This is a genomic window from Streptomyces sp. NPDC056600, from assembly GCF_042792855.1.
Taxonomy (GTDB): Bacteria; Actinomycetota; Actinomycetes; order Streptomycetales; family Streptomycetaceae; genus Streptomyces.
Genome location: NZ_JBHTVQ010000008.1, coordinates 109,913 through 150,918 on the forward strand (window position 1 = coordinate 109,913; position 41,006 = coordinate 150,918).

Here is a 41,006-nt window from a genome sequence, read left to right on the forward strand (position 1 = left end):
CCGTGCAGACCTCGCGCGACCGGGTGGCCACCTCGCGGTTCACCTTCGAGATGGGCGACCCCAAGCACCTGGGCCACGTCCTGAAGGCCGTACGGGGCGTGGAGGGCGTCTACGACGTCTACCGCGTCACCTCGGCCCGGCAGACCCGCTGACCCCACCGCGGGCCCTTCCCACGGGGGCCGCACGGCGAAGCCCCCGGCCGCACGGCGGCCGGGGGCTTCGGAGCAGTCGGGCGACGGTCAGCCGCCGAACTCCTGGAGACCCTTCAGGGCCTGGTCCAGCAGAGCCCGACGGCCCTCCAACTCACGCTCGAGCTTCTCCGCCCGGGCGGTGTTGCCCTGCGCGCGCGCCTGCTCGATCTGGCCCTCGAGCTTGTCCACGGCGGCCTGCAGCTGACCGGTCAGACCCGCGGCACGCGCCCGCGCCTCCGGGTTGGTGCGGCGCCACTCGGCCTCCTCGGCCTCCTGGATCGCCCGCTCCACCGCGTGCATCCGGCCCTCGACCTTCGGCCGCGCGTCCCGCGGGACGTGACCGATGGCCTCCCACCGCTCGTTGACCGAACGGAAGGCGGCACGCGCCGACTTGAGGTCGGTGACCGGGAGGATCCGCTCGGCCTCCTCGGCCAGCTCCTCCTTCAGCTTCAGGTTCTCCGCCTGCTCGGCGTCCCGCTCGGCGAAGACCGAGCCGCGGGCGGCGAAGAAGACGTCCTGGGCGCCGCGGAAGCGGTTCCACAGCTCGTCCTCGTGCTCGCGCTGGGCGCGGCCCGCGGCCTTCCACTCGGTCATCAGCTCGCGGTAACGAGCCGCCGTCGGACCCCAGTCGGTCGACCCGGACAGCGACTCGGCCTCGGCGACCAGGCGCTCCTTGACCTTACGGGCGTCCTCGCGCTGCGCGTCCAGCTGCGCGAAGTGGGCCTTGCGGCGCTTGGAGAACGCGCTGCGGGCGTGCGAGAAGCGGTGCCACAGCTCGTCGTCGGACTTGCGGTCCAGCCGCGGCAGCCCCTTCCAGGTGTCCACCAGCGCGCGCAGCCGCTCGCCGGCCGACCGCCACTGCTCGGACTGCGCCAGCTCCTCGGCCTCGGCGACCAGCGCCTCCTTGGCCTGACGCGCCTCCTCGGACTGCTTGGCCCGCTGAGCCTTGCGCTCCTCCCGACGCGAGTCGACCGTCGCCACGAGCTTGTCCAGACGCGCCCGCAGCGCGTCCAGGTCGCCCACCGCGTGATGGGCGTCGACCTGCTCGCGCAGGTGCTCCACGGCGGCCAGGGCGTCCTTCGCGGCGAGGTCGGTGGTCCTCACCCTCCGCTCGAGGAGGCCGATCTCGACAACCAGGCCCTCGTACTTGCGCTCGAAGTAGGCCAACGCCTCGTCGGGGGAGCCGGCCTGCCAGGAGCCGACCACCCTCTCGCCGTCGGCCGTACGCACGTACACGGTCCCCGTCTCGTCGACGCGGCCCCACGGGTCGCTGCTCACAGCGCCTCCTCCACATGATGCCGCGGGGTGTTTCGTGGCCCCGGGCATCCTCCACAGTTTCGTCACCGGTCAACATAGGCGACCGGCGGGTGGCCTGTCCGCATTCCGCGCGACCGAATATCGGCCCACGCGGTGGTCACGGCAGACAGGCCGCTGACATCAGGACGCGGTGACGGTCGCCTTCTCGATGACCACCGTCGCGTTGGGGGCGCCGTCCCCCGCACCGGTGCTCTCACCAGCCTTGGCGATCTTGTCCAGGACGGCCAGGCCCTTCGCGTCGAGCTTGCCGAAGGGTGTGTAGTTCGGCGGCAGCGGGCTGTCCTTGTAGACCAGGAAGAACTGGCTGCCGTTGGTGTTGGGACCGGCGTTGGCCATGGCGACCGTGCCCGTCGGGTACGTGTTCTTCTTCAGGACGTCCGACTTCAGGTTCTCGTCCTTGAGTTCGTAGCCCGGGCCGCCGGAGCCGGAGGCCGTCGGGTCGCCGCACTGCAGCACGTAGATGCCCTGGGTCGTCAGGCGGTGGCACTTCGTGTGGTCGAAGTAGCCCTTGCCGGCCAGGAACTTGAAGGAGTTCACGGTGTGCGGCGCGCCCGCGGCGTCCAGCGCGACCGGGATGTCGCCGCACGTGGTGTCCAGCGTCATCGTGTACTTCGCCGACTTGTCCAGGTCGAGCTTCGGCTCCTCCTTGAAGGTCATCTCCTCGACCTTGCCCGCCGCGGGCTTCTCGCAGGGGTCGGGCGCCTTGCTCGGCTCCGCGCTCGGCGAGGCGTCCGCGCTCGCCGCCGTGTTCTCGCCGTCCTCGCGCAGGGTGCCCGTGGTGTACAGCGCGACGCTGCCGACCAGGACCACGCCGAGGACCGACGCGACCACCGCGTTCCGAATGCGCGCCTTGCGGCGGGTCTCGGTGCGCCGCTGCTGCTGGCGCAAGAACTTCTCCCGGGCGAGCTGACGCCGCCGCTGTTCCTGGCTGACCACCGGGTCTCACTCCTCGTGCGAATCGTGCGTCGACCGGGCCGCGTGAGCCTCCTGAGCCGACCGCGTACGTGTGCCCCGTACCGTATATGGGTTCGCCGATGATTCGGCAGCGCCGGTAGGCTGCCGGTGCCAGGGTTGGCCGGATAGCCGCCGCCCGTATCGACACAACGAGGGACGATCGTGCTCATTGCCGGGTTCCCGGCCGGTGCCTGGGGGACGAACTGTTATCTCGTCGCCCCCGGTGCCGGCGAGGAATGCGTGATCATCGACCCCGGCCACCAGGCCGCCCAGGGAGTCGAGGAGACGCTCAGGAAGCATCGGCTCAAGCCCGTCGCGGTCGTCCTCACCCATGGACACATCGACCACGTCGCCTCGGTGGTCCCGGTGTGCGGCGCGCACGACGTGCCCGCCTGGATCCACCCGGCGGACCGGTACATGATGAGCGACCCCGAGAAGGCGCTCGGCCGGTCCATCGGCATGCCGCTCATGGGTGAGCTGACCGTCGGGGAGCCCGACGACGTCAAGGAGCTGACCGACGGCTCCGCGCTGGAACTCGCCGGCCTCGAGTTCTCCGTCGCGCACGCACCCGGCCATACCAAGGGGTCGGTGACCTTCAGGATGCCCGAGAGCGCGGACGTGCCGTCCGTGTTCTTCTCCGGGGATCTGCTGTTCGCCGGCTCCGTCGGACGGACCGACCTGCCGGGCGGCGACATGGACGACATGCTCGCGTCGCTGTCCCGCGTGTGCCTGCCGCTGGACGACACCACCGTCGTCCTGTCCGGCCACGGCCCCCAGACGACCATCGGCCAGGAGCGCGCCACCAACCCCTACCTGCGGCAGGTGGCCGCCGGCCAGGAGGGCCTGAGGGCCCCCCGACGAGGAATGTGACGAGAGAACACCCGTGAGCACTTTCAAGGCCCCCAAGGGCACCTACGACCTGATCCCGCCGAACTCCGCCCGCTTCCTGGCGGTCCGCGACGCGATCTCGGCCCCGCTGCGCAACTCCGGCTACGGCTACATCGAGACGCCCGGCTTCGAGGACGTCGAGCTGTTCGCCCGCGGCGTCGGCGAGTCCACCGACATCGTCACCAAGGAGATGTACACCCTCACCACCAAGGGCGGCAGCGAGCTCGCGCTGCGCCCCGAGGGCACCGCCTCGGTGCTGCGCGCCGCGCTGGAGGCCAACCTCCACAAGGCCGGCAACCTCCCGGTGAAGCTCTGGTACTCGGGCTCCTACTACCGCTACGAGCGCCCCCAGAAGGGCCGCTACCGCCACTTCTCGCAGGTCGGCGCCGAGGCGATCGGCGCGGAGGACCCGGCGCTGGACGCCGAGCTGATCATCCTCGCCGACCAGGCGTACCGCTCGCTGGGCCTGCGGAACTTCCGCATCCTGCTCAACAGCCTCGGCGACAAGGAGTGCCGCCCCGCCTACCGGGCCGCCCTGCAGGACTTCCTGCGCGGCCTGGACCTCGACGAGGAGACGCTGCGCCGCGCCGAGAGCAACCCGCTGCGCGTCCTGGACGACAAGCGGGCCGACGTGCAGAAGCAGCTCGTCGACGCGCCGCTGCTCAAGGACCACCTGTGCGAGGCCTGCAAGGCCTACCACGAGGAGGTCCGCGAGCTGATCACGGCCGCGGGCGTCGTCTTCGAGGACGACCCCAAGCTGGTGCGCGGCCTGGACTACTACACCCGCACCACCTTCGAGTTCGTCCACGACGGCCTCGGCTCGCAGTCCGCGGTGGGCGGCGGCGGCCGTTACGACGGCCTCTCCGAGATGATCGGCGGCCCGGCGCTGCCGTCCGTGGGCTGGGCGCTCGGCGTCGACCGCACGGTGCTCGCCCTGGAGGCCGAGGGCGTGGAGCTGGACCTGCCCGCCACCACCAGCGTCTTCGCCGTGCCGATGGGCGAGGAGGCGCGGCGCCTGCTGTTCGCGAAGGTCACCGAGCTGCGCAAGGTGGGCGTCGCGGCGGACTTCTGCTTCGGCGGCAAGGGGCTCAAGAGCGCCATGAAGAGCGCGCACCGCTCCGGGGCGCGCTTCACGATCGTCGCGGGCGAGCGGGACCTCGCCGAGGGCGTCGTCCAGCTGAAGGACATGGAGTCCGGGGAGCAGACGGCGGTCGGCGTCGGCGAGATCATCGCCGAGCTCCAGTCGCGGCTCGGCTGAACCCGCCACGGACCGCGTCGACGGAACCGGGGGCCCGCACGGATGTGCGCGGGCCCCCCGGTCCGTGTCCGCCCCCGGCGGGTACCGGGCGGGCGCGGCGTCAGTCCGGGAGCAGACCCCACCGCCGGGCGGTGGTGACCGCCGCCGTGCGGTCGTCCACCTCGAGCTTGGCGAAGGCCCGCAGCAGATGGGTCTTCACCGTGGACTCGCCGATGTGCAGGCGCCGCCCGATCTCCGCGTTGGTGCACCCCTCGGCCACCAGCGCGAGGACCGCCGTCTCGCGGGCGGACAGCCGGGGCCGCGCCGGCTGACCGCGCAGCCGGTCCACCAGCCGCGCCGCCACCGAGGGCGCGAGCACCGTCTCCCCGCGCGCAGCCCGGCGGATCGCCTCGGCCAGCTCCCCGCGGGGGAGGTCCTTGAGCAGGTAACCCGCCGCGCCCGCCTCCACCGCCCGCAGGATGTCCCGGTCGGTCTCGTAGGTGGTGAGCACCACCACCCGGCAGGACAGCCCCGCTGCCGCCATCCGCTCGATGGACTCCACGCCGTCCCCGCCGGGCATCCGCAGGTCCATCAGCACGATGTCCGGCGCCAGCTCCGCGGCCAGCGCCTCGGCCCGGGGACCGCTGGAGGCGTCGCCCACCACCTCCAGGCCCGGCTCCGCGTTCAGCATGGCGCGCAGCCCCTCGCGGACCACCGGGTGGTCGTCGGCGAGCAGTATCCGGATCACCGGCAGTCCTCCCCTTCCTCGTCGGGCGCGGGCAGCAGGACGGCGACGTCCGTGCCCCGCCCGGTGCCGCTGACGACCCGCACGGTCCCGCCCACCTCCGCGGCCCGCGCCCGCATGCCGGCCAGACCGTACCCGGTGGTGGGCTCCCGCGGGTCGAAGCCCCGGCCGTCGTCGGTGACCCGCAGGACGACCTCCTTGTCCCGGTAGTCGACGGTCACCGAGCACCGCGTACCCTCCCCGCCGTGCTTGGCCGCGTTGGCCAGCGCCTCCTGGCAGGCCCGCAGCGCCACCACCTCGACGCCGGCGGGCAGCGCGCGCACCGCGCCGGAGAGTTCGAGCACCGCGCCGTGCCGCTCCGCGAGCCTGCGCAGGGCGTCCGCCAGGGAGGCCCCGTCCAGTCCGGCCGGCGTGCCCCCGGCGACCAGCGCCCGGGCCTCGGCCAGGTTCTCCCGCGCGGTGCGGGCCATCAGCTCCAGGTGGCGGCGGGCCTGGGCCGGGTCGTCGTCCAGTTCCGCCTCCACCGCCTGGGTGAGCATCAGCAGGCTGGTGAACCCCTGGGCGAGGGTGTCGTGGATCTCCCGGGCGAAACGTTCCCGCTCCGCGAGGGCCCCGTGTGCGGCGGACAGCCGGGCCGCCTCGCTCCGGCTCGCCTCCAGCTCCGCGATCAGCTCGGCCCGCTCCCTGCTCTGCGTGACGATCCGCACGATCCACGCCCCGAACGTGATCGAGAAGACCAGGGTCGCCAGGGCGGCCCCGCCGCTGTGGTAGAGCGTGGAAGGGGTGGGCCGGGAGGTCAGCGCCCAGCCCGTCACCGGCACCAGGCTGATCAGGGCCGCCGCCACCGCCGCCCGGGGCAGCGGCAGGGCGGTGAAGCACTGCGGGATCAGCGCGAAGGCCAGGGTGCGCGCCTCGCCGTTGAGGGTGGCGGCCGGCAGGAACAGCGCCAGCAGGCCGACGAAGTAGACCAGGGACCGCCGTCCGTCGGCGCCCTCGTCCTCCAGCACCCGGTGGCCCAGCAGCAGGTACCAGGGCAGGGCGAGGGCCAGCAGCCCGGCCGCGAGCGGCCGGGCCACCCCGGTCAGCGGACCGCCGACCAGCACCAGGGCGAGCGTGACCGCCCACACCACCGCGTGGTAGACCCGCCAGAAGCGGGAGCTGCCCACCCAGGGCACGCCGCCCCGTACCGCCGGCAGCGCGCCGCTCACCCGTCGGTCCTGGACTTCCACCGGAAGGTGGTCAGGCAGAGCAGCAGTCCGCCCACGCACCAGGCGGCCAGGACCAGGACCACCCGCCCGAACTCCCAGTCGCCCGCGGGTTCCAGGACCTTGGCGGCGTCGGGCAGGAACACCCCGCGCAGCCCCTGGCACATCCATTTCAGCGGGAAGAGGGAGCCCACCTGGATCATCCAGTCGGGCAGCGAGCTGATCGGGATGTAGACGCCGGAGACGAACTGCAGGATCGTGAACGGCAGGATGACGACGGCGCTCGCGCCCGCCCCGGTCCGCGGCACGGAACTGATGGCCACACCCAGCAGCGCGCCCGCGCTCATCCCGAGCAGCATGATCCACAGCAGGTGGAACAGCCGCACCGGATCGGTGGGGATCTCCAGTCCGTAGCCCACGACGCCCACCACGAGCAGCAGCGCGGTCTCCACCACGCCGGTGAGCAGCACCAGCCACACCTTGCCGAGGAAGTACGCGGCCGGCGGCATCGGCGTGCCGCGCAGCCGCCGCAGCGACCGATTCTCCCGCTCGTGCGCGATGGACGTCCCCAGCGACTGGAAGCTGGAGGCCAGCAGGCCCGAGCCCATCATCGACGGCACGAACAGCTGGGCGACGCTGATGTTCGCCTCCTCGATCTCCTCCCCGAAGATCGACGACAGCAGGATCAGGAAGACGACCGGGAAGGCGAGGGTGAAGGCCACCTGCGTCCGGTCGCGGAAGAACTGCTTGATCTCCAGGCCGCCCCGGGACAGGCCGACGCGCCAGGCTCCCGGCAGCGGCGTGGCCGCCTTCACGGCGTCCCGCGCGGCGCGGGCGGTCGTGGTCGTGGTCATCGCGCGTGCTCCTGTCCGGTCAGCCGCAGGTAGACGTCCTCGAGGGTGGGGCGGGTGATCGTCAGCCCGGGTATCTCGTCGTCGAAGCGCGGCAGCAGGGCGGCGACGGTGCGGGTCGGCGTGTCGGTGCGTTCGGAGCGCGGCGTGCCGTCGGGGTCGGTCCAGGAGACGAGGGCCTGGGAGCCGTACTCGGCGCGCAGCCCCTCGGGGGTGCCCGCGGCGACGACCTGGCCGGAGTGCACCACCGCGACGCGGTCGGCCAGCGCCTCGGCCTCCTCCATGTAGTGCGTGGTCAGCAGGATGGTCGTGCCGGTGGCGGCCAGGGCGCGGATCATGTCCCAGAACTGCCGCCGGGCGGCCGGGTCGAAACCGGTGGTGGGCTCGTCCAGCAGGAGCAGCTCAGGCCCGCCGACGATGCCCAGGGCGACGTCCAGCCGGCGCCGCTGACCGCCGGAGAGCGACTTGACCCGCGCGCCGGTCTTCCCGGCGAGGCCCACCAGCTCGATCACCTCGTCCGGGTCGGCGGGGCGCGGGTAGTAGCGGGCGAAGTGGCGCACGGTCTCGCGCACCGTCAACTCCGCGGGAGCCGATTCGTCCTGCCAGACGATCCCCACCCTCGCCCGCCAGGACCGCGGGGCCCGGGCGGGATCCTCGCCGAGGACCCGCACCTCGCCCGCGTCGCGGTCGCGGTAGCCCTGCAGGATCTCCACCGTGGTGGTCTTGCCGGCCCCGTTGGGCCCCAGCAGTCCGCAGACCTCCCCGCGCCGGACCATCAGGTCCAGACCGTCGACCGCCGTGTTCTCCCCGTAACGCTTGAGCAACCCGCGCACCTCGACCGCGGGTTCGTCCATATGTGCGTTCATGGGTCGAGCGTCCCGTCTGCCGGGGGCCGTCGGTACCACCGGGCGGCCCTTTTTATGTCCGTCGAACGGTGGAGGCGGCAGACTGCGGCACAATTGGCCGTGCCCCAGCCTCTTCTTCAACCCCTGCCACAACAAGGGATCGGTGTGATGAGCAGCATGACGAGAGTGGACGTACCGGCGCCCAGGACCGGCGACGACGGCCCGCGCCGCGAGGGCGGCAGCCGGGGCCTCGGGCTGCTGCTGGTGATCACCGGTCTGCTCGGCGTCTTCGCCTCCGGCATCATCACGATGGACAAGTTCCACATCCTCGAGGACCCGGACTTCCTGCCGGCCTGCAGCCTGAACCCGATCTTCTCCTGCAAGAGCATCATGGAGAGCGACCAGGCGGCGGCGTTCGGCTTCCCCAACCCGCTGCTGGGGCTGGTCACCTACGGCATCGTCGTCTGTGTGGGCATGAGCGTGCTCGCCGGCGCCCGCTTCCCCCGCTGGTACTGGCTCACCTTCAACGCCGGCACGCTCTTCGGAGTGGGCTTCTGCACCTGGCTGATGATCCAGTCGCTGTACGAGATCAACCGTCTCTGCCTGTGGTGCATGCTCGCCTGGACCGTGACGATCCTCATGTTCTGGTACGTGACCTCGTTCAACGTCCGGCACGGCTTCCTGCCCGCCCCCAAGCCCCTGCGCACCTTCTTCGCCGAGTTCACCTGGGCGCTTCCGGTGCTGCACATCGGCATCATCGCGATCCTCATCGTGACCCGCTGGGGCGCCAACCTCTGGGCCTGACCCCCGGGGCCCGGACTCCGGGCCCAGCGCTGTCGGCGCGGTGGCTTAGGGTTTTTGTGTGGAGCCCGACCTGTTCACCGCCGCAGCCGAAGAACGCCAGGAGAAGGACCCGGCCGCCAGCCCGCTGGCGGTCCGGATGCGTCCGCGTACGGTCGACGAGGTGTTCGGCCAGCGGCATCTGCTGAAGCCCGGCTCCCCGCTGCGCCGCCTCGTCGGCGAGGGGGCCTCCGGTCCGGCCGGGCCCTCCTCGGTGATCCTCTGGGGACCGCCCGGCACCGGCAAGACCACCCTGGCCTACGTCATCTCCAAGGCCACCGACAAGCGGTTCGTGGAGCTCTCCGCCATCACCGCCGGCGTCAAGGAGGTCCGGGCGGTCATCGACGGCGCCCGCCGCGCCACCGGAGGCTTCGGCAAGGAGACCGTCCTCTTCCTCGACGAGATCCACCGCTTCAGCAAGGCCCAGCAGGACTCCCTGCTCCCCGCGGTGGAGAACCGCTGGGTCACCCTGATCGCCGCGACCACCGAGAATCCCTACTTCTCGGTGATCTCGCCACTGCTCTCGCGCTCCCTGCTGCTCACCCTGGAGCCGCTCACCGACGACGACCTGCGCGGGCTGCTGCGCCGCGCGGTGAGCGACGAACGCGGGCTCGGCGGCTCGGTGGAACTGCCGGAGGACTCCGAGGAGCACCTGCTGCGGATCGCCGGCGGCGACGCCCGCCGCGCGCTGACCGCCCTGGAGGCGGGCGCCGGCTCCGCGCTGGCCAAGGGTGAGGACGCCATCACGCTGGAGACCCTCGAGGACTCCGTCGCCCGCGCCGCCGTCCGCTACGACAAGGACGGCGACCAGCACTACGACGTGGCCAGCGCGCTGATCAAGTCCATCCGCGGCTCCGACGTCGACGCCGCGCTGCACTACCTGGCCCGCATGATCGACGCGGGGGAGGACCCGCGGTTCATCGCCCGCCGGCTGATGATCTCCGCCAGCGAGGACATCGGCCTCGCCGACCCCAACGCCCTGTCCGTCGCGGTCGCCGCCGCTCAGGCGGTCGCCATGATCGGCTTCCCCGAGGCGGCCCTCACCCTGAGCCACGCCACCATCGCGCTGGCCCTCGCACCCAAGTCCAACGCCGCCACGACCGCGATCGGGGCCGCGCTGGAGGACGTCCGCAAGGGCTTGGCCGGCCCGGTGCCCACGCACCTGCGGGACGGGCACTACCAGGGCGCCGCCAAGCTGGGGCACGCCAAGGGCTACGTCTACCCGCACGACCTGCCCGAGGGCATCGCCGCCCAGCAGTACGCGCCGGACGCCATCAAGGACCGCGAGTACTACACGCCCACCCGGCACGGCTCCGAGGCGCGGTACGCCGACGCCGTGGAGTGGACCCGCAAGAACCTCGGCCGCCGGCGCTCCTGAGAGCCGGCGAGGGCCTCGGGACCCGGGCTGCTCCGGGCCCCGGACGACCCGTGTCCGGAGCACCGCCGCGACCCCTGTAGCATTGCCGGAAGTGCTGCGTCCCGTAGTCCGCCCCGGCGGACCGCACCAGGCGGGACATCCAGCCGGAACCCCGAGCCGCGAGGCCCGGGGATCCAGGAGTGTCGCGCACCGTCGAAGGTGTCGCGAGCAGCCCACCACCGCCCCCGGTCCACGCGCCCGGGGTCACCGGCCGGTGGGCCACTCGCGTGCTGCACGTATGTGCCCAGACCTGGGAGCGGCTGCCCGCCGGGTTCCTCGGAACCGGACGGGTTTCCCGGGCTGCGGATGCGACCTCCCCTAACCCTGGTGAGCCGTATTCACACAGAAATATGAGGTGTTTGGTTCATGGCGAACCAGTCCCGCCCCAAGGTCAAGAAGTCGCGTGCCCTCGGCATCGCGCTGACCCCGAAGGCCGTCAAGTACTTCGAGGCCCGCCCCTACCCGCCGGGTGAGCACGGTCGCGGCCGCAAGCAGAACTCGGACTACAAGGTCCGTCTGCTCGAGAAGCAGCGTCTGCGCGCGCAGTACGACGTGTCCGAGCGCCAGCTCGTCCGCGCCTACGAGCGTGCCTCCAAGGTGCAGGGCAAGACCGGTGAGGCCCTGATCATCGAGCTCGAGCGCCGTCTCGACGCGCTGGTCCTGCGTTCGGGCATCGCCCGCACGATCTACCAGGCCCGCCAGATGGTCGTCCACGGCCACATCCAGGTCAACGGCCAGAAGGTCGACAAGCCGTCCTTCCGTGTCCGTCCGGACGACGTCGTGCAGGTCCGCGACCGCTCCAAGGACAAGACGCTGTTCCAGGTCGCCCGCGAGGGTGGCTTCGCCCCCGACGGCGAGACCCCGCGTTACCTGCAGGTGAACCTCAAGGCCCTGGCGTTCCGCCTGGACCGCGAGCCGAACCGCAAGGAGATCCCGGTGATCTGCGACGAGCAGCTCGTCGTCGAGTACTACGCCCGCTGATCCTCCGGCAGACGTAGTAGCACCGCGCGCCTCGGCCCGCCGGCCGTGCCGTTCCCCGGCACGACCGGCGGGCCGTCGCCGTTCCCGGAAGCGGCCGCCCGCGCGGGCCCGGCCCCGCCCCGCCGTGACGCGAGGAATCCGGTACAGGGCGCGGCCCGTGGCGCGATAGGCTCGGGGCACGACTTTTCCGATGTCAGGGAGCGGGTGCGCAGTGTCCGGTGGAGAGGTGGCCGGGATCCTGGTGGCCGTCTTCTGGGCCATCCTGGTGTCCTTCCTCGCCGTCGCACTGGCGAGACTGGCCCAGACGCTCAGGGCGACGACCAAGCTGGTGGCGGACGTGACCGAACAGGCCGTCCCGCTGCTCGCCGACGCCTCCGACGCCGTCCGCTCCGCGCAGACCCAGATCGACCGGGTCGACGCCATCGCATCGGACGTCCAGGAGGTCACGTCGAACGCGTCCGCGCTGTCGACGACCGTCGCCTCCACCTTCGGCGGCCCCCTGGTGAAGGTCGCGGCGTTCGGCTACGGCGTGCGTCGCGCGCTCGGCCGGGGCGACGCCGCACCCGGGGCGTCGCGCGAACCCCGGCGCACCGTGATCGTGGGCCGAACCCTCCCGGCCGAGGGCCGGGCCAGCCGGACGAAGCGGAAGAGGGACTGAACCACCGATGTTCCGTCGAGCCTTCTGGTTCTCCGCCGGCGCAGCCGCCGGCGTGTGGGCCACCACCAAGGTCAACCGCAAGCTGAAACAGCTCACCCCGGAGAGCCTCGCCGCGCAGGCGGCGAACAAGGCACTCGAGGCGGGCCACCGGCTGAAGGACTTCGCACTCGACGTGCGCGACAACATGGCCCTGCGCGAGGCCGAACTCGGCGAGGCGCTCGGACTGCGCGCCGCCGACGGCGGGTCCCGCCCGGCCGCCCTGGAGCCGGGGCGCGCCACCGCGCGGCCGATCGCCGCCGCGGACCACCGCCACGGCACCACCCACCGCAGCAACGAGAAGTACGTCGACACGTACTCGTACAACCGGAATGAGGACCACTGATGGAGTCGGCCGAGATCCGCCGCCGCTGGCTGAGCTTCTTCGAGGAGCGCGGGCACACCGTCGTCCCTTCGGCGTCGCTCATCGCGGACGACCCGACTCTGCTGCTCGTCCCGGCCGGCATGGTGCCCTTCAAGCCCTACTTCCTGGGCGAGGTCAAGCCGCCGTACCCGCGCGCCACCAGCGTGCAGAAGTGCGTGCGCACGCCGGACATCGAGGAGGTCGGCAAGACCACCCGGCACGGCACGTTCTTCCAGATGTGCGGCAACTTCTCCTTCGGCGACTACTTCAAGGAAGGCGCCATCAAGCTCGCCTGGGAGCTGCTCACCAGCCCCCAGGACAAGGGCGGTTACGGCCTGAAGCCCGAGAAGCTCTGGATCACCGTCTACCAGGACGACGACGAGGCCGAGCAGATCTGGCGCGACGTCGTCGGCGTGCCCGCCGAGCGGATCCAGCGCCTGGGCAAGAAGGACAACTTCTGGTCCATGGGCGTCCCCGGCCCCTGCGGCCCGTGCTCCGAGATCAACTACGACCGCGGCCCCGAGTTCGGCGTCGAGGGCGGCCCCGCCGTCAACGACGAGCGCTACGTGGAGATCTGGAACCTGGTCTTCATGCAGTTCGAGCGGGGCGAGGGCACCGGCAAGGACGACTTCGAGATCCTCGGGGACCTGCCGAGCAAGAACATCGACACCGGTCTCGGCCTCGAGCGGCTCGCCATGATTCTGCAGGGCGTGCAGAACATGTACGAGATCGACACCTCGATGGCCGTCATCGACAAGGCCACCGAGCTGACCGGCGTCCGCTACGGCGACGCCCCCTCCTCCGACGTCTCGCTGCGCGTGGTCACCGACCACATGCGCACCTCGGTGATGCTCATCGGCGACGGCGTCACCCCCGGCAACGAGGGCCGCGGCTACGTGCTGCGCCGCATCATGCGCCGCGCCATCCGCAACATGCGGCTGATGGGTTCCACCGGCCCGGTGGTCAAGGACCTCATCGACGTCGTCATCGCCATGATGGGGCAGCAGTACCCCGAGCTGGTCACCGACCGCGAGCGCATCGAGAAGGTCGCCGTCGCCGAGGAGAACGCCTTCCTCAAGACGCTGAAGGCCGGCACCAACATCCTCGACACCGCCGTCACCGACACCAAGGCCGCCGGCGGCAAGGTCCTCGCCGGCGACAAGGCGTTCCTGCTCCACGACACCTGGGGCTTCCCGATCGACCTCACCCTCGAGATGGCCGCCGAACAGGGCCTGTCGGTGGACGAGGACGGCTTCCGCCGCCTGATGAAGGAGCAGCGGGAGCGCGCCAAGGCCGACGCCCAGGCCAAGAAGACCGGCCACGCCTCGCTCGGCGCCTACCGCGAGATCGCCGACACCGCCGGCGAGACCGAGTTCATCGGCTACTCCCACACCGAGGGCGAGTCCACCGTCGTCGGCATCCTGGTCGACGGCGTCTCCTCCCCGGCCGCCCGCGAGGGCGACGAGGTCGAGATCGTCCTGGACCGCACCCCGTTCTACGCCGAGGGCGGCGGCCAGATCGGCGACACCGGCCGGATCAAGGCCGACTCCGGCGCCGTGATCGAGATCCGCGACTGCCAGAAGCCGGTGCCCGGCGTCTACGTCCACAAGGGCGTCGTCCAGGTCGGCGAGGTGACCCTCGGCTCCAAGGCCGAGGCCTCCATCGACCACCGCCGCCGCACCGCCATCGCCCGCGCCCACTCGGCCACCCACCTCACCCACCAGGCCCTGCGCGACGCCCTCGGCCCGACGGCCGCCCAGGCCGGCTCGGAGAACCAGCCGGGCCGCTTCCGCTTCGACTTCGGCTCCCCGGCCGCCGTCCCGACGGCCGTGATGACCGACGTGGAGCAGAAGATCAACGAGGTGCTCTCCCGCGACCTCGACGTGCGCGCCGACGTCATGAGCATCGACGAGGCCAAGAAGCAGGGCGCCATCGCCGAGTTCGGCGAGAAGTACGGCGAGCGGGTCCGCGTGGTCACCATCGGCGACTTCTCCAAGGAGCTGTGCGGCGGCACCCACGTCCACAGCACCGCCCAGCTGGGTCTGGTGAAGCTGCTCGGCGAGTCGTCCATCGGCTCCGGCGTGCGCCGCATCGAGGCCCTGGTCGGCGTCGACGCGTACAACTTCCTGGCCCGCGAGCACACGGTGGTCAACCAGCTCACCGAGCTGCTCAAGGGCCGTTCGGAGGAGCTGCCGGAGAAGGTCGCCGCCATGCTCGGCAAGCTGAAGGACGCCGAGAAGGAGATCGAGAAGTTCCGCGCCGAGAAGGTGCTCCAGGCCGCCGCCGGTCTCGCCGAGTCCGCCAAGGACGTCCGCGGCGTGGCCCTGGTCACCGGCCAGGTGCCGGACGGCACCACCGCCGACGACCTGCGCAAGCTGGTCCTCGACGTGCGGGGCCGCATCCAGGGCGGCCGGGCCGCCGTGGTGGCCCTGTTCACCACGGTCAACGGCAAGCCGCTCACGGTGATCGCCACCAACGACGGCGCCCGTGACCGCGGTCTCAAGGCCGGCGACCTGGTCCGGGTCGCCGCCAGGACCCTCGGCGGCGGCGGTGGCGGCAAGCCCGACGTCGCCCAGGGCGGCGGCCAGAACCCGGCCGCCATCGGCGAGGCCGTGGATGCCGTCGAGCGCCTCGTGGCCGACACGGCCAAGTAACTCCGGAGAGGGAATCGATCACATGCGCAGAGGACGCCGGCTGGCCGTCGACGTCGGGGACGCCCGGATCGGGGTCGCCTCGTGCGACCCGGACGGGATTCTCGCCACACCGGTGGAGACCGTTCCCGGACGGGACGTCCCGGCGGCGCAGCGGCGCCTCGCGCAGCTCGTCGAGGAGTACGAGCCGATCGAGGTCGTGGTCGGCCTTCCCCGCTCCCTCAAGGGCGGGGAGGGCCCCGCGGCCGTCAAGGTGCGCGGCTTCACGCAGGAGTTCGCCGCGCGGATCGCCCCCGTCCCGGTGCGGCTGGTCGACGAGCGGATGACCACGGTCACGGCCAGCCAGGGGCTGCGCGCCTCGGGCGTGCGGTCCAAGAAGGGACGCTCCGTGATCGACCAGGCCGCGGCCGTGATCATCCTCCAGCAGGCGCTGGAGTCCGAACGGGTGTCCGGCGCTGCTCCAGGGGAAGCAGTCGAGGTGGCGGGCTGATCGCGGTACGGTAACGTTCCGCGCGATGCGGCGCACGTTCGAATGCCGTCGCACAACGAGAGGCGGCGCGGCTCCGTGCCCGACCGGCGCCTGCAGAGACACCGCTTCGCGGCTCTAGGGGATCGATGACTGAGTATGGCCGGGGCCAAGGCTCCGAACCGTGGCATCCGGGTGACCCGTACTACGGGGACGGCGGATGGGAGGGCCAGTACCCCCAGGGGCAGCAGCACGCCCAGGGCCCGCAGGCCCCCTACGACGGCCAGCCGCAGCACGATCCGTACGGGCAGCAGCAGTACGGCGACGGTTACGGGCAGCAGCACCAGCAGGCCGGTGACGGCTACGGGCAGCACCAGCACCAGCAGCAGTACGGCGGCGACTGGGGCACCGGCCAGCAGCAGCAGTACGGCCAGGGCCACGACCCCTACGCCCAGCAGCAACAGCAGCACCACCAGCCGCAGGCGCACCAGCAGCAGTACGACGACGGGTACGGGCAGAGCGGCTACCCCCAGCAGCCTCACCAGCCCCAGCGGCCCCAGCAGCAGGGCCTCGGGCACGGCCAGGGCCGCGACGAGTGGGACGCCGGGCCGCAGGAGGAGCAGCACCCCTTCTTCACCGGCCGGGACGACGAGGACGACGACTACGAGGCCCCGCGCGACCGCCAGGAGGGTGGCCGCGGGCGTGGCGGCCGGTCCGATCGGCGAGGGCGCGGCGGGGACCGCGACGACCGCGAGGAGGGCCGCAGAGGCCGCGGCGGCTGCCTGATCGCCCTGCTGGTGGTCGGCGCGCTGGTCGCCGGCGGGGGCTACTACCTCTACCAGGAACGTTTCGCCGCCGCCCCGGACTTCTCGGGGGACGGCAACGGGCAGGTCGTGTCCGTCACCATCCCGCCCGGCTCCTCCGGCGCCCAGGTCGGACAGATCCTCAAGAAGAAGGGCGTCGTCAAGAGCGTCGACGGCTTCGTCGCCGCCCTCACCGAGAACGGCGGCGACCTCCAGGCCGGTGCGTACCAGCTGGAGGAGGAGATGTCCGCCGAGTCCGCGGTGGAGTGGCTCCTCGACCCGAAGAAGAGCGGGGCGAAGGGACTCGTCGTCACCGAGGGCATGCGCAACGCCAACATCTACGTCGCGATCGACAAGAAGCTCGGCCTGGACAAGGGCTCCACGGAGAAGATCGCCAAGTCGAAGGCCGACGAGCTCGGGCTGCCCAAGTGGGCCGGAGAGCACGAGGACATAAAGGATCCGCTCGAGGGCTTCCTCTTCCCGGCGACCTACCCGGCGGCCGAGGACACCAAGCCCGAGGACCTCCTCAAGGACATGATCAAGCGTTCTGTGGAGATCTACGAGGACCACGGTGTCCAGACGAAGTACAAGGAGCTCGGGCTCAAGAGCCCGCTGGAGCTCGTGACCGTGGCCAGCCTCGTGCAGGCCGAGGGCGTCAACCACAAGGACTTCACCCAGATCGCCGAGGTCGTCTACAACCGGCTCTCCCCGCAGAACGACCAGACGGCGGGCCGCCTGGAGTTCGACTCCACGTACAACTACTTCAAGAACCAGACCGAGCTGGACATCTCGGCGGACGAGCTCCGCAACACCGCGCACCCGTACAACACCCACTACGTGCGCGGTCTGCCGCCCGGCCCGATCGGCAACCCCGGTGAGGAAGCCATCAACGGCGCGCTGAGCCCCACCGACAAGGGCTGGTACTTCTTCGTCTCGCTGGACGGCAAGACGCACTTCACCAAGACCTACGAAGAGCACCTGGTCTGGGAGCGCAAGTTCCAGGAAAGCCTCAAGGAAGGCCAATGACCGACGAGGCCCGCCGCGCCGCCGTGCTCGGCTCGCCCATCGCCCACTCCCTCTCGCCCGAGCTGCACCGGGCCGCCTACGCGGCCCTCGGCCTGGACGGCTGGACGTACGACCGGTTCGAGATCGACGAGGCCGCCCTGCCCGGCTTCGTCGAGGGCCTCGGCCAGGAGTGGGCCGGGCTCTCGCTGACCATGCCGCTCAAGCGGGTGGTCATCCCGCTGCTCGACTCGGTGACCGAGACCGCCGCCTCCGTCGAGGCGGTCAACACGGTCGTGTTCACCGAGGACGGCCGCCGCGTCGGCGACAACACCGACATCCCCGGGATGGTCGCCGCCCTGCGCGAACGCGGCATCGAGAAGGTGGAGACCGCCGCCGTCCTCGGCGCCGGCGCCACCGCCTCCTCCGCGCTGGCCGCGCTGACCCGGATCTGCGACGGCGAGATCACGGTGTACGTCCGCAGCGAGGCCCGCGCCGCCGAGATGCACGAGTGGGGCGCCCGCCTGAAGGCGGACGTCCGCATCGCCCCCTGGGACGCCGCCGCAGAGGCCCTGCACGCCCCGCTGGTCATTGCCACCACCCCCGCCGGCAGCACCGACGCCCTCGCCGAGGCCGTCCCGGCTCGCCCCGGCACCCTGTTCGACGTCCTCTACGAGCCGTGGCCCACCGCGCTGGCCGCCCGCTGGTCCGCGGCCGGCGGCCCGGTCGTCGGCGGCCTGGACCTCCTGGTCCACCAGGCGGTCCTCCAGGTCGAGCAGATGACGGGCCGCTCCCCGGGCCCGCTGGCCGCCATGCGCGAGGCCGGGGAACGCGCGCTCGCCGCCCGCTGACGCCCGCCCGCGCGGTCTCCTCCTGTGGGACGCCGTGTCCGACCGGTGGACCGGTGGGCAGGGCGCGAGCCCCGGCATGGGAGGATCGGGGCAGGGCGGGCCTGGCCAGGACCTGGGCGCGCCGTCGCCGAATCACTGGCGCGAGCAGGAGGAGCACCGTTGAGCAGGTTGCGCTGGCTGACCGCGGGGGAGTCCCACGGACCCGCACTCGTCGCGACGCTGGAAGGACTTCCGGCCGGTGTGCCGGTCACCACCGAGATGGTGGCCGACCACCTCGCCCGCCGTCGTCTCGGTTACGGCCGGGGCGCGCGGATGAAGTTCGAGCGCGACGAGGTCACCTTCCTCGGCGGTGTGCGTCACGGTCTCAGCCTGGGCTCCCCGATCGCGGTCATGGTGGGTAACACCGAGTGGCCCAAGTGGGAGCAGGTCATGTCCGCGGACCCGGTCGACCCGGAGATCCTGGCCGGGCTGGCCCGCAACGCGCCGCTGACCCGTCCGCGCCCGGGCCACGCCGACCTGGCCGGCATGCAGAAGTACGGCTTCGACGAGGCCCGGCCGATCCTCGAGCGGGCCTCCGCCCGGGAGACCGCCGCCCGCGTGGCGCTCGGCGCCGTCGCCCGCTCCTACCTCAAGGAGACGGCCGGCATCGAGATCGTCTCCCACGTCGTGGAACTGGCCGCGGCCAAGGCGCCGTACGGCGTGTACCCGACCCCGGCGGACACCGGGAGGCTGGACGCCGACCCGGTGCGCTGCCTCGACGCGGACGCCTCCAAGCGGATGGTCGCCGAGATCGACCAGGCCCACAAGGACGGCGACACCCTCGGCGGCGTGGTCGAGGTCCTCGCCTACGACGTGCCGGTCGGCCTCGGCTCGCACGTGCACTGGGACCGCCGCCTGGACGCCCGGCTGGCCGCCGCGCTGATGGGCATCCAGGCCATCAAGGGCGTCGAGGTCGGCGACGGCTTCGACCTGGCCCGCGTGCCCGGCTCCCAGGCGCACGACGAGATCGTGCCCACCGAGGACGGCATCCGCCGCGCCAGCGGGCGGGCCGGCGGCACCGAGGGCGGCCTGAGCACCGGTGAGCTGCTGCGGGTGCGGGCCGCGATGAAGCCCATCGCCACCGTCCCGCGCGCCCTGCGCACCATCGACGTCACCACCGGCGAGGCCGCGCAGGCCCACCACCAGCGCTCCGACGTGTGCGCCGTGCCCGCGGCCGGCATCGTCGCGGAGGCCATGGTGGCGCTGGTGCTGGCCGACGCGGTGGCGGAGAAGTTCGGCGGCGACAGCGTCCCCGAGACCCGCCGCAACGTCCGCTCGTACCTCGACAGCCTGACCGTCCGATGAGCGCGGAACCCCCGGAGGGCCCGGCCGTGGCGGGATCGGAGGGTCCGGCGGGCGCCGGTCCCCGGCTGGTCCTGGTCGGCCCGATGGGCGTCGGAAAGTCCACCGTGGGCGCCCTGCTCGCCCAGCGGCTCGGCGTCGGCTACCGGGACACCGACGAGGACATCGTCGCCGCCGAGGGCCGCGCGATCTCGGAGATCTTCGTCGACGACGGCGAGGAGCACTTCCGGGCCCTGGAGAAGGCGGCCGTCGCCGCCGCGCTCGCCGAGCACGAGGGCGTCCTCGCCCTCGGCGGCGGCGCGATCCTCGACGCCGACTCGCGGGCCCTGCTGGCCGCGCACCCGGTCGTCTACCTCTCGATGGACGTCGACGAGGCCGTCCGGCGCACCGGGCTGAACGTCGCCCGCCCGCTGCTCACCGTCAACCCGCGCAAGCAGTGGCGTGAGCTGATGGAGGCCCGCCGCCACCTGTACACCGAGGTCGCCCGCGTGGTGGTCGCCACCGACGGGCGCACGCCCGAAGAGGTCGCCGAGGCGGTCCTCGACGCAACCGAACTCCGCAAGAGCGAGGACGAAGCATGAGCACCAGCGAGGCCGTGACCCGGATCAAGGTCGCCGGGACGGCGGGCACCGATCCCTACGAGGTCCTGGTCGGCCGGCAGCTCCTCGGCGAGCTCGGCGGCCTGGTCGGCGACAAGGCCAAGCGGGTCGCCGTGATCCACCCCGAGGCCCTCGCCGGCACCGGGGACGCGCTGCGGGCCGACCTGGCCGAGCAGGGATTCGAGGCCGTCGCCATCCAGGTGCCCAACGCCGAGGAGGCCAAGACCGCCGAGGTCGCCGCCTACTGCTGGAAGGCGCTGGGGCAGACCGGTTTCACCCGCTCCGACGTCATCGTCGGCGTCGGCGGCGGCGCCACCACCGACCTCGCCGGTTTCGTCGCCGCCACCTGGCTGCGCGGTGTGCGCTGGATCGCCGTGCCCACCACCGTGCTCGCCATGGTCGACGCGGCCGTCGGAGGCAAGACCGGCATCAACACGGCCGAGGGCAAGAACCTGGTCGGCGCCTTCCACCCGCCGGCCGGCGTCCTGTGCGACCTGGCCGCGCTGGACTCGCTCGGGGTGCACGACTACGTCTCCGGGCTCGCCGAGATCGTCAAGGCCGGCTTCATCGCCGACCCGGTCATCCTCGACCTCATCGAGGGCGACCCGGAGGCCGCGCGCAGCCCCGAGGGCCCGCACACCGCCGAGCTGATCGAGCGCGCCATCCGGGTCAAGGCCGAGGTGGTCTCCTCCGACCTCAAGGAGTCGGGCCTGCGGGAGATCCTGAACTACGGTCACACCCTGGCGCACGCCATCGAGAAGAACGAGCGCTACAAGTGGCGCCACGGCGCGGCCGTCGCCGTCGGCATGCGCTTCGCCGCCGAGCTCGGCCGGGTCGCCGGGCGGCTCGACGACGCCACCGCCGACCGGCACACCGAGATCCTGCGCTCCCTCGGCCTGCCGCTGACCTACCGGTACGACCAGTGGCCCAAGCTGCTGGAGACCATGAAGGTCGACAAGAAGTCCCGCGGCGACCTGCTGCGCTTCATCGTCCTGGACGGTCTGGCCCGGCCCACCGTGCTGGAAGGCCCGGACCCGGCCGTGCTGCTCGCCGCCTACGGCGAGGTCGCCGAGTAGCGACGGCGAGGCCCCGCGTCGCCGCAGGGCACTTTCCCACCGCCCCGCCCGTTCCCCACCAGACGGCGCGGGGCGGTACCGTTCCGACGGCCGGTACGGTCGGCACGACCGACGCGAGACCATCACGAGACGGAGTGGCAGGGGATGCAGCACGCGGTGGGGTCCGAACTGCCGCCGCCCCACGGGCCCGGGCGGACCGCCTGGGCGGGGCAGGCGCCGGAGGCGACCGGGCAGGTCCCGTTGCCCCAGGGAGGCCCGGTGCACGCGCCGGGGTTCCCGCTGGCCCAGGGCGGGGTCCATCACCCTGCGCCGCCGGCCCCGGTGCCGCCCGACCCCAGGACGGCGACCCTCGCGGTGCTGCTGATCGGTCCGGCCGGGGCGGGCAAGACCAGCGTGGCCAAGTACTGGGCCGGCCACCGCAGGGCGCCCACCGCCCACATCAGCCTGGACGACGTCCGCGAATGGGTGCGCGCCGGCTTCGCCGACCCGCAGACCGGGTGGAACGAGCAGTCCGAGACCCAGTACCGCCTGGCCCGCCGCACCTGCGGCTTCGCCGCCCGCAACTTCCTGGCCAACGGCATCTCCTGCGTGATCGACGACGCCGTCTTCCCGGACCGGCCCGTCGTCGGCCTGGGCGGCTGGAAGCGGCACGTGGGCCCCGGCCTGCTGCCGGTGGTGCTGCTGCCCGGCCTGGAGGTCGTGCTGGAGCGCAACGCCCAGCGCTCCGGCAACCGGAGGCTCACCGACGAGGAGGTCGCCCGGATCCACGGCCGGATGGCCGGCTGGTACGGCTCGGGCCTGCCCATCATCGACAACTCCCAGCTGGACGTCCCCGCCACCGCTCAGGTGCTCGACGACGTCCTGGCGCGCGCCATCAGCAGCCCACCCGTCTGGTGACGGCCCTGCCGCGGGCGCGCCCGACGCGGCCCGCGGCACGTCGGACCGCCCGCGGGAGACCCACGAGCCTCGCTGCGACGCTCAGGTGTGCTTCCGCAGCAGCGTGGTGATCTCGGCGCCGATCTCCCTGGTGAGCCTGGCCTCGCAGGCGACGCCGAGGCTCTCCGCCAGGGCCCTGCCGTGCAGATCGACCGCGGCTTCGGCGAGTTCCGCGAACGCCACGCCCGCGACCCTCGCCCGCCGCCGGGCGACCAGGGCCGTGACGACTCCGGCCACCGCCGCCGGCCACCATGCGACGCCCACCAGCAGATAACCGGCGGACCACACCACCAGCCTCGCCGCGGCGGCGAGTCGTGTCCTGGCCGTGCCGATCTCGGCGCGGGCGTCCTCGGGCAGCATCAGCCAGATCCGCGGCCACACCGAGACCAGGTCGAGACGGTAGGCCTCCCACACCCGTGTGTCCACGGCGGTGATGCGGTCACCGAGCCAGAACGGATGGGCCGGCGGCACCAGACCGATCCGGTTGCGGCGTGCGTTGAGCTCCCGCGCCCGCTCGGCAGCCGCCGCCGCGTCAGCGGTCCCCTCGGCCCTGGCCGCCTCCACCAGGGCACGCTCGAAGTCCCGCCGGGCCGCGTCCCAACGCCGTCGTCGCAGTTCGGCGCAGCAGCGCGGACGACGGGCGAGCCACAGTCGTTCCACCAGCGTCCCCAGGGCCACGGCGGACAGCCCCAGCGCTGCCGAGCAGGCCAGGAGCCCTGCCAGGACGAACACCAGCGGGCCGGCGGTGCGCAGCGCGGGCTCGGCAGCGAGGTGGTCGAGCCGGTCGAGCAGCAAGGAGGTGTCGTGCCAGTTCCGCTGTCCGAGCGTCGTCCCGACGGCGGCCACGGTCACCAGCAGGACGCTCGGCCCCAGCAGCAGTCCGAGCCAGCGTTCCGCCAGCTTCCCGCCCAGGACCTCCAGGAACTTGCTCACGACCGCAGCCTGGTGACCGCCATGGCCCGCCGGTGCACCAGGCAGGGCACCTCGTCCGCCGTGGACGGCTCGACGCGGGTGCAGACGCCGGTGGGGCAGGTGAGCACCTCGAGCACCCGGTGCCCGTCGTCCGTGCCGGGCAGGCGTTCGTAGGAGCGCACCGGACTCAGCCCGGCCGCGTGCCCCGCGCGCAGCAGCCGCAGCTCCAACTCGTCGAAGTCGTCCGCGAGCGCTTCGGGTGAGCAGCCCGCGCGTATCCGGGCGGCGAGGGACTCGGCCAGTGCCCGCAGCTCCGGCGAGGTTTGCACGGCATCGCGGGAATCGGCCAAACGCCCGCACAGGAAGGCTAGTTGGTCGGCTGTCATTGCCCAGAGGATAGCCTTGGAGGGTGCCTCCGACACCCTTCGACGACGAGATCGCACGGTATCGGCGGGAGGCCGCCCAGGGCTCGGTGAACGCGATGATCGACCTGGCCATGTGCCTGCGTGACCGGTACCGGCACACCGGCGAGGGCGGCGACCTGCTGGAAGCCGTCGACCTGTTGCGGCAGGTCCTGCGGTACCTGGAGCCCTACCCCGAACGGCACGTGGTGTCCGTCAATCTGAGCGCCGTGCTGCTGTCCCACTTCCATGCGTTCCAGGACCTCACCGCGCTGCTCGAGGCGGTCCGCCGCCTGGACCGGGCGGTGCCGTGGCTGACCGGGGAGGACCGGATCACGGCCGAGCTGCTGAGGGCCGAGACGCTGACCATGCTGGGCGAGGAGACCCGCGACGTCGCGCACGTCCACGCGGCCGCCGAGTCGCTCTCCCCGCTGCCCCGTGACCCGGCCGTGCTGGAGGTGCTGGGCCGGGTCGTCGACGTGCGCTACCAGCTGACCCGTGACCACGCGGCACTGCTGGAAGCGGTCGGTCCCCTGGCCGACGGCGTGCGCACGGTGCCCGCCGACGATCCGCGCCGTCCCGGGCTGCTCGGCGCCCTGGGCTCCGTGCTGCTCCACAGCGCGGACCACACGGGGGACGAATCGGTACGCGCGGACGCCATCGCGCACCTGCGGGAGGCGGTGGCCCGCACGCCGGCCGAGGACGAGGAAGCGGCGTATCTCAGGATCTCCCTCGCCGTCGGGTTACGGGACCGGGGACGCGACACCGGCGACGTCGCCGCGCTGCGGGAGAGCGTGACGCTGCTGCGCGAGGTCCTCGACGCCACCGCGGCCACCGCGCGCCTGTGGGGAAACCGCTGCGAGAACTACCTGGTCGCCGTCCACCAGCTGGTGCAGCAGACCGGGGACCTCGCGATCCTCGACACGGCGGTGGCGCTCGGGAAGGCCGCCCGGGGCCTGGGCACCGCACGGCCCATGGCCCGCCTGCTCCTGGGACTGCTCCTCCACGACAGGTACCGGTGCACCGGGCTGGACTCCGACCTGGCGGACGCCGTCACCGCCTTCACCGAAGTCGTCGAACTCGAGCCGTACGGCTCACCGGACCACGTGGCGGCGCTCGGCAACCTGGGCACGGTGTGGTCGTCCAAGTACCGCTCCGACGACGACCCGGAGGCCCTGCGCCGGGCCGTGACGGCCCTGGGCACCGCCGTCAGGGCGACCGCGCCGGCCTCGGTCCAGCGGGCCGAGGCCCAGACCGCCCACGGGGACGCCCTGTACGCCCAGTACGAGCTCGGCCGCGACCCGGCGGTGCTCGCCGCGGCCGCACACGCCTACCGCGAGACCGTGGCGCACCCGTCGGCGCCGTCCATGCTGCGGATCAAGGCGGCCCGCGCCTGGGCGTCCGCCGAGGCCGAGGCGGGGAACTGGCAGGAGGCCACGGACGCCTACGCCCTCGCCGTCGACCTGCTGCCCCTCGTGGTGCCGCGCCGCCTGGCCCGCGCCGACCAGCAGCGCATGCTGGAGGAACTCGACGGTCTGGCCGCCGACGCGGCGGCCGCCGCGCTGTGGGCCGGCGACCCGCAGGAGGCGGTGCTGCTGCTGGAATTCGGCCGGGGCATGCTCGGCGGGCAGATCCTGGAGAGCCGCAGCGACCTCTCCCGCCTGCGCGCCGTGGCGCCGTCACTCGCCGACCGGCTGCGGGACGCCTTCGACGGGCTCGCCCCCACCGGACATCTGGTGGGCACCGACGTCGACGAACGCCATGCACGCGACCTCCTGTTGAGCGACCTGCTGGAACAGGCGCGGGCCCTGCCGGGGTTCGAGGACTTCCTCGCTCCGCCGGACCACACCGAACTGCTGGCCGTCGCGGCGGACGGGCCGGTGGTGCTGATCAACGTGAGCCGGTACCGCAGTGACGCCCTCATCGTGCGTCCCACCGGAGTCACCGTCGTCGAGCTCCCCGGTCTCGGCCCGGACACCGTGCAGGACCGGGCCGCCGCCTTCGGAGCCGCGCTGGACGCCTCCACGCGGCCGGGCCGGGGCGAGGCCGAGGCCCAAACCGTCGTCACCGAGGTGCTCGCGTGGCTGTGGGACGCCGTGGCCGGACCCGTACTGCGACGACTCGGGCACCTCGCTCCGCCTTCCGGCGCCTGGCCGCGGGTGTGGTGGTCCCCGGTGGGACGGCTGGCGTCGCTCCCGATCCACGCTGCGGGCCGCCGTCCGGGTTCCGCGACGGTTCTCGACCGGGTGATCTCCAGCTACACACCGACCCTGCGTGCGCTGCGGCACGCCCGGGAGAAGCCGCGGGGGGCTGTCGGGGCCGCCGGGGACGAAGGGGACGGCCTGCTGGTCGTCGGGCTCAAGGACGCGCCCGGCGGAAGAGTCCTGCGCGGCGTGGAGCGGGAGGTGGACACGGTCGCCGCGATGAGGCCGGCCACCCGGCTGGAGGGCCCGCGCGCCACGGTCGCCTCCGTCCGCGCCGCCCTGACGTCGCACGCGTCGGTGCACTTCGCCTGTCACGCGGTCAACGATCCGGAAGACCCTTCCGCCGGGTACCTGCTGATGCACGACGGCCCGCTGTCGCTGCTCGACGTTTCCGCGCTCGACCTGTCCGGCGCCCGGCTCGCGGTCCTGTCCGCGTGCGGGACGTCCCTCGGAGCCCACCGGATCCCCGACGAGAGCCTGCACCTGGTGTCGGCCTTCCAGCTCGCCGGCCACCCGCAGGTCGTCGGCACGCTCTGGAAGGTCAACGACCTCGTGGCCCGGCTGGTGGCGCAGGACCTGCACGCGGGGCTCAGGGTGGGGCAGGACGCCGCGACCGCGCTGCACCACGCCGTGCTCCGCTGCCGCGAGCGCTTCGGTACGGCCCCGACCCTGTGGGCGGCCTACCTCTGTTCCGGGCGGTGAGCCGGCCGGACAATGAACGGTGTCCGAGCCATCGGCCGGGAGACGGGGGAAGCATGGCGTTCTGGCGGAAGAAGGAGCAGCGGGAACAGAGGAAGGGGGAGCCGCAGGAAGACCGGCTCGAGGTGACCGAGGTCGACCTCGGTGACATGGGCAGGGCCGAGATCCGGGTGGCCGAGCCGCCCGGCGAGGTCCGGCGCATGGACATCACGCTGAAGGTGAACGAGACCTACGCCCACGGTCTCGACTTCCAGCACAAACGCGAGCGGCTGGGCCTGCACCACCCCGAGACGCTGCGCGCGCTCCACCTCCACGCGGTCGGCCTGGGCGCCCGCGCCGACCGGCGGGACGACGCCGTCGAGCTGCTGGACTGGCTGGTCGCCGCCCGCGCCGCCGACGAGGAGACGAGGCTGACGGCCTTGAACGACCTCGCCGGACTGCTGCGGGAAAGCGGCAGCCTCCCGCTCGCCGAACAGCGGCTGCGCGAGGCGTTGTCCGGCTGGGAGCGGTTACGCGGCCAGGACCACGACGAGACCCTGCGGACCGCGTCGCAGCTGGCGCGGATCCTGCTCGATCTCGGCCGCCGGGAGGAGGCGGAGGGGCTGATGCGGGACACCGTGGCCCGCCGCGTCCGCACGCTGGGCGCCGCCCACCCGTCCACGCTGAGCGCCAGGAACGTCCTGGCGGGCGCGCTGCGCGGATCACCGGCCCGGCTTGCCGACGCGGAGAGCATGTACCGGGCCATCCTCGCCGACATCGACGCGGGCGGCTCCGGAGCCGGTGCGGACGCCGCGGCGGGCACCGCCGCCGGCACCGGTCTGGCCATGGCGGTGCGCAACAACCTCGCCGCCGTGCTGACCTTCCAGGGCAGACACGAGGCGGCCGCGGCGATGTACGAGGAACTGATCGGCCTCAGGTCGCGGGAGCTCGGCGACCGTCACCCCCAGACGCTGACCACACGGCGCAACCTCGCCGCCGTCCTCCACTCCCTCGGCCGGGTGGCCGAGGGGGAGGCGCTGCTCGTCGAGGTGCTCGATGGACTGCGGCAGACCCGCGGACCCCGGCACACCGAGACCCTCGCCACGCAGGTCTCCCTGGCCGCGACGCTCGCCAACCAGAACCGCGCCGCGGAGGCCGTGCCCCTGCTGCGGGACGCGATCGAGGGGTACGCGCACACACACGGCCCCCAGCACCCGCGCGTGCGCGAACTCGCTTCCGTCCTCCAGCGGCTGACGGCCACCCCCTGACCCCCGACCGGCGGCGTTCAGGACGCGGTCGAACGCGGCGGAACATACGCTCGGGCCATGCCAGAGGTGTTCGCCGCCCGTCGGGCGCGGCTGAGGGAACGCTGCCACGCTGCCGGCAGCGCCGCCGCGCTGGTCACCCGCCCCGCCAACGTGCGGTACCTCGCCGGGGCCGCCCCGCCCGGCGCGGCGCTCCTGCTCGCGCCGCGCGACGGCGCCGAGGACGTGCTGCTGTGCCCGCACCCGCTGGAGGAACAGCAGCCGTCCGGGGCGCGCGAGGGCGGCCGGCCCGACGAACTGCTGCGGATCCGCCCGCTGGGCGGCAGCCTCTCCCCGGAGGGCGGCGACGCGGCGGTGGCCGCCGCCGGGCTGGCGGCCGAGGAGGGCGCCGACTCGCTCGCCGTGGAGGAGCACCACCTCACCGTGGCCCGGCACCGGGCCATCGGCTCGGTGGCCTCCCGGCTGCGGCTGACCGACCTCGGCGTCGCCGTGGAACAGATGCGGGTGGTCAAGGACGAGGAGGAGATCTCCTGCCTGCGCGCGGGCGCGGAGATCGCCGACCAGGCGCTGGGGGAGCTGCTGGAGTCGATCCTGGTCGGCCGCACCGAACGCCACCTCGCGCTGGAGCTGGAGCGCCGCCTGGTCGACCACGGGGCCGACGGGCCGGCCTTCCCCACCTCGGTGGCCACCGGCCCGCACGCCGGGCGGCCCGGCCACCGGCCCACCGACCGGCGGGTGGAGGAGGGCGACTTCCTCTCCGTCTGCATGGGGGCCGCCTACCGCGGCTACCGGAGCGAGATCGGGCGGACCTTCGTCATCGGCACCACGCCCGCGGACTGGCAGATCGAGCTGTACGAGGTGGTGTTCGCCGCCCAGCGGGCGGGCCGGGAGGCCCTGGCCCCGGGCGTCGAGCACCGCGAGGTGGACCGGGCCGCACGGCAGGTCCTGGCCTCCGCCGGCTACGGCAGCGCCCTCCCGGCGCGGACCGGACACGGTGTGGGACTGGAAATCGCGGAGGACCCGCAATTGGCCCCCGCGGCCATGGGTAAACTGGACGCTTGCGTGCCGGTCACCGTCGAGCCGGGGGTTCACCTCCCCGGTCGGGGCGGGGTCCGGATCGATGACACGCTCGTCGTGCGCCCCGAGGCGGACGGCGGACCCGAGCTACTCACCATCACGACCAAGGAGCTGCTCGCGCTGTAGCTTCCGAGCCGCCGCGCACGTTCCCCAGGTCGTCCACGTCAGTCCAGGAGATTCCGCAACCGTGGCTTCCACGAACGACCTCAAGAACGGCCTGGTGCTCAAGCTCGAAGGCGGCCAGCTCTGGTCCGTCGTCGAGTTCCAGCACGTCAAGCCCGGCAAGGGCCCGGCCTTCGTGCGCACCAAGCTCAAGAACGTGCTCTCCGGCAAGGTCGTCGACAAGACCTTCAACGCCGGCGTCAAGGTCGAGACGGCCACCGTCGACAAGCGCGACATGCAGTTCTCGTACATGGACGGCGACTACTTCGTCTTCATGGACATGGACACCTACGACCAGCTGATGATCGACCGCAAGGTCGTCGGCGACGCCGCCAACTTCCTGATCGAGGGCTTCACCGCCGTCGTGGCCCAGCACGAGGGCGAGGTGCTCTTCGTGGAGCTGCCGGCCGCCGTCGAGCTGACCATCCAGGAGACCGAGCCGGGCGTCCAGGGCGACCGCTCCACCGGTGGCACCAAGCCGGCCACCCTGGAGACGGGCCACCAGATCCAGGTCCCGCTCTTCATCACCACGGGCGAGAAGATCAAGGTCGACACCCGCACCAGCGACTACCTCGGCCGGGTGAACAGCTAACCGTGGCTGCCCGCAATACGGCCCGCAAGCGCGCGTTCCAGATCCTCTTCGAGGCGGACCAGCGCGGCGTGGACGTCCTGTCCGTCCTCGCCGACTGGGTCCGGCATTCCCGGAACGACACCCGGCAGCCGCCGGTGAGCGAGTACACGATGCAGCTGGTCGAGGGGTACGCGGACCACGTCCGCCGTATCGACGAGCTGATCGCCCAGTACGCCGTGGACTGGACGCTGGACCGGATGCCGGTCGTCGACCGCAACATCCTGCGGCTCGGCGCCTACGAGCTGATCTGGGTGGACGAGACGCCCGACGCCGTCGTGCTGGACGAGGCGGTGCAGCTGGCCAAGGAGTTCTCCACGGACGACTCGCCCGCGTTCGTCAACGGGCTGCTCGGCCGGTTCAAGGACCTCAAGCCGTCGCTGCGGCGCGACGAGGCCTGAGCCGCGCCCACCGCACCGGCCGGAAACACCGAAGGGCCCCAGCGTCTCGCTGGGGCCCTTCGGTCTGCTGTTTCGTTTCTGCACGCCCGTTCGGTCAGCTCTCCTCGTGAGCGACCGCGCGGCGGGCGTCGGCGTCCAGGACGCCCCAGCTGATCAGCTGCTCGGTCAGCACCGAGGGCGACTGGTCGTAGATGACGGCCAGGGTGCGCAGGTCGTCCTGGCGGATCGAGAGCACCTTGCCGTTGTAGTCGCCGCGCTGGGACTGGATCGTCGCCGCGTAGCGCTGCAGCGGGCCGGCCTTCTCCACCGGCACGTGCTGCAGCCGCTCGAGGTCGAGGACCAGCTTCGGCGGCGGCTCGGCGGCGCCGCCCGGCGTGGTGCCGGGGAGCAGCTCCTGGACGGGGACGCCGTAGAAGTCCGCCAGCTCGGCGAGGCGCTGCACGGTCACGGCGCGGTCCCCGCGCTCGTAGGAACCGACCACGACGGCCTTCCAGCGGCCCTGGGACTTCTCCTCCACGCCATGGAGGGACAGACCCTGCTGGGTGCGGATGGCCCGGAGCTTGGCCCCGAGCTGCTTTGCGTATTCGCTGGACATAAAGCTCCCGGACAGTCGGCGGCGCGTGCGGACCGGGCGTCTGTGGCGGAGCGGAGCCATGATCGCGCCGCGCCCGCCCGGCGTGCCGCACGGTTGGTAACTCACTGTAAGGTTACGCAGCGTTACTCTGCCCCGTCAAGCGGAATGGTCCGGACCGACGGTTCGATGATCGGTTCGCGCGCTTGCTCCGAAAGGGTGAAAGCGGGGGCGGGTCACGGCGTGGGAGGGGGGACAGCTGGGGCGTTCGGGGGCCTGTTAGGGTAGAGGCCGTAAACACGACGTCCTTTAAGGTCCGTCCCGTGAGGCGGAGAAGGGGGTCCTTTTCGTATGGACACGAACAGCTCCGCCTCGGCGGCGCAGGGGTCCGACGCACGTGCCGTGCTCGAGGCCCAGGACATCGCGCGGGTTCTGACCCGCATCGCGCACGAGATCGTCGAACGCGCCAAGGGCGCCGAGGACGTCGTGCTGCTCGGCATCCCGACCAGGGGCGTCTACCTCGCCCGGCGGATCGCCGACAAGCTCGAGGAGATCACCGGACGGAAGATCCCCGTCGGCTCCCTCGACATCACCATGTACCGCGACGACCTGCGGCTCCAGCCGCCCAGGGCCCTCGCCCGCACCGACATCCCCGGTGACGGGATCGACGGCCGCCTGGTCGTGCTCGTCGACGACGTGCTCTTCTCCGGTCGCTCCGTGCGCGCCGCGCTCGACGCGCTGAACGACATCGGCCGCCCGCGGGCGGTCCAGCTCGCCGTCCTCGTCGACCGCGGTCACCGCGAACTGCCGATCCGCGCCGACTACGTCGGCAAGAACCTCCCCACGTCGCTGCGGGAGACGGTCAAGGTCCAGCTCGCCGAGGAGGACGGTCGCGACACCGTGCTGCTCGGCGCCAAGCCGGCCTCCCAGGGCGAACGGCACTAGACCCACGGACGCGACCCCGCCACCCGGGGCGCGCCCGCGCGTCCACGCCTGCCCGAAATCTCCCAGATGATCCTTCCCACGGAGCCTGCCCGATGAAGCGTCACCTCATCTCGGCCGCCGACCTGACCCGCGACGACGCCGTCCACATCCTCGACACCGCCGAGGAGATGGCCCGGGTCGGAGACCGCACGGTCAAGAAGCTTCCCGCCCTGCGCGGCCGCACCGTCTGCAACCTGTTCTTCGAGGACTCCACCCGCACCCGGATCTCCTTCGAGGCCGCCGAGAAGCGGCTGTCCGCCGACGTCATCAACTTCGCCGCCAAGGGGTCCAGCGTCTCCAAGGGCGAGTCCCTCAAGGACACCGCCCAGACGCTGGCCGCCATGGGCGTGGACGCGGTCGTCATCCGCCACAGCGCCTCCGGCGCCCCCTACCGCCTGGCCACCTCCGGCTGGATCGACGCCCCGGTGATCAACGCCGGTGACGGCACCCACCAGCACCCCACCCAGGCCCTGCTGGACGCCTTCACCATGCGCCGCCGCCTGATCGGCCCCGACGCCGGCCTCGGCCAGGACCTCGCCGGCAAGCACGTCACCCTCGTCGGCGACGTCCTCCACAGCCGGGTGGCCCGCTCCAACGTCGACCTGCTGCACACCCTCGGCGCGCACGTCACCCTGGTGGCCCCGCCGACCCTGCTGCCGGTCGGCGTCGAGACCTGGCCCTGCGAGGTCTCCTACGACCTCGACTCCGCCCTCCCGAAGGCCGACGCGGTGATGATGCTGCGCGTCCAGCGCGAGCGGATGAACGCCGCCTTCTTCCCCACCGAGCGCGAGTACTCCCGCCGCTACGGCCTGGACGGCGACCGGATGGCGAAGATGCCCGACCACGCCATCGTCATGCACCCCGGCCCGATGGTCCGCGGCATGGAGATCACCGCCGAGGTCGCCGACTCCGACCGCTGCACCGTCACCGAACAGGTCGCCAACGGCGTCTTCACCCGGATGGCGGTCCTCTACCTCCTGCTCGGCGGCAACGCCAACGAGCCCACGCCCGGCCAGTGAACCGCATCCGAGGAAAGGCAGAACCCATGAGCAAGACCCTGATCCGCGGTGCGCGCGTGCTGGGCGGCGAGCCGCAGGACGTGCTGATCGACGGCACCACGATCGCCGCCGTCGGCGCCGGCCTGGACGCCGAGGGCAGCGCCTTTGACGACACGGTCGTCATCGAGGCGGACGGCAAGGTCCTCCTGCCGGGCCTGGTCGACCTCCACACCCACCTGCGTGAGCCGGGCCGCGAGGACTCCGAGACCGTCCTCACCGGCACCCGCGCCGCCGCCAAGGGCGGCTACACGCAGGTGTACGCGATGGCCAACACCTTCCCCGTCGCCGACACGGCCGGCGTGGTCGAGCAGGTGTACCGCCTCGGCCAGGAGCACGGCTACTGCGACGTCCAGCCCATCGGCGCCGTCACCGTCGGTCTGGAGGGCGAGAAGCTCGCCGAGCTCGGCGCGATGCACGAGTCCGCGGCCGGCGTCACCGTCTTCTCCGACGACGGCAAGTGCGTCCACGACGCGGTGATCATGCGCCGTGCCCTGGAGTACGTGAAGGCCTTCGGCGGCGCCGTCGCCCAGCACGCCCAGGAGCCCCGGCTCACCGAGGGCGCCCAGATGAACGAGGGCGTCGTCTCCGCCGAGCTCGGCCTCGGCGGCTGGCCGGCGGTGGCCGAGGAGTCGGTCATCGCCCGCGACGTCCTGCTCGCCGAGCACGTCGGCTCGCGCGTCCACATCTGCCACCTGTCCACGGCCGGCTCCGTCGAGATCGTCCGCTGGGCCAAGTCCCGCGGCATCGACGTCACCGCCGAGGTCACCCCGCACCACCTGCTCCTCACCGACGAGATGGTGCGCAGCTACAACCCGGTCTACAAGGTCAACCCGCCGCTGCGCACCGAGCGCGACGTCATGGCGCTGCGCGAGGCGCTGGCCGACGGCACGATCGACATCGTCGCCACCGACCACGCCCCGCACCCGCACGAGGACAAGGACTGCGAGTGGGCCGCCGCCGCCATGGGCATGGTCGGCCTGGAGACCGCCCTGTCCGTGGTGCAGGAGACCATGGTGGAGACCGGACTGCTGGACTGGGCCGGCGTCGCCGACCGGATGTCCGCCGCGCCCGCGCGGATCGGCCGGGCCCAGGGGCACGGCCGTCCGGTGGCCGTCGGTGAGCCTGCGAACCTCACCCTGGTCGACACCGCATACCGTGGAGACGTGGACCCCGCGGGCTTCGCCTCCCGCAGCCGCAACACCCCCTACGAGGGCCGTGAGCTGCCGGGCCGTGTCACCCACACGTGGCTGCGGGGCAAGGCCACCTACTCCGACGGGAAGCTCGCGTGACGACCTCGACCCCCTTCCTCCTGACCCTCGCCGCCGAGGCCGAACGCAAGTCGGCCGAGGTGACCAACTGGCCGGGCCGCATCGCCTGGGTCGTGGGCCTCGCCCTGTTCGTCGCGCTGGTCTACTGGCTGATGCGCGAGGGCTGGAAGTGGCGCTCCACCCTCCAGGGCGACGTGGCCGAGCTGCCGCAGACGCCCGAGGAGCCGGGCGAGGCGAAGCTGACCATGAGCGGCCGCTACCACGGCTCCACCGAGGCGGGCCGCTGGCTGGACCGCATCGTGGCGCACGGCCTGGGCACCCGGAGCCGGGCCGAGCTCACCCTGACCGACGCCGGACTGGTCGTCGACCGCCCCGGCGCCACCGACTTCTTCGTCCCGGCGGGCCGGCTCCGCGAGGCCCGGCTCGACAAGGGCATCGCCGGCAAGGTCCTCACCGAGGGCGGCCTGCTGGTGGTGACCTGGGAGCTCGGCGACCGGCTGATCGACTCCGGCTTCCGCTCCGACCGGTCGGCCGAGCACGCCGACTGGGTCGCCGCCATCAACCACATGACCGCACAGCACCACCAGCAGACGGAAGGCGCACGATGACGACCTCCACCAGGGGAGCCAAGTCTCCCGCAGTACTCGTCCTGGAGGACGGCCGGATCTTCCGCGGCCGCGCCTACGGGGCCGTGGGGGAGACCTTCGGCGAGGCCGTGTTCTCCACCGGCATGACCGGCTACCAGGAGACCCTCACCGACCCGTCCTACCACCGCCAGGTGGTCGTCATGACGGCGCCGCACGTCGGCAACACCGGCATGAACGAGGAGGACCGCGAGTCCCACCAGATCTGGGTGGCCGGCTACGTCGTCCGCGACCCCGCCCGGGTCCCCTCCAACTGGCGCTCCACCCGCACCCTCGACGACGAGCTCGCCGACCAGGGCGTCGTGGGCGTCAGCGGCATCGACACCCGCGCCCTGACCCGCCACCTGCGCGAGCGCGGCGCCATGCGCGTCGGCATCTTCTCCGGCGAGGCCCTCGCCTCCGAGGAGGCGCTGCTGGCCCGGGTCCGCGAGTCGGCCCAGATGAAGGGCGCCAGCCTCTACGAGGAGGTCGCCACCGCCGAGGCGTACGTCGTCCCGGCGCAGGGCGACAAGAAGTTCACGGTCGCCGCGATCGACCTCGGCATAAAGGGCATGACCCCCTACCGGATGGCCGAGCGCGGCATCGAGGTGCACGTCCTGCCCGCCACCGCCACCCTCGACGAGATCTACGCCGTGAACCCCGACGGCGTGTTCTTCTCCAACGGTCCCGGTGACCCGGAGACCGCCGACCACCCCGTCGAGCTGATGCGGGGCGTCCTGGAGCGCTCCACCCCGCTCTTCGGCATCTGCTTCGGCAACCAGATCCTCGGCCGCGCCCTCGGCTTCGGCACCTACAAGCTGAAGTACGGCCACCGCGGCATCAACCAGCCGGTCCAGGACCGCACCACCGGCAAGGTCGAGGTCACCGCCCACAACCACGGGTTCGCCGTCGACGCCCCGCTCGACAAGGTCTCCGACACCCCCTACGGCCGCGCCGAGGTCTCCCACGTCTGCCTCAACGACAACGTCGTCGAAGGGCTGCAGCTGCTCGACCGGCCCGCGTTCAGCGTCCAGTACCACCCCGAAGCGGCCGCGGGTCCCCACGACGCCGCCTACCTGTTCGACCGCTTTGCCGCTTTGATGAACAACAGTCTCATGGAGGGCCAGCGTGCCTAAGCGCACCGATATCCAGTCCGTCCTGGTCATCGGCTCCGGCCCGATCGTCATCGGCCAGGCCGCGGAGTTCGACTACTCCGGCACCCAGGCATGCCGCGTGCTCAAGGCCGAGGGTCTGCGCGTCGTCCTGGTCAACTCCAACCCGGCGACGATCATGACCGACCCGGAGATCGCCGACGCCACCTACGTCGAGCCGATCACCCCCGAGTTCGTCGAGAAGATCATCGCCAAGGAGCGCCCCGACGCCCTCCTGCCCACCCTCGGCGGCCAGACCGCGCTCAACACCGCGATCTCCCTCCACGAGAACGGCACGCTCGCCAAGTACGGCGTCGAGCTGATCGGCGCCAACGTGGAGGCCATCCACAAGGGCGAGGACCGCGAGCAGTTCAAGGTGGTCGTCGAGGAGGTCCGCAAGAAGATCGGTCACGGCGAGTCCGCCCGCTCGGTCATCTGCCACTCCATGGACGACGTCCTCGCCGGCGTCGAGACGCTCGGCGGCTACCCCGTCGTCGTCCGCCCCTCCTTCACCATGGGCGGCGCCGGCTCCGGCTTCGCCCACGACGAGGAGGAGCTGCGCCGCATCGCCGGCCAGGGCCTCACGCTCTCCCCGACCACCGAGGTGCTCCTGGAGGAGTCCATCCTCGGCTGGAAGGAGTACGAGCTGGAGCTGATGCGCGACAAGCACGACAACGTCGTGGTGGTCTGCTCCATCGAGAACTTCGACCCGATGGGCGTCCACACCGGCGACTCCATCACCGTCGCCCCCGCGATGACCCTCACCGACCGCGAGTACCAGGTGCTGCGCGACGTCGGCATCGCCGTCATCCGCGAGGTCGGCGTCGACACCGGCGGCTGCAACATCCAGTTCGCGGTCAACCCCGTCGACGGCCGGGTCATCGTCATCGAGATGAACCCCCGCGTCTCCCGCTCCTCCGCGCTCGCCTCCAAGGCCACCGGCTTCCCGATCGCCAAGATCGCCGCCAAGCTGGCCGTCGGCTACACGCTGGACGAGATCCCCAACGACATCACGGAGCAGACCCCGGCCTCCTTCGAGCCGACGCTCGACTACGTCGTGGTCAAGGCGCCCCGCTTCGCCTTCGAGAAGTTCCCCTCCGCCGACTCCACCCTCACCACCACCATGAAGTCGGTGGGCGAGGCCATGGCCATCGGCCGCAACTTCACCGAGGCCCTCCAGAAGGCCCTGCGCTCCCTGGAGAAGAAGGGCAGCCAGTTCAGCTTCACCGGCGAGCCGGGCGACAAGGACGAGCTGCTGCGCGAGGCCGTGCGGCCCACCGACGGCCGCATCAACACCGTGATGCAGGCCATCCGGGCCGGCGCCACCCAGGAGGAGGTCTTCGAGTCCACGAAGATCGACCCCTGGTTCGTCGACCAGATGTTCCTGATCAAGGAGCTCGCCGACGAGCTGGCCGCCGCCCCCGAGCTCACCCCCGACCTGCTCGCCGATGCCAAGCGCCACGGCTTCTCCGACCAGCAGATCGGCGAGATCCGCGGCCTGCGCGAGGACGTCGTGCGCCAGGTCCGGCACGCCTTGGGCGTCCGCCCGGTCTACAAGACGGTCGACACCTGCGCCGCCGAGTTCGCCGCGAGGACCCCGTACTTCTACTCCTCCTACGACGAGGAGAACGAGGTCGACCCGCGCGAGCGCGCAGCCGTGATCATCCTGGGCTCCGGCCCGAACCGCATCGGCCAGGGCATCGAGTTCGACTACTCCTGCGTCCACGCCTCCTTCGCGCTCAGCGACGCCGGCTACGAGACCGTGATGGTCAACTGCAACCCGGAGACCGTCTCCACCGACTACGACACCTCCGACCGGCTCTACTTCGAGCCGCTCACCCTGGAGGACGTCCTGGAGATCGTCCACGCCGAGCAGCAGGCCGGACCGGTCGCCGGTGTGATCGTCCAGCTCGGCGGCCAGACCCCGCTCGGCCTGTCCCAGGCGCTCAAGGACAACGGCGTGCCCGTCGTCGGCACCTCCCCGGAGGCGATCCACGCCGCCGAGGACCGCGGCGCCTTCGGCCGCGTCCTCGCCGAGGCCGGCCTGCCCGCCCCCAAGCACGGCACCGCCACCACCTTCGCCGAGGCCAAGAAGATCGCCGACGAGATCGGCTACCCCGTCCTGGTCCGCCCGTCCTACGTGCTCGGCGGCCGCGGCATGGAGATCGTCTACGAGGAGTCCCGCCTCGAGGCGTACATCTCCGAGTCCACCGAGATCTCCCCGGACCGCCCCGTCCTGGTCGACCGCTTCCTCGACGACGCGGTGGAGATCGACGTCGACGCCCTCTACGACGGCACCGAGCTCTACCTCGGCGGCGTCATGGAGCACATCGAGGAGGCCGGCATCCACTCCGGCGACTCGGCGTGCGCCCTGCCCCCGATCACCCTCGGCGGCTACGACATCAAGCGGCTGCGCGCCTCCACCGAGGCCATCGCCAAGGGCGTCGGCGTCCGCGGTCTGATCAACATCCAGTTCGCCCTCTCCGGCGACATCCTCTACGTCCTCGAGGCCAACCCGCGCGCCTCGCGCACCGTGCCCTTCACCTCGAAGGCCACCGCGGTGCCGCTGGCCAAGGCCGCCGCCCGCATCTCGCTCGGCGCCACCGTCGCCGAGCTGCGCGCCGAGGGCCTGCTGCCGGCGAAGGGCGACGGCGGCGACCTGCCGCTGGACGCGCCGATCTCCGTCAAGGAGGCCGTGATGCCGTGGTCGCGCTTCCGCGACGTGCACGGCCGCGGCGTGGACACCGTCCTCGGCCCGGAGATGCGCTCCACCGGCGAGGTCATGGGCATCGACTCGGTCTTCGGCACCGCCTACGCCAAGTCGCAGGCCGGCGCCTACGGTCCGCTGCCCACCAAGGGCCGCGCCTTCATCTCGGTCGCCAACCGGGACAAGCGCTCGATGATCTTCCCCGCGCGGGAGCTCGTCCAGCACGGCTTCGAACTGCTCGCCACCTCCGGCACCGCCGAGGTGCTGCGCCGCAACGGCATCCCCGCCACCGTGGTGCGCAAGCAGTCCGAGGGCGAGGGCCCGAACGGCGAGAAGACGATCGTCCAGCTGATCCACGACGGCCAGGTCGACCTCATCGTCAACACGCCCTTCGGCACCGGCGGCCGCCTCGACGGCTACGACATCCGCACCGCATCCGTGGCCCGCGGCGTCCCCTGCCTCACCACCGTCCAGGCGCTCGCCGCCGCGGTGCAGGGCATCGACGCCCTCACCCAGGGCGACGTCGGAGTCCGCTCCCTGCAGGAACACGCGGAACACCTGACCGCGTCGCGCGGACAGTGACCGACGAGGGGGACACCGGAAGGTGTCCCCCTCTTCATGAGGAGCCCCTTTCCATGTACAAGCTGTTCTTCCGCCTCGTGTTCCGCCGCATGGACCCCGAGGCCGCCCACCACCTCGCCTTCCGCTGGATCCGCCTGGCCGCCCGGATCCCCGTGCTGCGCACCTTCCTCGCCGCCTGGCTCGCCCCGCGGTACACCGAGCTGCGCACCGAGGCCCTCGGCCTGCGGATGCACGGCCCGTTCGGCCTGGCCGCCGGCTTCGACAAGAATGCCGTCGCCATCGACGGCATGGCCATGCTCGGCTTCGACCACGTCGAGATCGGCACCGTCACCGGCGAGGCCCAGCCCGGCAACCCGAAGAAGCGCCTCTTCCGCCTGGTGGCGGACCGCGCGCTGATCAACCGGATGGGCTTCAACAACGACGGCTCCGCCGCCGTCGCCGATCGCCTCGCCGCCCGCGAGCCCGTCTTCAAGCCGGTCGTCGGCGTCAACATCGGCAAGACCAAGGTCGTCCCCGAGGAGGAGGCCGCCGCCGACTACGTGAAGTCCGCCGAACGGCTCGCCCGCCACGCCGACTACCTGGTCGTCAACGTCTCCTCGCCCAACACCCCCGGCCTGCGCAACCTCCAGGCCACCGAGGCGCTGCGCCCGCTGCTCACCGCCGTCCGCGAGGCAGCCGACCGCACGGTCACCGACCGGCGCGTCCCGCTGCTGGTGAAGATCGCCCCCGACCTCGCCGACGAGGACGTGGACGCCGTCGCCGACCTCGCCGTCGAACTCGGCCTGGACGGCATCATCGCCACCAACACCACGATCGCCCGCGCCGGACTCGGCCTGCGCTCCACGCCCGCCCAGGTGCAGGAGACCGGCGGCCTGTCCGGCGCCCCGCTCAAGGCACGCTCCCTGGAGGTGCTGCGCCGCCTCTACGCCCGCGTCGGCGACCGGATCACCCTGGTCGGCGTCGGCGGCGTCGAGACGGCCGAGGACGCCTGGCAGCGCATCCTGGCCGGAGCCACCCTGGTGCAGGGCTACAGCGCCTTCATCTACGAGGGCCCGCTGTGGGCCCGCGCGATCCACAAGGGCCTGGCCCAGCGCCTGCGCCAGAGCCCTCACGCCACCCTCGCCGACGCGGTCGGCGCGGACGTCCGCAGGAACGGCACGAAGGGGAACGCCGCATGAGCCACCTGGAACCCTTCGGCGCACGGCTGCGCCGCGCGATGGACGAGCGCGGCCCGCTGTGCGTCGGCATCGACCCGCACGCCTCCCTGCTCGGCTCCTGGGGCCTGGCCGACGACGTCGCCGGGCTGGAGCGCTTCAGCCGCACCGTGGTCGAGGCGCTCGCCGACCGGGTCGCCATGCTCAAGCCGCAGATCGCCTTCTTCGAACGGTTCGGCTCCCGCGGCCTCGCCGTGCTGGAGAAGTCCGTGGAGGAGGCCCGGGCGGCCGGCGCCCTGGTGGTGATGGACGCCAAGCGCGGCGACATCGGCTCCACCATGGCCGCCTACGCCGAGTCCTTCCTGCGCAAGGACGCCCCGCTCTTCTCCGACGCGCTCACCGTCTCCCCGTACCTCGGCTACGGCTCGCTGAAGCCGGCCGTGGACCTGGCCCGGGAGAGCGGGACCGGACTCTTCGTGCTGGCGCTCACCTCCAACCCGGAGGGCGGCGAGGTCCAGCACGCGGTGCGCGAGGACGGCCGCAGGATCGGCGCGACGATGCTGGCCCACCTGGCCGCGGAGAACGCGGGGGAGCGGCCTCTGGGCTCCTTCGGCGCGGTGGTCGGCGCCACGCTGGGCGACCTGTCGTCCTACGACCTCGACGTCAACGGCCCGCTGCTGGCCCCGGGGATCGGCGCCCAGGGCGCGACGCCGGCCGACCTCCCGCGCGTCTTCGGCGCGGCGGTGCGCAACGTGGTCCCCAACGTGAGCCGCGCGGTGCTGAGCGAGGGCCCCGGCGCGGCAGGGCTGCGGGACGCGGCCGAACGCTTCGCCGACGAGGTCCGCACGGCCGTCGACGGCTGAGCGGGCACGCCGAAGGAGGGCGCAGGGCGCCCAGGAAGCGGGTCCGCCACGGGGAAGGCCCCC

38 protein-coding genes (1 of these 38 cut by a window edge) are annotated in these 41,006 nt (G+C 72.3%); 29 read left to right on the forward strand and 9 right to left on the reverse strand.

What is annotated here, in order from left to right:
- On the forward strand, window positions 1-152 hold the end of the coding sequence (locus ACFRAV_RS06935; protein WP_382552278.1) for a RelA/SpoT family protein. It extends 2,389 nt beyond the left edge of the window; 152 of the gene's 2,541 nt are visible here — the last part of the coding sequence; its start codon lies beyond the left edge, outside the window; its stop codon occupies window positions 150-152.
- 87 nt (window positions 153-239) lie between these two features.
- Here ACFRAV_RS06935 and ACFRAV_RS06940 read toward each other — a convergent pair whose 3' ends face one another.
- Together ACFRAV_RS06940 and ACFRAV_RS06945 are read right to left on the reverse strand one after the other, a co-directional pair.
- A complete protein-coding gene (locus tag ACFRAV_RS06940; RefSeq protein ID WP_382552280.1) occupies window positions 240-1,469 on the reverse strand; it encodes a DUF349 domain-containing protein in 1,230 nt (409 codons plus the stop codon).
- 159 nt (window positions 1,470-1,628) lie between these two features.
- Complete coding sequence (locus tag ACFRAV_RS06945) at window positions 1,629-2,444, reverse strand: peptidylprolyl isomerase (protein ID WP_382552281.1); 816 nt, start codon at window positions 2,442-2,444, stop codon at window positions 1,629-1,631.
- A gap of 180 nt (window positions 2,445-2,624) precedes the next feature.
- Here ACFRAV_RS06945 and ACFRAV_RS06950 point away from each other — a divergent pair, with 180 nt between their 5' ends.
- Together ACFRAV_RS06950 and hisS are read left to right on the forward strand one after the other, a co-directional pair.
- A complete protein-coding gene (locus ACFRAV_RS06950) occupies window positions 2,625-3,332 on the forward strand; it encodes an MBL fold metallo-hydrolase (protein WP_382552283.1) in 708 nt (235 codons plus the stop codon).
- A gap of 13 nt (window positions 3,333-3,345) precedes the next feature.
- Entirely contained in the window at window positions 3,346-4,608 is a 1,263-nt protein-coding gene (gene hisS / locus ACFRAV_RS06955; protein WP_382552285.1) for a histidine--tRNA ligase, read from the forward strand.
- A gap of 100 nt (window positions 4,609-4,708) precedes the next feature.
- On the opposite strand, the gene ACFRAV_RS06960 is transcribed toward hisS, so the two are convergent.
- The 4 genes from ACFRAV_RS06960 to ACFRAV_RS06975 are packed head-to-tail and all read right to left on the reverse strand — an operon-like array spanning window position 4,709 to window position 8,254.
- Window positions 4,709-5,335, reverse strand: a complete 627-nt coding sequence (locus ACFRAV_RS06960; RefSeq protein ID WP_382552286.1) for a response regulator — start codon at window positions 5,333-5,335, stop codon at window positions 4,709-4,711.
- Entirely contained in the window at window positions 5,332-6,540 is a 1,209-nt protein-coding gene (locus ACFRAV_RS06965) for a sensor histidine kinase (protein WP_382552287.1), read from the reverse strand. The genes ACFRAV_RS06960 and ACFRAV_RS06965 overlap by 4 nt, the downstream gene beginning before the upstream one ends.
- Window positions 6,537-7,391, reverse strand: a complete 855-nt coding sequence (locus ACFRAV_RS06970) for an ABC transporter permease (RefSeq protein ID WP_382552288.1) — start codon at window positions 7,389-7,391, stop codon at window positions 6,537-6,539. Before ACFRAV_RS06970 ends, ACFRAV_RS06965 begins: the two co-directional genes overlap by 4 nt.
- A complete protein-coding gene (locus ACFRAV_RS06975; RefSeq protein ID WP_382552289.1) occupies window positions 7,388-8,254 on the reverse strand; it encodes an ABC transporter ATP-binding protein in 867 nt (288 codons plus the stop codon). Before ACFRAV_RS06975 ends, ACFRAV_RS06970 begins: the two co-directional genes overlap by 4 nt.
- Window positions 8,255-8,401: 147 nt before the next feature.
- Between ACFRAV_RS06975 and ACFRAV_RS06980 the strand changes: the two genes are divergently transcribed.
- The 13 genes from ACFRAV_RS06980 to ACFRAV_RS07040 all read left to right on the forward strand — a co-directional run bounded on the left by ACFRAV_RS06980 (window position 8,402) and on the right by ACFRAV_RS07040 (window position 22,215).
- The gene (locus ACFRAV_RS06980; RefSeq protein ID WP_382552290.1) at window positions 8,402-9,037 is read left to right on the forward strand and encodes a vitamin K epoxide reductase family protein; all 636 of its coding nucleotides are present in this window, start codon (window positions 8,402-8,404) and stop codon (window positions 9,035-9,037) included.
- A 58-nt stretch (window positions 9,038-9,095) separates the two neighbouring features.
- Window positions 9,096-10,451, forward strand: coding sequence for a replication-associated recombination protein A (locus ACFRAV_RS06985; RefSeq protein ID WP_351112229.1), 1,356 nt, complete (start codon window positions 9,096-9,098; stop codon window positions 10,449-10,451).
- A gap of 405 nt (window positions 10,452-10,856) precedes the next feature.
- The gene (rpsD, locus tag ACFRAV_RS06990; protein ID WP_108957064.1) at window positions 10,857-11,471 is read left to right on the forward strand and encodes a 30S ribosomal protein S4; all 615 of its coding nucleotides are present in this window, start codon (window positions 10,857-10,859) and stop codon (window positions 11,469-11,471) included.
- A gap of 211 nt (window positions 11,472-11,682) precedes the next feature.
- A complete protein-coding gene (locus ACFRAV_RS06995) occupies window positions 11,683-12,129 on the forward strand; it encodes a DUF948 domain-containing protein (RefSeq protein WP_351112225.1) in 447 nt (148 codons plus the stop codon).
- Between the two features lie 7 nt (window positions 12,130-12,136).
- Entirely contained in the window at window positions 12,137-12,511 is a 375-nt protein-coding gene (locus tag ACFRAV_RS07000) for a hypothetical protein (protein WP_382552293.1), read from the forward strand.
- Window positions 12,511-15,183: an alanine--tRNA ligase gene (alaS, locus tag ACFRAV_RS07005; RefSeq protein WP_382552295.1), complete on the forward strand. Its 2,673-nt coding sequence runs from the start codon at window positions 12,511-12,513 to the stop codon at window positions 15,181-15,183. Before ACFRAV_RS07000 ends, alaS begins: the two co-directional genes overlap by 1 nt.
- Window positions 15,184-15,205: 22 nt before the next feature.
- Window positions 15,206-15,670: a Holliday junction resolvase RuvX gene (ruvX, locus tag ACFRAV_RS07010; RefSeq protein ID WP_351112219.1), complete on the forward strand. Its 465-nt coding sequence runs from the start codon at window positions 15,206-15,208 to the stop codon at window positions 15,668-15,670.
- A 125-nt stretch (window positions 15,671-15,795) separates the two neighbouring features.
- The gene (mltG, locus tag ACFRAV_RS07015; RefSeq protein ID WP_382552297.1) at window positions 15,796-17,475 is read left to right on the forward strand and encodes an endolytic transglycosylase MltG; all 1,680 of its coding nucleotides are present in this window, start codon (window positions 15,796-15,798) and stop codon (window positions 17,473-17,475) included.
- Window positions 17,472-18,302, forward strand: coding sequence for a shikimate dehydrogenase (locus tag ACFRAV_RS07020; RefSeq protein WP_382552299.1), 831 nt, complete (start codon window positions 17,472-17,474; stop codon window positions 18,300-18,302). The genes mltG and ACFRAV_RS07020 overlap by 4 nt, the downstream gene beginning before the upstream one ends.
- A gap of 159 nt (window positions 18,303-18,461) precedes the next feature.
- Entirely contained in the window at window positions 18,462-19,646 is a 1,185-nt protein-coding gene (gene aroC, locus ACFRAV_RS07025; RefSeq protein WP_382552301.1) for a chorismate synthase, read from the forward strand.
- An 83-nt stretch (window positions 19,647-19,729) separates the two neighbouring features.
- Complete coding sequence (locus tag ACFRAV_RS07030) at window positions 19,730-20,224, forward strand: shikimate kinase (protein ID WP_382552334.1); 495 nt, start codon at window positions 19,730-19,732, stop codon at window positions 20,222-20,224.
- Window positions 20,221-21,318 (forward strand): 3-dehydroquinate synthase, encoded by a 1,098-nt coding sequence (gene aroB / locus ACFRAV_RS07035; RefSeq protein WP_382552303.1) that lies wholly within the window; start codon window positions 20,221-20,223, stop codon window positions 21,316-21,318. Before ACFRAV_RS07030 ends, aroB begins: the two co-directional genes overlap by 4 nt.
- A gap of 144 nt (window positions 21,319-21,462) precedes the next feature.
- Window positions 21,463-22,215, forward strand: a complete 753-nt coding sequence (locus ACFRAV_RS07040; RefSeq protein ID WP_382552304.1) for an AAA family ATPase — start codon at window positions 21,463-21,465, stop codon at window positions 22,213-22,215.
- Between the two features lie 81 nt (window positions 22,216-22,296).
- On the opposite strand, the gene ACFRAV_RS07045 is transcribed toward ACFRAV_RS07040, so the two are convergent.
- Together ACFRAV_RS07045 and ACFRAV_RS07050 are read right to left on the reverse strand one after the other, a co-directional pair.
- Window positions 22,297-23,187, reverse strand: a complete 891-nt coding sequence (locus ACFRAV_RS07045) for a hypothetical protein (RefSeq protein ID WP_382552306.1) — start codon at window positions 23,185-23,187, stop codon at window positions 22,297-22,299.
- Window positions 23,184-23,495, reverse strand: coding sequence for a hypothetical protein (locus ACFRAV_RS07050; protein ID WP_382552308.1), 312 nt, complete (start codon window positions 23,493-23,495; stop codon window positions 23,184-23,186). The genes ACFRAV_RS07045 and ACFRAV_RS07050 overlap by 4 nt, the downstream gene beginning before the upstream one ends.
- Window positions 23,496-23,575: 80 nt before the next feature.
- Here ACFRAV_RS07050 and ACFRAV_RS07055 point away from each other — a divergent pair, with 80 nt between their 5' ends.
- From ACFRAV_RS07055 to nusB, 5 genes are all read left to right on the forward strand, one after another.
- Window positions 23,576-26,473 carry a CHAT domain-containing protein gene (locus ACFRAV_RS07055; RefSeq protein WP_382552309.1) on the forward strand — a complete coding sequence of 966 codons (2,898 nt, stop codon included), beginning with the start codon at window positions 23,576-23,578 and terminating at the stop codon, window positions 26,471-26,473.
- Between the two features lie 53 nt (window positions 26,474-26,526).
- Window positions 26,527-27,717 carry a tetratricopeptide repeat protein gene (locus ACFRAV_RS07060; protein WP_382552311.1) on the forward strand — a complete coding sequence of 397 codons (1,191 nt, stop codon included), beginning with the start codon at window positions 26,527-26,529 and terminating at the stop codon, window positions 27,715-27,717.
- Between the two features lie 57 nt (window positions 27,718-27,774).
- Window positions 27,775-28,917, forward strand: coding sequence for a M24 family metallopeptidase (locus ACFRAV_RS07065; RefSeq protein WP_382552312.1), 1,143 nt, complete (start codon window positions 27,775-27,777; stop codon window positions 28,915-28,917).
- 61 nt (window positions 28,918-28,978) lie between these two features.
- Window positions 28,979-29,545, forward strand: a complete 567-nt coding sequence (efp, locus tag ACFRAV_RS07070) for an elongation factor P (RefSeq protein WP_351118575.1) — start codon at window positions 28,979-28,981, stop codon at window positions 29,543-29,545.
- A 2-nt stretch (window positions 29,546-29,547) separates the two neighbouring features.
- Window positions 29,548-29,982 (forward strand): transcription antitermination factor NusB, encoded by a 435-nt coding sequence (gene nusB / locus ACFRAV_RS07075; RefSeq protein ID WP_108957077.1) that lies wholly within the window; start codon window positions 29,548-29,550, stop codon window positions 29,980-29,982.
- Between the two features lie 94 nt (window positions 29,983-30,076).
- Here the strand turns inward: nusB and bldD are convergent, their stop codons facing one another.
- Window positions 30,077-30,577 (reverse strand): transcriptional regulator BldD, encoded by a 501-nt coding sequence (gene bldD / locus ACFRAV_RS07080; RefSeq protein ID WP_108957078.1) that lies wholly within the window; start codon window positions 30,575-30,577, stop codon window positions 30,077-30,079.
- Window positions 30,578-30,904: 327 nt separating this feature from the next.
- On the opposite strand from bldD, the gene pyrR reads away from it, so the two are divergent.
- The 8 genes from pyrR (at window position 30,905) to pyrF (ending at window position 40,943) form a co-directional block, all read left to right on the forward strand.
- Window positions 30,905-31,498, forward strand: a complete 594-nt coding sequence (gene pyrR / locus ACFRAV_RS07085) for a bifunctional pyr operon transcriptional regulator/uracil phosphoribosyltransferase PyrR (protein ID WP_351118576.1) — start codon at window positions 30,905-30,907, stop codon at window positions 31,496-31,498.
- Between the two features lie 92 nt (window positions 31,499-31,590).
- Window positions 31,591-32,556 (forward strand): aspartate carbamoyltransferase catalytic subunit, encoded by a 966-nt coding sequence (locus ACFRAV_RS07090; protein ID WP_351118577.1) that lies wholly within the window; start codon window positions 31,591-31,593, stop codon window positions 32,554-32,556.
- Between the two features lie 26 nt (window positions 32,557-32,582).
- Window positions 32,583-33,884, forward strand: coding sequence for a dihydroorotase (locus tag ACFRAV_RS07095; protein ID WP_382552316.1), 1,302 nt, complete (start codon window positions 32,583-32,585; stop codon window positions 33,882-33,884).
- A complete protein-coding gene (locus tag ACFRAV_RS07100) occupies window positions 33,881-34,471 on the forward strand; it encodes a hypothetical protein (protein WP_382552317.1) in 591 nt (196 codons plus the stop codon). Before ACFRAV_RS07095 ends, ACFRAV_RS07100 begins: the two co-directional genes overlap by 4 nt.
- On the forward strand, window positions 34,468-35,622 hold the full coding sequence (carA, locus tag ACFRAV_RS07105; protein WP_382552319.1) for a glutamine-hydrolyzing carbamoyl-phosphate synthase small subunit: 1,155 nt from the start codon (window positions 34,468-34,470) through the stop codon (window positions 35,620-35,622). Before ACFRAV_RS07100 ends, carA begins: the two co-directional genes overlap by 4 nt.
- Window positions 35,615-38,926 carry a carbamoyl-phosphate synthase large subunit gene (carB, locus tag ACFRAV_RS07110; protein ID WP_382552321.1) on the forward strand — a complete coding sequence of 1,104 codons (3,312 nt, stop codon included), beginning with the start codon at window positions 35,615-35,617 and terminating at the stop codon, window positions 38,924-38,926. The genes carA and carB overlap by 8 nt, the downstream gene beginning before the upstream one ends.
- Window positions 38,927-38,979: 53 nt before the next feature.
- Complete coding sequence (locus ACFRAV_RS07115; RefSeq protein ID WP_382552323.1) at window positions 38,980-40,104, forward strand: quinone-dependent dihydroorotate dehydrogenase; 1,125 nt, start codon at window positions 38,980-38,982, stop codon at window positions 40,102-40,104.
- On the forward strand, window positions 40,101-40,943 hold the full coding sequence (gene pyrF / locus ACFRAV_RS07120) for an orotidine-5'-phosphate decarboxylase (RefSeq protein ID WP_382552325.1): 843 nt from the start codon (window positions 40,101-40,103) through the stop codon (window positions 40,941-40,943). Before ACFRAV_RS07115 ends, pyrF begins: the two co-directional genes overlap by 4 nt.
- The last annotated feature ends 63 nt before the right edge of the window (window positions 40,944-41,006 follow it).

Bases quoted from the DNA above. Each gene is read 5' to 3' on its own strand.
- ACFRAV_RS07000 (WP_382552293.1), top strand. From the start codon at position 12,137: ATGTTCCGTCGAGCCTTCTGGTTCTCCGCCGGCGCAGCCGCCGGCGTG.
- ACFRAV_RS06980 (WP_382552290.1), top strand. From the start codon at position 8,402: ATGAGCAGCATGACGAGAGTGGACGTACCGGCGCCCAGGACCGGCGAC.
- carA (WP_382552319.1), top strand. From the start codon at position 34,468: ATGACGACCTCCACCAGGGGAGCCAAGTCTCCCGCAGTACTCGTCCTG.
- bldD (WP_108957078.1), bottom strand. From the start codon at position 30,577: ATGTCCAGCGAATACGCAAAGCAGCTCGGGGCCAAGCTCCGGGCCATC.
- ACFRAV_RS07040 (WP_382552304.1), top strand. From the start codon at position 21,463: ATGCAGCACGCGGTGGGGTCCGAACTGCCGCCGCCCCACGGGCCCGGG.
- aroB (WP_382552303.1), top strand. From the start codon at position 20,221: ATGAGCACCAGCGAGGCCGTGACCCGGATCAAGGTCGCCGGGACGGCG.
- ACFRAV_RS07060 (WP_382552311.1), top strand. From the start codon at position 26,527: ATGGCGTTCTGGCGGAAGAAGGAGCAGCGGGAACAGAGGAAGGGGGAG.
- alaS (WP_382552295.1), top strand. From the start codon at position 12,511: ATGGAGTCGGCCGAGATCCGCCGCCGCTGGCTGAGCTTCTTCGAGGAG.
- ruvX (WP_351112219.1), top strand. From the start codon at position 15,206: ATGCGCAGAGGACGCCGGCTGGCCGTCGACGTCGGGGACGCCCGGATC.
- ACFRAV_RS07115 (WP_382552323.1), top strand. From the start codon at position 38,980: ATGTACAAGCTGTTCTTCCGCCTCGTGTTCCGCCGCATGGACCCCGAG.
- pyrR (WP_351118576.1), top strand. From the start codon at position 30,905: ATGGACACGAACAGCTCCGCCTCGGCGGCGCAGGGGTCCGACGCACGT.
- ACFRAV_RS07095 (WP_382552316.1), top strand. From the start codon at position 32,583: ATGAGCAAGACCCTGATCCGCGGTGCGCGCGTGCTGGGCGGCGAGCCG.
- ACFRAV_RS06975 (WP_382552289.1), bottom strand. From the start codon at position 8,254: ATGAACGCACATATGGACGAACCCGCGGTCGAGGTGCGCGGGTTGCTC.
- ACFRAV_RS07065 (WP_382552312.1), top strand. From the start codon at position 27,775: ATGCCAGAGGTGTTCGCCGCCCGTCGGGCGCGGCTGAGGGAACGCTGC.
- ACFRAV_RS07030 (WP_382552334.1), top strand. From the start codon at position 19,730: ATGGGCGTCGGAAAGTCCACCGTGGGCGCCCTGCTCGCCCAGCGGCTC.
- rpsD (WP_108957064.1), top strand. From the start codon at position 10,857: ATGGCGAACCAGTCCCGCCCCAAGGTCAAGAAGTCGCGTGCCCTCGGC.
- mltG (WP_382552297.1), top strand. From the start codon at position 15,796: ATGACTGAGTATGGCCGGGGCCAAGGCTCCGAACCGTGGCATCCGGGT.
- ACFRAV_RS07020 (WP_382552299.1), top strand. From the start codon at position 17,472: ATGACCGACGAGGCCCGCCGCGCCGCCGTGCTCGGCTCGCCCATCGCC.
- pyrF (WP_382552325.1), top strand. From the start codon at position 40,101: ATGAGCCACCTGGAACCCTTCGGCGCACGGCTGCGCCGCGCGATGGAC.
- ACFRAV_RS06970 (WP_382552288.1), bottom strand. From the start codon at position 7,391: ATGACCACGACCACGACCGCCCGCGCCGCGCGGGACGCCGTGAAGGCG.
- ACFRAV_RS07090 (WP_351118577.1), top strand. From the start codon at position 31,591: ATGAAGCGTCACCTCATCTCGGCCGCCGACCTGACCCGCGACGACGCC.